This is a genomic window from Mycolicibacterium iranicum (assembly GCF_002101705.1).
Classification (GTDB): domain Bacteria; phylum Actinomycetota; class Actinomycetes; order Mycobacteriales; family Mycobacteriaceae; genus Mycobacterium; species Mycobacterium iranicum.
Map to the genome: position 1 here is coordinate 54,629 of NZ_LQPC01000030.1, position 55,690 is coordinate 110,318.

The following is a 55,690-nucleotide window of genomic DNA, read 5'->3' on the forward strand; positions in this document are numbered from 1 at the left end:
GACATGCCCGGCGAGGTTCATGTGGTCGATCTCCAGGAGCACGTGCCGGGCCAGCGAGTAGCCGTTGGAGTGCAGACCCGTCGACGCCATCGCGATGATCACGTCGCCGGGCCGGACGCGGTCGGGCCCCAGGACGTCGTCGGCCTCCACGACCCCGATGCCGGTGGCGGAGATGTCGTAGTGATCCGGGGCCATCAGGCCCGGATGCTCGGCTGTCTCGCCACCCAACAGGGCGCAGCCGGCCAGCACGCAGCCGTCGGCGATTCCGGAGACCAGCTCGGCGACACGTTCGGGCACGGTGCGTCCGACGGCGATGTAGTCCTGCAGGAAGAGCGGTTCGGCACCGCACACCACGAGGTCGTCGACGACCATCGCGACAAGGTCGATGCCGACGGTGTCATGTTTGTCCATCGCCTGGGCCACCGCGAGCTTGGTGCCGACCCCGTCCGTGGACGAGGCCAGCAGCGGCTCCCGGTAGTCGCCGCGCAGGGCGAACAGGCCCGCGAAGCCACCGAGGCCGCCTCGCACTTCGGGCCGGGTGGCCTTCTTGGCGAGCGGCTTGAAGAGCTCGACGGCGCGGTCACCTGCTTCGATGTCCACCCCTGCCGACGCATACGAGATGCCGTCTCGTCCGGCGATGCCGCGTTGTTCGACCCCTTTAGTCATCGAGAGCAAGGCTACCCGCGTATCCCCCGCGAATCGCCGCCAGTATGCGTTGTGGTGTGACAATGTGCCCTGCATGAATGGCACAAAGGCCGCCGGGCTTCCACTGGTGGCCCTCACTCTGGGTTCGCTGGCGGTCGCTCCCGCCACACTTCCCGTTTCCGTCGCGACGCCGCCGGTCGGCGTGGCGGCGGTCACCCTCTCGCAGAACACCAGCAACGGTGTCGACTACGTCACCCGCGAGATCACCATCGCGCCCGGCGGCAGCACCGGCTGGCACTATCACGACCCGACCGTCTACGGGATCATCCGCAGCGGCACACTGACGCGGACTCTGGGGAACTGCCAGGTGGACGGCGTCTTCCCTGCGGGATCCGCAGTGGCCGAAGGTCAGGGCCCCGGGCACATCCACGTCGGCCGCAACCTGGGAACCGAGCCTCTGGTGATGTGGGTGAACTACGTCGCTCCGGCGGGCACCGCTCTGGCAGTCGAGGTGCCCGATCCCGGTTGCGGGTTTGCCTGAGGCATGAATGGGACATTCCCGCGCCATGCCTTCTGAGGATGTCCGCTGTTTGGTCACTGGCGCGACAGGTTATATCGGCCGCCGGTTGGTGCCTGCGCTGCTGGATCGCGGCCTTCGCGTGCGCGCGATGGCGCGCACCCCGTCGAAGCTGGACGGCGCCGACTGGCGCGACCGCGTGGAGGTGGTGCGCGGCGATCTGACCGAGCCGGATTCCCTGGTCGAGGCGTTCGAGGGCGTCGACGTCGTCTACTACCTCGTGCACTCGATGGGGACGTCGAAGGACTTCGTCGAGGAGGAGCGGCGCTCGGCGCGCAACGTGGTCGAGGCGGCGAAGAAAGCCGGCGTCCGGCGCATCGTGTATCTCAGCGGTCTTCACCCTGAGGACACGCAACTGTCCCGGCACCTTGCGTCCCGGGTCGAAGTCGGCGAGATCCTGCTGGCCTCCGACATCGAGACGATCGTGCTGCAGGCGGGCATCGTCATCGGAACGGGATCTGCGTCGTTCGAGATGATCCGGCATCTCACCGACCGGCTGCCCGTGATGACGACCCCCAAGTGGGTGCACAACAAGATCCAGCCGATCTCGATCGACGATGCGCTGTATTACCTCGTCGAGTCAGCGACGGCGAATGTGCCCACTTCGCGGACCTGGGACATCGGCGCTCCGGACATCCTCGAGTACGGCGATGCGATGCAGGTCTATGCCGAGTTGGCGGGGTTGACGACGCGCCGTTTCGTGGTGCTGCCCTGGTTGACGCCGACGCTGGCGAGCCGCTGGGTCGGATTGGTGACGCCGATCCCCTCGGGGCTGGCGCGGCCGCTGGTGGAGTCCCTCGAATGCGACGCCGTCGCCCACGAAAAGGACATCGACGCGGTGATCCCGCCTCCGGCGAAGGGGCTGATGGGTTACCGGGAGGCGGTGCTGCAGGCGCTCAAGCAGGAAGGCAACGCCGCCGAGGGCAGGCACCGAATCCTGCAGTTCACGTCCGCGAAGGGAACCTTGAACCAGGCCTGAGCCGTCAAGGACGCCTGAGCGCGGAGGCGTTGTCGTTGTCGGATTGCAGCGGGATGCCCGTGCGCGCCGCGGTGGCCAGCATGTGCTCGATGACGTTCTTGCCCAGTGCTGTCTCACCCGGCAATTCGATCGGGTAGACGCCGTCGAAGCACGCCGAGCACAACCGGGAGGCGGGCTGCTCGGTGGCGGCGATCATGCCCTGCTTGGAGATATAGCCCAGGGTGTCGGCGCCGATTGCGTGGCGTACACCCTCAAGCATCTCTTCCTCGTCGGCGGAGTTGCTTGCGGCGTTGGCGATCAGCTCGGCGGGAGTGGCGAAGTCGATGCCGTAGAAGCACGGCCACTTCACGGGCGGGGACGCGATCCGCACGTGCACTTCGACGGCGCCCGCTTCGCGCAACATCCGGATCAGCGCACGCTGGGTGTTGCCGCGCACGATCGAGTCGTCGACGACGATGAGTCGTTTACCGCGGATGACCTCACGCAGCGGATTCAGCTTGAGGCGGATACCCAGCTGCCGGATGGTCTGCGATGGCTGGATGAAGGTGCGCCCGACGTAGGCGTTCTTCATCAGGCCCTGGCCGAACGGGATCCCGGACTCCTGGGCGTAGCCGACCGCGGCGGGCGTACCGGATTCGGGGACGCCGATGACCAGGTCGGCCTCGACGGGCTTCTCGCGGGCGAGCCGACGGCCGATGTCGACGCGGGTGGCGTGCACCGAGCGGCCGACGATCGTGCTGTCCGGGCGCGCCAGGTAGACGTACTCGAAGACGCAGCCCTTGGGGGTCGGGTTGGCGAAGCGGGTGGAGCGCACTCCGTCGGCGTCGATGGCCAGAAGCTCGCCCGGCTCGATGTCGCGGACAAAGGAGGCGCCGACGATGTCGAGCGCGGCGGTTTCGGAGGCGACCACCCATCCGCGGTCGAGGCGGCCCAGCGACAGCGGGCGCACACCGTAGGGGTCACGCGCGGCGTACAGCGTGTTCTCGTCCATGAATGTCAGACAGAAGGCGCCGCGAACGGTGGGAAGCAGTTCGAGGGCGGCCTGCTCCAGCGAGGAGTCGGCGGCGCCGTGCGCGAGAAGCGCACCGAGGATGTCGGAGTCGGTGGTTGCGGTGGCTGCGCCGCGATTGCCCATCAGGCCTTCGTCGCGTGCCCTGGCCGCCAGTTCGGCGGTGTTGACGAGGTTGCCGTTGTGGCCGAGGGCGACGCCGGTGCCTGCGGCAGTGTTGCGAAAAACGGGCTGGGCGTTCTCCCACGTGGTGGAGCCGGTGGTGGAGTAGCGGCAGTGGCCGACGGCGACGTGGCCGGGCATGGCGGCCAGCGTCTGCTCATCGAACACCTGGCTGACGAGGCCGAGATCCTTGAACACCAGGACCTGAGATCCGTCGGCGACGGCAATGCCCGCAGCTTCCTGCCCTCTGTGTTGCAGCGCATAAAGACCGTAGTAGGTGAGCTTCGCCACCTCCTCGCCGGGCGCCCAGACCCCGAATACTCCGCACTCTTCTCTGGGCTGGTTCTCGGGCTCGTTGTCGAGCTGCTCGGCGGTCACGATCAGGCTGCTCCCTGGGGGCTGTGGGTGACGTCGCTCAGTCTACGGTGAACAGTGGCGAAACGAGGAATCAAGCGACGATGTGCGGCGGATTTGTCGCTGGAAACAACCAAGTTTCACGGCTTCTGCATTCCGTCAGTCGGCAAGTGTGACCAACGGAAGCGAGCTTGCGATCTCCGCCGCCCGCGAACCCGACATCTGCACGGCCCCGGTGGCGGCCGCATCGGTGAGCGTCGTGAGCCCGGTGGCCAGCAGCAGCCAGGTCCTGGCATCGGTCTCGACGACGTTGGGCGGATTGCCCCTGGTGTGTCTGGGACCCTCGATGCACTGGACGGCCACGAACGGCGGCACCCGCACCTCGACGGCTGCCCCCGGGGCGAGCGCGGCCAGTGTCCTGGCGGTGGCGCGGACCGCGTCTGCGAGCTCGGCGCGGCTCGGCGCGGCCGCGGTGTCGTCGCGTAGCCAGTCGGCGATGGCGGCGACGGCGGCGCGGGTCTTCACCGGATCTGCAGTTCGGCGTGCGGCCATGATCCAGGTTCTCAGAGCGTCGGACGGCCGGGGCGTACCGGCCCGGAAAACCCTTGACCTCAACATTTCTTGAGGTTTTACGGTCTGGCGCATGACTTTCACGGCCCTGGAGATCGAGTTCATGAAGCAAGCCGACCTCGGCCGGCTGGCTACAGTCCAGCCCGACGGTACGCCGCAGAACAGCCCGGTCGGCTTCACCTACAACGATTCGCTCGGCACCATTGACATCAGCGGCTACGAGATGGCGAAGAGTCGCAAATTCCGCAACCTCGCCGTCAACGACCGGGTGGCCTTCGTGGTGGACGACATCACATCCCGCGATCCCTGGCGTGTCCGGTGCCTCGAAATCCGCGGTACTGCAACACAAGCCGAGGCCGACGGCGCCGCGATCATCCGTGTCACCCCGCGCAAGGTGATCAGCTTCGGGATCGACGACCAGAAGACCGAACCTCACGACCTCGTCGTGCACGTCCGCAATGTCGCGGCGGCAAGCTAGCGATTTCGGCGAATCCCTCCGGAAACAGCCAGTGCCGCAACGGCTCCCGCTTCGTTGACGGCGAGGTGGGCCAGCATGGGCGCGGCCAGGCTGCCCGATCGCGCGTACAGCCACTCGAAGACCCACCCGCCCACGCCGGTGACTAACACCGCACCGGGTACCGACTCCCCCGCTGCGCGGGCGTCGGGGATGTGCGACAGGCCGAACACGGCGGCGGTGAACACGCGGCCCTTGGTGTCTCCGAACGCTCGTGCGGCAGCAGCGCCGAGGACGGCACGGTAGGCGACCTCCTCGGACCACACCGTCCCGAGCGGGATGCGCAGCAGCAGCCACCGCGCTGCCGGGGCGGGCAGCTCACGTGCGGCCATGCTCGCGCGCACCCGCGGGATGCGCGTACTCGCAGCGACGGTGAGCATCACCGGCACTGCAGCCGCGCCGCCCCACCGCAGCCCCTGCCACAGCGCCGGTGGCCGAAGCCCTATCTGCCCGCGCACCAGAGTCGCCATCACCGAGCCGAACACCGCCTGCGGCAACGGATTCCACCTGTGCGCGAGGCGCGGCGCAATCACGCTCCAGCCGAGCAACCCCGCCGCGAGCCCGACAGCACGGGCAGTGTCACGCACTAGTAGTCGCCGTCCTCGAATTCGGTCTCCTCCAGCGCCACGCGGATCCGTTCGGTGTCCTCAGGGGTCCAGCCGTCGGGTGGTGCGGCACCTGCCCACCCGTCCAGGATGAAGTCGCCGTAGTTGTGCCCGTGCCCGCCAGGCACCGACGTGGCGTTGGTCATGTCGGCGGCCACCTGCCAGAACGTGATGATCGGATACCAGCGCATCGATCGGCTGCGGTCGCGCCCGGGAGGCTCCGACAGCCAGTCGGGTCGGGTGAACAGAAGGTCCTGTGACCACCAGACGATCGGGTCGGATGAATGTTGCAGGAAGAGCACTCTGGGCTCATCCCAGGGCTGCGCAGCGTCGGCCGCGATCTGCGAAGCGTTGTTGCCTTGCGAGAACCGCACGGTGCGCCCGTTGTCGTAGCGGGGTTCCACCTCGGGAGTGCCGGGATCGCGGCGCACCGTGATGCCGTGCCACAGCGGGCTTGCGTTGGGCGGGCCCACCCACAGCACCGAAGAAAAGCCCATCCGGGAGATGTCCGGCAGCCAGTCGAACGCGCCCTGCCCGGCCATCGAGCCGAGGCTCTCGCCGTAGAGCAGCAGGCGTGGGCGCCGGTCCTCTGGCAATTGCGCCCATCGTTCGTGGACGGCGTCGATCATCATCCGGCCCGATTCCATCGACTTCTGCTGATCGCCCAGGAACGAGATCCAGCTCGGCAGATACGAGTACTGGGAGCCGACGATCGCGGTGTCGCCGTTGTACATCATCTCCAGTGATCGCGCCGCGATCGGGTTGATCCAGCCCGTCCCGGTGGTGGGTGCGATGACGAGCACCTCGCGGTCGAAGGCGCGGGTACGTTCGAGTTCGCTGAGCAACACCGCCATTCGCGCTTCGTCGGTGTCGGCGGTCTGCAGGCCGACATACGCACGGATCGGTTCCTTGGCGGGCCTGCCGTTGATGCGTGCCAACTCGTCGGCGTTCGGTCCGGACGTCACGAAGTTGCGCCCTTGATATCCCAGAGTGTCCCAAGCGGCGAAAGATTCAGGGCTGCCTGATCTTTCGCGTTCCTCCGGCTGAACGACGCCCTCTCGAGTCGTGGTGTTCTGCGGTTGGAAGATTCGGTTGGCGCCCGCGAGAAAGCCGCGCATGAGCACGCCGTTGACGAGCGTGATGACCAGGACGACCACGACGGCGGTGCCGATGAACAGCGCCATCTCGTCGGACAGGCGCCAGCGCCGGATGAGGAAGCGCGCCATCGTCTTGATGAGGTCAAGCAGGACCCGTGCCGTCGCGATGCACAGGCCCGCGACCGCAACGGCGACCAGGATGAGCCGCAGGTAGCTCGTCGTACTGGGCCCTTCCATTCCCATCAGCGAGGAGACCTGACGTTGCCACGCCGCGGCGGGGATCACCATCAACACGCTGGCAACTACGGCGACGACCACCGTGACAGCCTTGAGGGTGTACAGGACTTTGGGAGGGGGCGGCCACCACGCGCGATTCCTGAGCACGAAGCGCCGGAGCATCCGTTCGAGAAACACGCCGATGCCGTAGCCGATGGCTGCGTTGATGCCGCCGATCAGCCCCTGGAACAGCCAGTCCCTGGGCAACAGCGAAGGGGTGAGCGAGAGGCAGAAGAACAGCGCACCGAGCGCGACTCCGGTGAAGTCGAGGCGAAGGAGCCGCCACACCCACAGGTAGGCGGGATGTGCGTCGGCGCCGCCCCCATTTACCCCCACAATCCGAGTATCAGCCGAATAGCCCGGGCAGCACACCTTCCGACGTGCGCCGCAGTTCCTCGAGGGTCACGGTGAACTGGCCCTGCACCTCGATGCTGGGTTCGCCGCCGTCAGGACCCTGGTCCACGACGCCAATGCGCGTGGCGGGCAGGCCGCGCGCTTCGCACATCGCGGTGAACCGGCTTTCCTCGGTGCGGGGTACCGCGACGAGCACTCGGCCCGCGGATTCGGAGAACAGCGTCACGAACGGATCGCAGTCCTCGGGAAGCACGATGCGGCAACCGGTTTCACCGGCCAGCGACGCTTCGACCGCCGCCTGGATCAGCCCCCCCTCGGACAGATCGTGCGCGGCAGACACCAGCCCGTCGCGCGATGCGGCGGTCAGCACCTCGGCCAACAGCTGTTCTCGCGCCAAGTCGACCTTCGGCGGTACACCCCCGAGGTGACCGGCGCTGACCTGCGCCCAGATAGAACCGTCGAACTCGTCGTGGGTGTCTCCCAGCAGGATCAGCGTCTCCCCCGGCTCGGTGCCGAAGCCGGTCGGGATGCGCCGCTTCACATCGTCGAGAATCCCGAGCACCCCGACCACCGGGGTTGGCAGGATGGCGGTGGTGCCGGTCTGGTTGTAGAAGCTGACATTGCCTCCGGTGACCGGAATCCCCAGCGTCGCAGCGCCATCGGCGAGACCGCGGACTGCTTGGGAGAACTGCCACATGACGCCGGGGTCTTCGGGTGAACCGAAGTTCAGGCAGTTGGTGACCGCGACGGGCGTGGCGCCGGTGACGGCGACGTTGCGGTATGCCTCGGCGAGCGCCAACTGAGCCCCGGTGTACGGATCGAGCGCGGTATAGCGACCGGACGCGTCGGTGGAGATCGCGATGCCGCGGCCGGTCTGCTCGTCGACGCGCAGCACACCGCCGTCAGCGTGCTCGGCGAGCACGGTGTTGCCGCGGACGTAGCGGTCATACTGCTCGGTGATGAAGGCGCGGCTGCACAGGTGCGGACTGCCGACCATCGCCAGCAGCGTCGCCCGCAACTCGTCGCCGGTCTGCGGGCGCTTCAGGGATGCCGACGTATCGGCGATCAGCGCGTCCTGGGTGGCGGGGCGCTCCACCGGACGCTCGTAGACGGGGCCTTCGTGGGCGACGGTGCGCGGCGGCACGTCGACGACGGTCTCCCCGTGCCAGGTGATCTCGAGCCTGCCGCTGTCGGTGACCTCGCCGATGACGGTAGCCAACACGTCCCACTTGCGGCACACCGCCATGAACGCGTCGACGTTCTCCGGGGTGACGACGGCGCACATGCGTTCCTGCGACTCGCTGGACAGGATCTCCGCCGGCGTCATGTTGGTCGCGCGCAGCGGCACGGTGTCCAGCTCGACGCGCATGCCACCATCGCCAGCAGACGCCAGCTCCGAAGTGGCGCATGACAATCCGGCACCGCCGAGGTCCTGAATACCGACGACCAGGTCGCTCGCATAAAGATCCAGGCAGCACTCGATGAGGACCTTCTCGGTGAACGGGTCGCCGACCTGGACACTCGGCAGCTTCTTGCGCCCCGACGAGCCGGACTCGTCGCCGCCGAAAGTCTCCGACGCCAGCACCGACACCCCGCCGATGCCGTCGAGACCCGTGCGGGCACCGAACAGGATGATCTTGTTTCCGGCGCCCGACGCGAACGCCAGCTTGAGGTCTTCTTTGCGCAGCACGCCGACGCACAGCGCGTTGACGAGCGGGTTGCCCGCGTAGCTCGCATCGAAAATCGTCTCGCCACCGATGTTGGGCAACCCCAGCGAGTTTCCGTAACCGCCGATGCCGCGGACCACGCCGTCGAGGACGCGGCGGGTGTCGGGGGCGTCGGCCGCCCCGAAGCGCAGCTGGTCCATCACCGCCACGGGCCGGGCACCCATCGCCATGATGTCGCGCACGATGCCGCCGACGCCGGTCGCTGCGCCCTGGTAGGGCTCGATGTAGGACGGGTGGTTGTGGGATTCCACCTTGAAGGTGGCGGCCCACCCATCACCGATGTCGACGACGCCCGCGTTCTCACCGATGCCCGCGAGCAGACTTTCGCGCATCTTCTCGGTGGTGGTCTCCCCGAAATAGCGCAGATGCACCTTCGAGGACTTGTAGGAGCAGTGCTCGCTCCACATCACCGAGTACATGGCCAGCTCGGCTTCGGTGGGCCGACGACCGAGGATCTCCCGGATGCGCGCGTACTCGTCGTCCTTGAGCCCTAGTTCCCGGAAGGGCTGGGGTTGGTCGGGAGTGGCGGCGGCCCGCTCAACGGTGTCTACCTCTTGGGTCAACCCAGACGTCACCGCGCCAGTCTAGCCAGCGCCGGGCTGCGACTCAGGCCACACAGAACGCGTTGCCCTCCGGGTCGGCCATCACCACCCACTCGAACTCTGGGCCGAAGTTGTTGCGCCCTGTCTCTTTGGCGCCCAATCCGGCCAGCCGGGCGACTTCGGCCTCCCGGTCTTCGGCGTGGAAGTCCAGATGCACCTTGTTCTTGCCGGGCGTCGGATCGGGTACCCGCTGGAAGCCCAGCGTCGGGCGCCCTTCACCGGCGACCATCACGAATTCGCCTGGCGCAACGGCATTCACGTCTCCACCCGCGGCCTTGGCCCACCAGTCGGCAAGCCCGTCGGGATCCACACAATCGAAGGTGATCATCTCCACTTTCATCGCCATGCCTGGCACCCTAGGTCAGGCCGGTGACAAAAAGGCCGCGAGTGCAGCGGAATAGTCCGCGACATCGGCTGCGCCCATCACCTCACGCGCGGAGTGCATCGCCAGCTGGGCGGCGCCGACGTCCACGGTCGGGATGCCGGTGTTGGCCGCCGTCATCGGTCCGATCGTCGAGCCGCAGGGCAGGTCCGCGCGGTGCTCGTAGCGCTGCAGCGGCACCCCGGCCTGTTCGCAGGCAAGCGCGAACGCCGCGGCGGTGCGGCCGTCTGTGGCGTAGCGCAGATTGGGCTGCACCTTGAGCACCGGTCCGGCGTTGACCTCGATGAGGTGGCCGGGTTCGTGGCGTTCCGGGTAGTTCGGGTGGGTCGCGTGCGCCATGTCACCCGACGCGACGATCGAGCCGGGCAGCCGCCGCAGGAAGTCCTCCCGGCTGCCGCCTGCGGCCAGCGTGATGCGTTCCAGCACGGTGAGCAGCAGTTCGGACTGCGCGCCGTGGTCGGATTGCGAACCGACCTCCTCGTGGTCGAAAAGCACCAGCACCGGGGTGACGCCGTCGGGGCGCACCCCGAGGAACGCCTCCAGCCCGGCGTAGCACGTCGCCTGGTTGTCCAGCCGCGGCGCACTCACCAGATCGCCGTCCACACCGGCCAGCCGCGACGGGTTGATGTCGTGGGTCATCAGGTCGAATCCGAGCACGTCGTCGACGTCGACCTCGGCGTGCGCGGCCACGTACCCGAGGAACGACCTGGCACCCGTCCCGACCCCCCAGACCGCGTTGACGTGACGCTGCGGGTTCAGCTCCACCCCCTTGCGATCCTCGGACAGGTGGATCGCCAGCTGCGGCACCCGCAGCACCGGATCGTCGATCCGGACGAGGGTGTGGCGGATGGTGGCGCCCTCGCGCACCGAAAGCCGGCCACTGATCCCGAGATCGCGGTCCAGCCAGGAGTTCAGCCAGGCGCCGCCGTAGGGCTGCAGCGCCACGATCTGCCAGCCCGACACGAAACGGTCGGGATGTTGCTTCACGCGCAGATTGGGGCTGTCGGTGTGAGCCCCCACGATACGAAACGGTGTGGCAACCGAGCCCGCGCAGCGCCACGCGATCAGCGATCCGGCGCGCACCGCGAAGTAGTCACCCGCCCCCGGCCAGGCATCGGTTTCCGACAGCTCGGTGAATCCAGCCGACCGGAGTCGGTCCGCGGCGGTGCTGCACACATGGAAGGGCGACGGCGACGCGTCGATGAACTCGCAGAGTCCCTGGGGGCTAGCTGGCATCTTTCCATCTTGACCGGTGTCCGGCTTGATCTTGACGCTAGGGTCCTGGGTGTGCCTCGTCCGCAGCCCATCCTGACGCCTCTCACACCAGCGGCGATCTTCCTGGTGGCGACGATCGAAGAGGGTGGCGAGTCCGTCGTGCACGAAGCGCTGACGGGATTCGGCGGGCTGGTCAAGGCCGTGGGGTTCCGGGTGCCCGACGCTCACCTGAATTTGGTGGCCGGCATTGGCTCCTCGGCATGGGACCGGCTTTTTTCGGGGCCGCGTCCGGCGAACCTGCACGAGTTCGTCGAGCTCAAGGGCGAACGGCATCATGCGCCGTCGACCGCGGGCGACCTGTTGCTCCACATCAGGGGCGGATCCCTGGATGTGTGCTTCGAGCTCGGCGGGCGGCTGCTGTCGTCGATGGCGGGCGCAGTGACGGTTGTCGATGAGGTTCACGGGTTCAAGTTCTTCGAGCAGCGTGACCTGCTCGGCTTCGTCGACGGCACCGAGAACCCGGACGGCCCCGACGCGGTGGCCGCCGTGCAGATCGCCGACGACCCGGACTTCGCAGGCGCAAGCTATGTGCACGTGCAGCGCTACACCCATGACATGGACGCGTGGAATGCATTGAGCGTCAACGAACAAGAGCTCGTCATCGGCCGCACCAAGCTGGAGGACATCGAGCTCGACGACGATGTGAAACCGGCCAACTCGCACGTCGCGCTGAACACTATCGAGGACGAGGACGGTAACGAGCTCGCGATCGTGCGGGCCAACATGCCGTTCGGCACGCTCGGCGGTGCTCGTTCAGGACAGGGGAGCGAATCCGGCACGTATTACATCGCGTATTCCGCCGATCCGGCCGTCACCGAACGAATGCTGACCAACATGTTCCTCGGCGACCCGCCGGGCAACACCGACCGGATCCTGGATTTCTCGACGGCGCAGACCGGCACGATGTTCTTCGTCCCGACGATCGACTTCCTCGACGACCCACCCCCGCTACCTGCCCGTAGCCCTCAAAAAGTCTCAGCCACAACTGTTTACGACGGATCGTTGGCGATCGGAAGCTTGAAAGGACACCCCTGATGAACAACCTGTATCGCGAGCTGGCACCGATCACCGATGCCGCGTGGGCCGAGATCGAGCAGGAGGCGACGCGCACCTTCAAGCGCCACATCGCCGGCCGCCGGGTGGTCGATGTCAGCGAGCCGGGCGGGCCGGTGACGGCGGCGGTGAGCACCGGTCATCTGCTCGACGTCCTGCCGCCCGGCGAGGGTGTGGTGGCACACCTGCGAGACGCCCGGCCTCTGGTGCGGTTGCGGGTGCCGTTCACGGTGAACCGCACCGATATCGACGACGTCGAGCGCGGCTCGCAGGATTCCGACTGGGACCCGGTCAAGGATGCCGCCAAGAAGTTGGCGTTCGCCGAGGACCGGGCGATCTTCGAGGGCTACGAGGCCGCGCACATCAGCGGTATCCGCAAGTCGAGCTCGTGCCCGAACCTCGCCCTACCCGAGGACCCTCGCGAGATCCCCGACGTCATCAGCCAGGCGCTCTCGGAGCTGCGTCTGGCCGGTGTCGACGGACCGTACAGCGTGCTGCTGTCAGCCGAGGTGTACACCAAGGTCAGTGAGACCACCGCGCACGGTTATCCGATCCGCGAGCACCTCAACCGACTCGTCGACGGGGAGATCATCTGGGCGCCGGCCATCGACGGCGCTTTCGTATTGTCGACTCGCGGAGGCGATTTCGACCTTCAGCTGGGCACCGATGTGTGTATCGGCTATCTGTCGCACGACGCTGACACCGTGCAGCTCTACCTGCAGGAGACACTGACGTTCCTGTGTTACACGGCAGAAGCGTCAGTCGCGCTGAGCGCCTAAGGGCCGATGCTCCGCGAGCGCGCGCGTCTGCACGGCGACGCGCCGCAATTCGGCGGCATTTCGCGCACGCTCGCGGCGCCTGAACAGGGGTCAGGACACCAAAACTGTGTCCAATGCGGAGTAGAAGATGCCCAGCCCGTCGTCGGACGGACCCGTCAAGGCTTCCGTGGCGTGTTCGGGATGCGGCATCAGGCCGACGACGCGCCCGTTGGCCGAGCTGATGCCCGCGATGTCGCGCATCGATCCGTTGAGGTTCTCGCGGTACCGGAACACCACGCGGCCTTCACCCTCGAGTTCATCGAGCACCTCTTGGCTCGCGACGTAGCGGCCCTCGCCGGACTTCAGCGGAACCAGGATGTCGGCGCCCTGCTCGTACCGGGTCGTCCACGCCGACGTATTCGACGCAACCTCCAGCCAGGTGTCGCGGCAGATGAAGTGCAACCCGGCGTTGCGCGTCAACGCTCCGGGCAGCAGACCCGCTTCGCAGAGGACTTGAAAGCCGTTGCAGATCCCCAGCACCGGCATACCTTTGCCTGCTGCCTCCACCACGGAGCCCATGACCGGGGCGAACCGCGCGATGGCTCCTGCACGCAGGTAGTCGCCGTAAGAGAACCCGCCGGGGACGATGACGGCGTCGACGCCTTTGAGGTCGGCGTCGGCGTGCCACAGATTGACGGCCTCGGCGCCGGCCAGCCGCACCGCGCGGGCCGCGTCGATGTCGTCGAGGGTGCCGGGGAATGTGATGACGCCCACTCGGGTCATGAGGAGCCTTCCCGGCTGATCGTCCAGTCCTCGATCACGGTATTCGCGAGCAGGGATTCGGCGATCTCGGCGAGCTTCTCGTCGTCGACGTCACCGTCGACCTCAAGCTCGAACCGCTTGCCCTGGCGGACATCTGAGATTCCCTCGAAGCCCAGCCGGCCGAGCGCACCGACGATTGCCTGGCCCTGCGGATCCAGGATCTCCGTCTTCGGCATGACGTGCACCACCACTTTTGCCACGGCGTCACTCTACCTGCGGTGACGAGACCGGCGCCTCACCGGCACGAGCCCAGGTAGGCCTCGCAGAGGGGGGCGGCCATCGCGTTGAACACCTCGGTGTCGGGTGCGACCCCGCGCCACTCGACGGTCAGCGGGACTGTCGACCACAGCGCCATCTCCACCAGGGAGCTGCTGGCCGGGTCGACGATCAGGTAGGTGTGCATCACGCGGCGACCGCCGTCGCTGATGACCGCCGCGAGATCCATCGGCGTGCTGGTGGTAACCGACGGTGACACCTCCGCGGCGGTCATCTGGCAGGACGCCAGAGCCATCCGGGCCCATTCGAGGGATTCCAGTGCGTCTCGGCCACCGGTGACGGTGTCACCGCGCCAGTGGATGACCTGAACGTGCAGGTTCCACTGGCCGGGCGGGTTCGCCACATCGGCGTGGGCGGCGACGGCGAAATCACGGGAGTCGGTGTCGCGGCCGGGGGTGGCGCACCACGACTCGAACTCGAATCGTGGCGTCGTGACAGTGACGGCGAGGGCCGCGAGAGCGGGCCAGCGGTAGATGCCCGACAGCGGGATCGATCCGGACTCGATCCACGCCGAGTCAGGGATCGTGTCGCACAGCGGAGGGCAGGCACCTGGCGAGGATTGCGCCAACCGCGGAGTGGCCACCAGCCCCGACACCACCATGGCCAGCGCGAACAACAATCGCACGTACACCTGCACCCCCACATGCCGCTGGGAGCCAGAATATAGGGATGCAGCTCACACATTTCGGTCATTCCTGCCTCATGGCGAGCTTCGACAGCGGTTCGGGTGACGCGACCACCGTGCTCTTCGATCCGGGCACGTTCTCGCACGGCTTCGAAGGCGTCACCGGCCTGACCGCCATCCTCATCACTCATCAACACCCCGACCATGCCGACACCGACCGACTGCCCGCGCTCGTCGAGGCCAATCCGCAGGCCGCCCTGTACGCCGATCCCCAGACGGCGGCTCAGCTTGGCGGTGCGTGGCAGGCGGTCAACGTCGGCGACGCGCTGTCGATCGGGCATCTGACGGTGCGCGGCGCAGGCGGCACGCATGCCGTGATCCATCCGGAAATCCCTGTGATCGACAACATTTCGTATCTTGTCGGCGACGGCGAGCATCCGGCGAAGCTGATGCATCCCGGTGATGCGCTGTTCGTCCCCGACGAACCGGTCGATGTCCTGGCGACTCCGGCCGCCGCCCCGTGGATGAAGGTGTCCGAGGCCGTCGACTACCTGCGGGCGGTCGCACCGACGCACGCGGTGCCGATTCATCAGGCGATCATCGACCCCGTCGGCAGGCCGATCTTCTACGGTCGCTTGACCGAGATGACCGACACCGACTTCCAGGTGCTCGAACAGGAGAGCGCCACCGAGTTCTGAGCGCGAGCAGACAGAAACTCGCATGCATCCCGGGCGTGTCGTGCGAGTTTGCGTCTGCTCGCCGAGACCTCGCGCTCCGTCAACCCACCGCTTTGGCGGCGGCGCGGCCCGCCGCCCGACCCGAGAAGACGCAGCCGCCGAGGAAGGTCCCTTCCAGCGACCGGTACCCGTGCACTCCCCCGCCGCCGAAGCCCGCCGCCTCACCGGCGGCATACAGCCCGGGCAGCACCGTCCCATCGCCGCGCAGCGCCCGTCCGTCCAGGTCTGTTTCGATGCCGCCCAACGACTTTCGCGTCAGGATATGCAGCTTCACCGCGATCAGCGGGCCGGCCTTGGGGTCGGTGAGACGGTGCGGGGCGACGACGCGGCTGAGCCGGTCGCCGAGGTACCCGCGGGCCGCACGGATCGCCGTGATCTGACCGTCCTTGGTGAACTTGTTGGCCACCTCGCGATCACGGGCGGTGACCTCGGCCTCCACGACGTCGAAGTCGAGCGGCACGACGTCGGGCACGGTGTTCATCTTCATCACCAGTTCGCGCAGCGTGGTCGCACTGACGAAATCCACACCCTTGTCGACGAAGGCGTGCACCGGCGCCGGTCCTTTCCGACTGCGCTCCAGCACGGCCCGGATGCTGCGGCCGGTCAGGTCGGGGTTCTGTTCCTGCCCCGACAAGCCGAACTCCTTGTCGATGATGCGGGCGTTGAGCACGAACCACGTGTAGTCCTGGCCGGTCTTGGCGATGTACTCGAGGGTGCCGAGGGTGTCGAACCCGGGATAGAGCGGCACCGGCAGTCGTTTGCCGTGCGCGTCGAGCCACAGTGACGACGGGCCCGGCAGGATTCTGATGCCGTGACGCGCCCAGATCGGGTCGTAGTTGGTGATTCCCTCGGTGTAGTGCCACATCCGGTCTTTGTTGATGACGTTCACACCGGCCGTCTCCGAGATCTCCAGCATGCGGCCGTCCACGTGGGCGGGCACACCGCTGAGCAGCTGTTCGGGGACGCGGCCCATGCGCTTGGGCCAATACTTTCGGACGAGGTCGTGGTTGCCGCCGATACCGCCGCTGGCCACGATCACCGCTTGCGCACGAAATTCGAAATCGCCCACGGTATTTCGCGAGGAGGGTGCGCCCCGCACCGCGGTCGACGGTTCCAGCACCGCGCCACGCACACCGGTTACCGCACCGCCGTCGACGAGCAGCTCGTCGACGCGGTGGCGGTGGGCGAATCGCACCAGTGGATTGCCGACTAGTCTGCGCGCGAAGATGTCGACCAGCGCAGGGCCGGTGCCCCAGGTGATGTGGAACCGCGGCACCGAGTTGCCGTGCCCGTTCGCGTCGTAGCCGCCACGCTCGGCCCAGCCCACCAGGGCAAAAGTCTGCAGTCCGCGGTCGCGCAGCCAGCTGCGCTTCTCGCCCGCGGCGAAATCGACGTAGGCATGCGCCCATTGCCGAGGCCAGTGGTCCTCGGGGCGATCGAATCCGGCGGAGCCCAGCCAATCTTGCAGGGCCAATTCGTGACTGTCACGGATACCCCAGCGCCGCTGTTCGGGGCTGTTGACGAAGAACAGGCCACCGAACGACCAGAACGCCTGGCCGCCAACGTTGGCCTCGTTCTCCTGGTCGACGATCAGGACCTTTCGGCCGCGTTCGGCGAGCTCACAGGCCGCGACCAGTCCGGCCAGTCCAGCGCCCACGACGATGACATCAGCGTCCATGACGCCAATCTAGACGCCGATCGACCAGTGGATGCGGCTATGCGGCGTCAGTCAGCGCTGGGAGAGGTTTCCATTCGTAGACCGTCGGAACGCAGCCGTGCATGAGCGACAGATCGACGGCGTCGAGCATCGCCTGGCGCGGCCCCGGCCTGCGCAGGTGCCGGGCGGCCACCGCTACGCGGACGATGCCGTCGCGGCGCGCGGTGCGCTCGGCGGACATCACCAGGGTTCGGCACCACCACGGCTCGGTCAGGAATCCCTCGCCGATACCAAGCACACGGCCTCGCTCTGTCTCCTGCCGAACCAGGTCGGCGATTCCGCTCAGACCAGCAAAAAGCCGAAACCCGTTGCGCGGCAGTGCTGTCAGTGTTCCTTGCGAGACGTTCCAGCCCGGCGCGGCAAAGAGCCTGGTGCGCAGACCGAGGTGTTCGAGCGTGCGGTCGGCGGCCATGAGCCGCAGATTGGCTTCGTGGGCGGGCAGAGCCGCGAATTCCCCGCGCCGGGTCTTCGTGGCAGCCTCGTCGAATCCGTGCAGCACGATCGCATCGCCGTCGACCCGCTGGTCGACCAGCCAGTCGACCGTCTGGGCGTCGCGATCCAGTCGGTACCCGTCCTTGAGCCGGGGCGCGACCAGGAACGACGCGGGAACCCCGCGGTCTTCCAGCTGGGTGCGGAAAGCGACGACCTCGGCGAGCGTGCGGTCGCTGATCCCGGAAATCGAGACGATCAGTTGTCCTGCCACGTTCGCAGTGTCGCAACGTCAGGTGTCCTGATGGTGGACAACACTCCGCGTGCAGGTGTCCGTACGCCTACCGCGGCAAGACGTCCTCGATGGCCGAGATGACCTCGGGATCGTCGGGAACGGTACGCGGACGGAAGCGCTTGACCACGTTTCCGCCGGCAGCCACCAGAAACTTCTCGAAATTCCACTGCACATCGCCGGACTCGCCCGAGTCATCGGCCACTTGGGTCAACTCGGCGTACAGCGGGTGCCTATTGGCACCGTTGACGTCGATCTTCTCCAGTAGGGGAAACGTCACCCCGTAGTTGGTGGAGCAGAACGTCTGGATCTCCTCGGCGGTGCCTGGTTCCTGACCCATGAACTGGTTGCAGGGCACCCCCACCACCGTGAGGCCCCGGTCGCGGTAGTCCTTGGCCAGCTGTTCCAGGGCGGTGTACTGCGGAGTCAGCCCGCACTTCGACGCGACGTTCACGATCAGCACTGCGCCGTCGGCCAATTCGGCCAGTGTGGTGGGCCGGCCGTCGAGTGTGGTGAGCGGAATCTCGGTGAGGGTCATGACGCGAACGCTACTCGTAGCCCTCGGGTTCGACCGGACCCGGTGTGAAAAGCATGCGCGCCACGCGCCGGGCGGTCTCGACGGCGTCGGTGTCGGTGTCGATGACGTCATTGAGCCACAGCATCGCGAATCCGTGCACCAGGGACCAGGCTGCGAGCCCGGCAGCCTGGGGGTCCTCCTTCGCGCGCGCGTCGTCGAGTGTGCCGACACCAGAGGCCAGCTCGGCGCCGGCGGCGGCCTCGGCGGCGACGAGCTCGGGATCGTCTGGGTTGACGAGCGAGCGGTCGAACATCACCTCGTAGTGCCCGGGGTGTTCAACGGCGAACTGCACGTACGCCAATGCGGCATCGAGGAATTCGGGTCGCGACTCGGCAAGTGCAGCTGCCAGCATCCGCCATCCCTGTGCGGCGAGCGCACTGAACAAGCCGCGCCGGTCGGTGAAGTGGTGTGCCGGTGCAGCGTGCGAAACACCTGCGGCACGGGCCAGTTCCCGCAGTGAGACGCCGTCGGCTCCGCGTTCGGCGACCAGGACCGCCGCCTGCGCCAGGATCACGGCTTTCAGGTCGCCGTGGTGGTAAGAGCCCCTGGTCATGATGGTGTCCCTGCGAGTCAGCCGGACTGTTCGGCTTTCGCGACATCGAGAACCCATGCGTACTGGAACGCGGTTTCCTTCCACCGCTCGTAGCGACCGCTGATTCCTCCGTGTCCGGCGTTCATTTCCGTCTTCAGCAGCACCTTGGCCGACTCGCCGGCCGGGTCGGACTGCGCGTAGCGCAGGGCCGCAACCCATTTCGCCGGCTCGACGTAATAGACCCTGGTGTCGTTGAGTGACGTCATCGCCAGGATCGCCGGGTAGGTCTTGCTCTCCACGTTCTCGTACGGCGAGTACGACTTCATGTAGCGGTAGACCTCGGGGTCTTCCAGTGGATTGCCCCACTCATCCCATTCAGTCACGGTCAGCGGTAGCGAGGGATCCAGGATCGTGGTGAGCGGATCGACGAAGGGCACAGTGGCGAGGATGCCGGCGAACAGATCCGGCGCCATGTTGGCCACCGCACCCATCAACAGGCCTCCCGCGCTGCCGCCATAGGCAACCATGTTCTCGGGTCTGGTGACGTCGGTTCCGACGAGATGGCCGCCCACGGAGATGAAGTCGGTGAACGTGTTGCGCTTCTCCAGCATCTTGCCGTGCTCGTACCATGGCCGACCGAGTTCCCCGCCGCCACGCACATGGGCGATGGCGAAAATCATCCCGCGGTCCAGCAACGAAAGCCGTGCGATCGAGAACCGGGGATCCTCACAGGATTCGTAGGCGCCATATCCGTACAGCAGGACGGGTGCGGGGTATTGAAGGCCCGCCCGGTGAATAATCGAGATCGGAACGCGCGCACCGTCTGACGCGACTGCCCAGTCGCGCCGTTCGACATAATCTTCGGGTCGGTAGTCACCCAGCACGGGCTGCTCGCGCAGCAGGGTGCGTTCGCCCGTGGCCAGGTCGAGATCGTAGATGCGGACCGGGGTGACGAACGACGTCGCGCCGATCCGCATCTTCGGCGCACTCCAGTTCGGGTTGGCCGACAGCCCGACCGACATGAGCTCGGAGTCGAACGTGATGTCTTGCGCCTCACCATATCCGGCGTCGAGGATCGGCCACAGCTGGATTCGCGGCAGCGCATCCTTGCGGTAGCTCAGGACGAGGTGTTCAGCGAAGGCGTCGATAGCGTCGAGCCGCACGTCCTCGCGATGTGCGATCAGCGTTCGGGTGTCGGTGGGATCACTGACAGGCGCCTCGACGAGGGTGAAGTTCTCGGCACCGTCGTTGTGCAGGATGAGGAACCGGTCCTCCCCTCCGACGACGGCGTGCTCGATCGAATACTCAACCGATTCCCTTCGCGGCCAGACGATGTCGAACTCCGCCTGTGGGTCCGCAGCGTCGGCGTAGCGCAGCTCCGAGGTCACCGCGCTGCCTGCGGCGATGATGACGTACTTGTTGCTGCGCGTGCGCCCCACGCCAATCCAGTAGCGTTCGTCGGCCTCGTGGTAGACCCGCTCGGCGGGCAACCCGGCTCCGAGGCGGTGTCGCCATACCGTGTCCGGACGCCAGGCGTCGTCGACGGTGACGTAATAGACGGTGTTGTTGTCTGCCGCCCAGGTCACACCGGCTCCAATGCCGACGATCTCGTCGTCGTAGCGCTGTCCTGTACGTAAGTCCTTGAACCGCAGCGTGTATCGCTCGTCACCCTTGACGTCGACCGAGTACGCGAGGATGTTGCCGTCTACGCTGACGCTCGCGGCGCCCAGCGAGAAGAAGTCGTGCCCCTCGGCTTCGACGTTCTCATCGAGGAGCACCTGTTCGCCGGGGATCTCGGTGTTCTCGTCGAGCTGAGGCGGATTCCAGTCGTCGGGATCGGAGACTGGGCAACGGCATTGCACGCCGTACTGCTTGCCCTGGAAACTGCGACCGTAGTACCACCAGTCACCGCGACGGGTGGGAACCGACAGATCGGTCTCCTTGGTGCGGGCCTTGATCTCGTCGAAGATCTTCTGTCGCAACGGGGCAAGGCCTTCGGTCACGTGCTCGGTGAAGGCGTTCTCCGCTTCGAGGTAGTCGACGACGTCTTGGCTCTCTTTGTCCCGCAGCCACTCGTACGGGTCGATGAAGACGTCCCCATGATGCTCCCGACGGGTGTCGACCCGCTTGGCGGTGGGTGCCAACACGTCACCGCTCACGCGGTTCCTCCGATCCAGTCGTCGAACTTCAGTCCCGAGATGCGTTCGTAGGCTTCGATGTAGCGCGCTCTGGTGGCATCGACGATCTCCGTGGGCAGCGGGGGTGGCGGCTGGTCGCCATGCCGGTCCCACCCGGATTCCGGGCTCGTCAACCAGTTGCGCACGAACTGCTTGTCGAAGCTGTTCTGCACCTGCCCCACGACGTAATCATCGGCGGGCCAGTAGCGCGACGAGTCCGGCGTGAACACCTCATCGGCCAGTGTGAATTCACCCCGGGAGTCGACGCCGAACTCGAATTTGGTGTCGGCGACGATGATGCCTTTGGTCAGTGCGTGGTCGGCGCCCTGGATGTAGGTGGCCAACGTGAGGTCCCGCAGCCGCGCGGCACGGTCGGCGCCGATCAGGTCGACGACGTCGTCGAATGTGATGTTGACGTCGTGCTCACCGAAATCGGCCTTGGTGGCCGGGGTGAACAGCGGTTCGTCGAACTTGCTGGCCTCCACGAGGCCGGCCGGCAGCGGGATTCCGCAGACAGCGCCGGTCCTCTGGTAGTCGATCAACCCGGAGCCGGTCAGGTAGCCCCGCGCCACCGCCTCGACGGGCAGCATCTCGAGCTGCTTCACGACGAGGGCGCGGCCCAGCACATCTTCGGGGATGCGTTCGTCGTCGGGCGGTCCGGCGAGATGGTTGGGGGCGCCGAGGAGACCGAAGTAGAACACGCTCATCGCGGTCAGGACACGGCCCTTGTCCGGGATCAGCGAGTCGAGGACGTAGTCGTAGGCCGAGATGCGGTCCGATGCGACGAACAACAGGTGCCCGTCGTCGATGCGATACAGCTCACGAACTTTGCCGCTGGCCAGATGCTGGTAGTCGGACAGAGCGGGACGCATCGGGCCAGCCTATCGGTCGTCCGGGGGGCACCTACTTCCAAGGGCGAGCGAAGCGACGGGGGAAATACCGAGGGGCGAGCGAGGCGACGGGGAGGCGTGGTCTGATCGATCGCATGAAATCTCGGTGGATCCCATACGCCACGACGCCGGCGCGGTTGTTGAGGCAGCTGGTCAGCGACATCGTCATGATCACCTGGGCGGCCATCTGGGTGTGGGTGGGCAGCGCGGTGTATTCGGCGGTGTCGACCATCGCCGAATTCGGATATCAACTGGAGGGTGGCGCCAACGGCGTCGCAGGCAACCTGGACAACGCCGGAAACAGCGCCGACGACGTCCCGTTGATCGGCGACACACTCGCAGGGCCGCTGCGGGGTGCCGGCGACGCGGCCCGCGAGATCGCGGGTGCGGGCCAGTCCCTCGGCGTGACGGCGGGGTGGCTGGCGTGGCTGCTCGCACTCGCGGTCGCGGCACCGCCGATCCTGGCACTGATGATGCCGTGGATGTTTCTGCGGTTGCGGTTCTTCCGGCGCAAGTGGACGGCCGTCACACTGTCGTCGACCGCGGCGGGTGAGGAATTACTCGCGCTGCGCGCGTTGGCGAATCGGCCCCTGCCCAAACTGGCGGCCGTGAGTCCAGATCCGGTGGGAGCGTGGCGCAATCAGGACCCCATTGCGATCCGCGGGCTGGCGGCTCTGGAGTTGCGGGCGTCGGGAATCCGCGCCGCCAACCTCAAACGCAAAGACTGATCGCGAAACTGCATTCCGCGCGGTCCCACCGCCGAAAACGCCGCGTGGAATGCAGTTTCGGCGGAAACGCCCGGGTCATTTCAGCAAACGCTTCAACGCCGTGCCGAACGGGTGCTTGGCGGTCACCGATCCGAACCGCACCTTGCCGGTGACGACGACGTGCAGGGAGCGCGACGGCGGACTCGACGTCACCTTGACCGTCGTGGACGATGCGACGTTGCCTACACCGTTCAGGTCGGCGGTCGCACCGTCGGGCAGGATCAGCTCGGTGGAGCTGAAATAGTCGTCGATGTCGATCCGCACCACCGGACCTGACAACACTGCAGTGGTGAAATCCAAGGTGGTCGAACACATTCGGGTGACCAGACGAAGCTGCGGCGGGACCGTCCACTGACCTTTGCGGGAGATTCCCGACATCCAGCTGGTCAACACCTCCGGCGCTGCGGGCACCGGTGCGGCATCACGGCGGATATGGGGCAGGTCGGCGATGACGGTGTCGAGCTCACGGCGAGTGCGCGCCGCGATGACGACGTCGATCCGTTCGGTGTACTCGTCGAGGGTCAGCATGCCCTGCCCCACGGCGTGCTCGAGGATCTGGGTCACTGCGGCTCGGTCGGCGTCCGATGCCCTGATGTCGGGTTGACGAGAGTCCACCGAACCCAGACTAGGCGGATGCCGGCCGCTCGACGAACCGGTTTCCGATCGCAGGACACCGCAACGCTTTCCGGTTCAGAGAATCGCGCCCGAGGTGTATTTCGCCGCTTCCGGATAGCGTCCCACCAGGTCGTCGACCGCGGCGACCACGCGATCGACCTGATCGCCCGCCGCCCCGCTGAACACCTGCTTGTCGGCCAGCGCCGTATCGAGTGCCACGCGGTCCAGCGGCAGCCGGGGATCGGCGGCGAGCCGGTCCAGCAGGTCGGGTTCGGCGCCGCGCTCGCGCATCGCCAGCGCCACCGCCACCGCGTGTTCCTTGATCACCTCGTGTGCGGTCTCGCGGCCGATCCCGGCCCGGACCGCCGCGATCAGGATCCGGGTGGTGGCCAGGAACGGCAGGTAGCGGTCGAGCTCCCGCTGGATCACGGCGGGGTAGGCCCCGAATTCGTCGAGCACCGTCAGGAACGTCTCGGTCTGGCCGTCGAGCGCGAAGAACGCATCGGGCAGCGCCACCCGGCGGACCACCGAGCAGAAAACGTCGCCTTCGTTCCACTGGGCGCCGGCGAGTTCGGCGGCCATCGAGCCGTATCCACGCAGCACCACCTGAAGTCCGTTCACCCGCTCGCACGAGCGGGTGTTCATCTTGTGGGGCATCGCCGATGAGCCGACCTGCCCGGGGGCGAACCCCTCGGTGACCAGTTCGTGGCCTGCCATCAGCCGGATGGTGTGCGCCAGCGACGACGGCCCCGCGCCCAGCTGCACGAGGGCCGAGACGACGTCGTGGTCCAGTGAACGGGGGTAGACCTGCCCGACGCTGGTGAACACCTCGGTGAAGCCGAGGAATTGGGCGATGCGGGTCTCCAGCTCGGCGAGGCGCACCGTGTCGCCGTCGAACAGGTCGAGCATGTCCTGGGCGGTGCCCATCGGGCCCTTGATGCCGCGGAGCGGGTAGCGCTTGATGAGCTGTTCGACCCGCTGCAGAGCGACGAGCATCTCCTCGGCGGCCGATGCGAATCGCTTGCCGAGCGTGGTGGCCTGCGCCGCCACGTTGTGGGACCGCCCGGCCATCACCAGGTCGCGGTAGAGCGCTGCACGCTCGGCCAGCCGCGCGACGACGGCGACGCCGTGGGCGTGGACGAGTTCTAGCGACCGCCGGATCTGCAACTGTTCGACATTCTCGGTGAGGTCGCGGCTGGTCATGCCCTTGTGGACGTGCTCGTGGCCGGCAAGCGCGTTGAACTCCTCGATGCGCGCCTTCACGTCGTGGCGCAACACGCGCTCCCGCGAGGCGATCGATGCCAGGTCGACGTTCTCCAGCACCCGCTCGTAGTCGGCGACGACGCCGGAAGGAAGCTCGACTCCCAACTCCGATTGGGCCCGCAGCACTGCCAGCCACAACCGCCGCTCGGCGACGATCTTCGCCTCGGGCGACCAGATCGCCACCATCTCCTCGCTGGCGTAGCGATTGGCCAGGACGTTCGGGATGCTCACGAACACACAGCTTAGAAGCACCCTGCCGTGCCGGACCTACGGCACAGTAGAGGCCATGCATTTCGTCGGCCTCGATCTCGCATGGGGTGAGAAGAACCAGACCGGCGTCGCGGTGGTCGATTCCGACGGGCGGCTGCTCCATGTGGGCGCCGCGCACGACGACGACAGCATCGCCACGGCCGTCGCACCGTTCACCAAGGACGACTGCCTGGTCGCCATCGACGCGCCGCTGATCGTGAAGAACGCGACCGGGCACCGGCCGGCGGAGACGCAGTTCAACCGGGATTTCCAGCGGTTCGAGGCGGGCGCCCGACCGGCGTTCACCGACCGTCCCGAGTTCAAGCATCCAAGGGCGGCGCGCATCGCCGAACGTCTCGGTCTCGACATGGACCCGTCGTCGAGTTCGTCGCGCCGTGCGATCGAGGTGTATCCGCATCCGGCGACGGTGGTGCTGTTCGAGCTTGAGAAGACGTTGAAGTACAAGCGCGGTCCCTTCGCGGACCGACACCGTGAGCTGCTGCGGTTGATGACGCTGATCGAGGGCCTCGACGACGCGACGCCGAGGCTGCGCGTCAACCGCAGCGTCGCGTGGGTCGAACTCCGGAAAAGGGTCGAGGCCGCCACCAAACCGAGTCATCTGGACCGCGACGAGGACCCGGTCGACGCTGTCATCTGCGCCTACGTGGGTTTGTTCTGGTACCACCGGCCCGAGGACGTGACGATCTACGGCGATGCGGCGAGCGGCTACATCGTCACGCCGTCGCTGCCGGAGGCTCGCCGCGCGAAGACGCGACCCCCCGTCAAAACGACGGCCCGGGCTGCGCCGTCGGCCGCGGTGGCCGAGTACGCGGCCCGACGACCCGCTTTGGTGGAATCGACGGACCACTATCTGCAGCTGGTCACCGCGCTTCTCGACGACGCAGGCATCAACTACCTGTCCGTCACTGCCCGCACCAAGAGCGTCGAGTCGTTCGCGGCGAAAACGCAACGCCGCGCCCTCGACGGCACGCCGCTGTTCACCGAGCCCCTTGTCGAGATCACCGATCTGATCGGGCTGCGGGTCATCACGTATCTGCGTGAGGACGTCGACAGCGTAGCCAATCTGCTCGCCGAGGAGATGCGGCTGCTTGACGACCGCGACATGGGGCAGGAGACCGCCCGCGAAGGGCGGTGGGGTTACGCGAGCAGACATCTGCTTGTCGGCGTGGAAGGCGTGCAGCAGCCGGCCTCGATCCAGGTGCGCACGGTGCTGCAGCATGCGTGGGCGGAGTTCGAGCACGAGATCCGTTACAAGGGCTCGATTCCCGCCGCACACGTGCCCGACCTGGACCGGCGCTTCACGTTGGCCGCCGGCTTACTCGAGCTCGCCGACCGGGAGTTCTCCGCGGTCAGGGAACGGCTCCGGACCTCGATGCCCGACACCACCGCACCCGAGACGACCAGCGATCCGCGGATACCGACCGCAGTGCTGGCGACCTATCTGGGCAACAGGTTCCCCGATGCCGGGTGGTCGCGCACCGACCACTACGCGTGGATCGCCGGACTGCTGCTCGACCTCGGAATCGATTCGATCGACGAGGTCGACGACGTGCTCGACGGGATCGACACCGACGCCGTCAACGCCGCCATGGGCTACCGGTATCCCGCCGGCGCCGTGCGCCGCCTCGACGATGCGCTGCTGGCCGTCTTCGGCCGCCGATACCTTGAGCTGCAAGGCAATTCGCACCGAACCAAACTGTTGGAGACCAGATTGGCGCGGCTGGAAGCGGAGTCCTAGTCCGGCGACGAGCCCAGGTGTGTCGGGTCGGTGATGTGGCCGTCCTTGATACCCAGCTGCTTGTTGATCTGCTGGGTGATGAAGAACAGCACGATGCCGATGACGACCAGCCCACCGGCCACGATGTACTGCTGAGTGGGCCGGCCCGAGAACGGCAGCACGAGATAGAGCGAGGCGACGAAGCCGATCACCGGCAGCGCGGTCGGGGTCTTGAAGTGCCCGCCGGACGCTCGCACGTCGCGTCGGAGCACCAGCACCGCCACGTTCACGACGGCGAACACGGTGAGCAGCAGCAGGCTGGTGGTGCCGCCGAGAATCGAGATGGCGTTGCTGCTGGCGAACGTCGACACGTAGGTGATGAGTCCGAACGCGATCAGCGTGGTGAAGATGATCGCCACCCAGGGGGACCGGCGGGTCGGGTGCACGGTGCCCAGAACCGGGGGCAACACATGCTGGCGCGCCATGCCGTAGATGAGCCGGCTGGCCATCAGCATGTTGATCAGTGCGGTGTTCGACACCGCGAACATCGTCATGAACGGCAGGATGTCGTCGATCGGCAGCCCCGGTGCGCCGGCCTTGACGACCTCCACGAGCGGGGTGTCGCTCTCCTCCAGCTTTCCGATCGGCACGAGCGCGACGGCCACTATCGAGACGAGCACGTACACGATGCCTGCGATGGTCAATCCCGAAAGCAGGATCTTGGGGAACGTGTTGATCGGATCCTTGGTCTCCTCGGCCATGTTCACCGAGTCCTCGAATCCGACCATCGCGAAGAAGGCCAGCGAGGTGGCTGCGGTGACGGCGAGGAAGGTGTTCTTGTCCTCGGCCGTCTCGAACGCCACAATGCGGGAGAAGTCGACGTCACCGCCGCCGCCGGTGAACGCCCACAAGCCCACCAGGATCACCACGAGCAGACCTGTGATCTCGACGATGGTGAGAACGACGTTGAGCTTGACGCTTTCTCCGACGCCGCGGTAGTTGATCGCCGCCAAGGCCGCCATGAACACAAGGGCCAGGATCAGCACGCCTGCTTTCGGCGCGTCTTCCACTCCGAAACCGGTGAAGAAGTTTGCCGCGAATGCTCTGGAAGCCGTTGACGCCGAGGTAATTCCGGAGCACATCACGACGAAGGCCACCAGGAACGTGATGAAGTGGATACCAAAGGCCTTGTGGGCGTAGAGCGCTGCACCTGCGGCCTGGGGGTACTTGGTCACCAGCTCCAGATAGCTGAACGCTGTGATGGTCGCGACGATGAATGCGACGAGGAATGGAAGCCAGGCCGCACCACCGACTTCGGCGGCGACGTCGCCAACTAGGGCGTAAACCCCGGTGCCGAGAATGTCGCCGACGACGAACAGCAGCAGCAGGCCCGGCCCCATCACCCTTTTGAGCTCAGGCTGCGTTTCGGAGCTGTTCGTGCCGGCCGCGGTTTCTGACATCACGCCCTCCCCACTGATTCGCTCGGATCACTCATCATCGACCCGTGAGATGAGATCTGCAGTGTCAACGAGATAATCCGACCAATTCCGTGCCGTATTCGTGATGTCGGACACCTCGTTGACGAATGACGCAATAAGCTGTGCATCCTCGTCGCGTTGCCAGCCGAATGTCGTGGGGCGTTGCGCCCGGTCGTGCCAGAAGTTTCCCCCGTGCGATTCGGGTCGGGTGGCTACCAGCCACACGGCGGTGTCAGCACCGTCGGCGGCATCGCGCAGCAGCGGACGGGTGAGCCGCCGAAATCCGGGCAGCGCATCGGCCACACCGGGTGTTTCGACCCAGCCGGGATGCGTGCTGTACACGCGCACTGGAGAAGTCGCGAGCCGACGTGCCCACGCCTCGGCCAGCACCACCTGCATCCGCTTCGTCCGTGCGTACACCCTGACACCGTTGTAGTCGCCGTCAGTGGATTCGAGTTCGCTTGTCCCCCAGCGCTTCAGCGGCGCTGAGTACATTCCGCCGGACGACATGAACACCACCGCGGCCTCCCCGGCGGCATTCAGCAGCGTGAGCAGGTTCTCGGTCATCAAGTGTGGACCCAGCACGTGGGTGGCGAACTGAATCTCGTTCCCCTGCTTTGTTTCCGCTCGCTGCTTGGGCATCACCCCGGCGTTGTGCACCAGTCCGTGCAGCGCATCGATGCGATTCGTCAGATCACCGGTCCACGCACGCACGGCGTCGAGATCGGAGACATCACAGACTTCCTCGACCACCTGTGCGCCGGAGACGGTGCCGCGAATCTCGCCCGCGCGCCGTCTGACCTTGGCCTCGTCACGGCCTACCAGATGCACCGTGGCGCCCAGGCGGCTGAAGGATTCGGCCATGGCGGCACCGATCCCCGCCGTCGCACCGGTGACCACCACGCGCTTGCCTGCCATTGCCCTCGGCGGCGGGTCCGCGGGCCACCACAGCTTGCGGATCCGCGAGCCGACCTTGGTGTACCCGAGCACCACGGAGCGGTCGAGCGCAGCATCGAGCGCCGCACCCGCAGTGCCTGCGAATTTCACCACGACGGATTAACCAGACCGGCGCGAAAGCAAACGCAGTTATCGAACGGTCGCGTCAATTGAACGGAGCCAGGACGTCGATCACATCGATCAGGGTGGCCCGCGCCGTGGCCCGGGGACCGTCGCCGTCGCCGACGAGTGCGGCGACCACGGCACCGTCGACCGCGCACACCAGTGCGGTGACGAGTTCGGCCCGCACGGAGCGTCCCGAACGTTCCACGACTTCGACGACGGCCTCGCTGCGCTGGCGCAGAATGCGGCGCTGGATGTCGCGCAGCCCGGGCTGCCGGGCGCAGGCGATGTACCGCTCGTAGCGCGAGATCATCTGCTCGGTGACACGTTCCGGGTTATCTCCGACCAGCAAGTCGACGAGGATGTCGGCGGTGGACTCCGCACCGCGGCGGCGGCGTGACAGCGCCTCGACCCGGTGGTGGAGTTGTTCACTCTCCCGCGTGCCGACGTGTTCGACCGCCTTGGCGATCAGATCGTCCAGCGAAGAAAAGTAGTACGTTGTCGACGCCAACGGCAGTCCTGCTCTGCGCGCGACCGCGCGGTGCCGGACCGCGTCGAAGCCCCCTTCGCACAGAAGGTCGGCAGCAGCACTGACCAGCGCATACCGTCGACGTTCTCCCTTGGGAGTGACCGCTGCCGTCACCCCATGCATGGTGCCAGTCACGAGGTGTCGACATCGGGCTTTCGGCGAATCATCAGCCATTGTTCGGTCGTTACGGCGGGTCGCACCGGCGAGTCCGCTGCGATGCCAGTGCGATGATGTCGCGCATGCCGACCATCAACCGCCGAGAATTGCTGTCGCTCGGTCTGCGCGCGGGTCTGACGACGGCCGCCGGAGTCGCTGGGATGTCCACCGTAGCCGCCGCAGTGGCCTCAGCCGCACCACCGGTATCACCCGAATCGCCGTCCCAGACCCCGACATATGAGACCGGTTCATTCGCCTCGGCCGCCCGTGGCGGCGCCACCGTCAACTGGGCCATCGCCCGCCCGCCCGGCCAGACTTCGCCGCTGCGCCCGGTGATCCTGCTGCACGGCAAGGATTCCTCGGCCGCCACCGTGATGTCGATGGGCGTGGAGCGCTTCCTCGCCGACGCGGTCGCGGCGGGCTTGCCACCGTTCGCGATCGCGGCCGTCGACGGCGGCAATGGCTATTGGCATCGCCGCGCCTCCGGCGACGACTCGGGAGCGATGGTGCTCGACGAGTTCATTCCGCTGCTCGCGGGGCACGCACTCGACACCTCACGGGTGGCGTTCCTCGGTTGGTCGATGGGCGGCTACGGCGCGATGCTGCTCGGTTCGCGGCTCGGCGCGGCACGCACCGCAGCGATCTGCGCGGTGAGTCCGGCACTGTGGACCTCGCCGGGGGCCGCGGCGCCCGGGGCCTTCGACGGCGCCGAGGACTACGAGGCCAACAGCGTGTGGGGGCTGCGGACGCTCGACGGGATACCGCTGCGCATCGACTGTGGGTTCGACGACCCGTTCGTTTCGGCGACCGAGCAGTTCATCGCACAGCTCCCGACACCGCCCGCGGGCGGCTTCTCCCCCGGCGGCCACAACGCAGCCTTCTGGTCCTCCCAGCTGACGCCCGAGCTGAGCTGGGCCGCGCCGCTGCTCACCGCTTAAGGCTGAAGCGAAATCCGCCCTTCGGCCGCCGCCTGGCCGATGTCGTGACGGAAGTGGCTGCCGGGCAAGCGGATCGCGCTGATCGCGGAGTAGGCCGACTCGCGGGCAGACGTCAGGTCGTCACCGACGCCGACGACCGACAGCACACGACCGCCCGACGAGACGACGCTGCCGTCGTCGCGACGCGCCGTCCCCGCGTGCAGGACCGAGGGGGCGTCCGCGCCGTGGATGACGTCCCCGACGCGCGGCCGTCCCGGATAGTTCTCCGCCGCCAGCACCACCGTCACGGCAGCGCCGTGACGCCACTGAAGCGGTGGCTGTGATGCCAGCTCGCCGGTGGCGGCGGCGCGGAGCAGCTGCCCGAGCGGCGAATCGAGCAGTGCCAGCACCGCCTGGGTCTCCGGATCGCCGAAGCGGCAGTTGAATTCGACGACAGCCGGGCCGTTGGACGTGATCGCAAGGCCCGCATAGAGCAGCCCTGAGAACGAGCTTCCGCGCCGGACCAATTCCACCGCAACGGGTTTGACGATCTCGTCGACGATGCGGCTGGTCACCTCATCGGGGAGCCACGGCAGCGGCGTGTACGCGCCCATCCCGCCGGTGTTGGGCCCGGTGTCGCCGTCACCGACTCGCTTGAAGTCCTGCGCGGGCAGCAGCGGCACGACAGTCTCACCGTCGACCACACAGAACAGGGACACCTCGGGACCGTCGAGGAAGGATTCCAGGAGCACCGGATGGCCGGCGTCGAGCAGGCTCGCCGCGTGCGCCCGGGCCGCCTCCCGCTCCGTCGTCACCACGACGCCTTTGCCCGCGGCCAGACCGTCGTCCTTGACCACCCACGCGGCCTGACCGCCCGGTGGGCCGAAGCGGTCCAGAGCGGCGTCGAGATTGGCCGGATTGTCGACGATCTCGCTGACCGCCGTCCGCACACCGGCGGCGGTCATGACGTCCTTGGCGAAGGACTTCGAACCCTCGATGCGCGCGGCGTCCTTGGTGGGACCGAAGCACGGTATGCCCGCGGCCCGGAGGGCGTCGGCGACGCCGAGCACCAGCGGCACCTCCGGACCGATGACGACGAGGTCGGCGCCGATGCGTTTCGCCAGGGCCGTGACGGCCTCGCCGGACGTCGCGTCGACTTCGTACTGATCGGCGATGGCGGCGGTGCCTGCGTTGCCCGGCGCGATCGACAGCCCGTCGACCTCCGGGTCTCGGCGCAGCGCAAGCAGCAGCGCGTGTTCACGGGCTCCGGATCCAACTACCAGGACGTGCACAGATGCCCACCCTAGTGGCTACTGCCACAACGAACCCATCGTGTCGGCCATACAACTTGACTTATCAGTGTATGGTCGAGTGAACGTGCCGTACATCACACAGGAGTGGAGCCCGATGACCGCCACCTGCCCCTTCCTGCCCCCGGGGTATGACTTCACCGACCCCGATGTCCTGCTCAAGGGCATTCCCGTCACCGAGTTCGCCGAGTTGCGCAAGACGGCACCCGTCTGGTGGAACGCGCAGGAGGAGTCGATCTTCGGCGACGGCGGCTACTGGGTGATCTCCCGCCACGAGGACATCAAGACGATTTCGCGCAACAACGCGCTGTGGTCGACGAACGCCAAGGGTGCGGTGATGCGGCTGCCCGACGGCGTGACCGCCGAGCAACTCGACCTGACCAAGGCGCTGCTGATCAACCACGATGCACCCGAGCACACCCGGCTCCGCAAGATCGTGTCACGGCTGTTCACCCCCCGCGCGATCACGGGGATGGAGCACAAGCTCGCCGCGTCCGCACGCGAGATCGTGCGCCGGGCCGCCGAGAAGGACAGCGGCAACTTCGTCGACGACATCGCAATGACACTCCCTCTGCAGGCCATCGCCGATCTGATCGGGGTTCCCGAAGCCGACCGCGAGCGGCTCTTTCACTGGACCAACGCGATCATGAACACCGACGACCCGGACTTCGACTCGGATCCGACGACGGCCAACGCCGAGCTGATGGGCTACGCGTACACCATGGCCGAGGAGCGTCGCCGCTGCCCGGCCGACGACATCGTCACCAAGCTCGTCCAGGCAGATATCGAGGGCGACTCCCTCGGAGAGGTCGAGTTCGCGTTCTTCGTCATCCTGCTGGCGGTGGCGGGAAACGAGACCACCCGCAACGCGATGACCCATGGCATGAACGCGTTTCTCGACAATCCCGACCAGTGGGAACTGTTCAAACGCGAACGGCCCGAGACGGCGATCGACGAGATCATCCGCTGGGCCACCCCCGTGCACTGTTTTCAGCGCACGGCCCTCGCCGACGTCGAGGTCGGCGGCGTGACGATCGCCGAGGGTCAGCGGGTGGGCCTGTTCTACAGCTCGGCGAACTTCGACGAAGACGTGTTCGAGAAGCCCTTCATGTTCGATATCCTGCGAAACCCCAACCCACACTTGGCCTTCGGAGGAAACGGCGCCCATTACTGCATCGGTGCCAACCTCGCGCGTATGGAGATCAAGCTGATGTTCAACGAGATCGCCGACCAGATTCCCGACATCGCCAAGCTAGCCGAGCCGCAGCGGCTGCGCTCGGGCTGGATCAACGGCGTCAAGGACCTGCGGGTCGCCTACAGGTAGTGCGCCGACACGGTGGCCTAAAGTGCCCTCGTGCGCACCCACGGTTGGTCCGGGGCCAAACCGGCCTCCGACGAGGAGGCTGTCGCCCGCATCCTCGAAGCGGCAGGCAAGGCCATCGAGGAACGCGGCGCCGATTTCAGCATCTCGGACGTGGCGCGCACCGTCGGCGTCACCCGGCAAACGGTCTACCGCTACTTCTCCAGCACCGAGGCGCTGCTGGTCGCGGCCGCCGTCCACGCCGTCGACGGCTTCCTCGACCGTCTGACCGCCCACATGGCCGGGGTCACCGACCCCGCCGAGGCTGTCACCGAGGCGGTGGCCACCGCGCTGGAGTGGTTGCCGCGCGAGAAGTACATCGGGCTGATGATGGTGCCCGGCGGGTCGGCGCACGTGCAGTCCGTCACCTCCGACATCGCGCTGAACTTTGCACGGGACATGGTCGGCCGCCTGGACGTCGACTGGACGGCGGCAGGTTTCGACGAAGCCGGACTGGGCCAGCTCTCCGAGCATCTGCTCCGGGTCATCCAGTCGTTCGTCATCGATCCCGGACGGCCACCGCGCGCCGGTGACGAGCTGCGGACCTACCTACGTCGCTGGGTCGGTAACGCCGTCTCCACCCGCTGAATTGTTGCGCGGGGGTGGCCCCGCACGGCTTTACAGTGGACGGGTGAGTGTGCTTGGCGGCTTCCTTTCCACGTGGACGCAGGCCCGCACCACCTTCGGAGAAGGCGTCCCCGAGCCGGGCGCCACGTTCGACAACAGTGCCGCGTTGCAGCACCTGGAGGCCGACACCCGGGCCGCCGCACCGGCCTCCGTCTGGAGCGGGGCCGCCGCCGATGCGTACGACGCCAGGAACGCAGAGCAGGTCCGAACGCTGTCCCGCATGGTCGAACTGGATCAGGGCATCGGCGTCGAGGTCGACCGCTCTGCGGCAGTGGTCGCTCACGGGCGGCGGCAGCTCGACTCTGTCAAGGACTGGGTGCTGGCGGCGGCCGGCTCCGTTCCGAAAGGTCCTGCGGGCGAACAGATGCTGGTCCCCATCGTCGCGAGAGGGTGCTCAGACATCACCGAGATCGTGACGACCTCCAACGGCGAGCTGGCCACGATCGCAGCACGAATTCGCACGCTCGGCAGTGAATACGGGTCCCTCGGCGGCGACAAACCGGACAGGGACAAGGCCGACCCACTTGGCTGGTGGAAGCAGGGCGATCCGCCACCTGTGGATCCGCTCGAGGAGATCCTGCGCAAGTATCAGGTATCCGAAGACCCCGATGGCACTCGCGAGTGGGAACCCCCGTGGCCCTTGAACATGATGACCGAACCCAAGCACGTCACCGCGGCCGAGGCGCGCATCCTCGACGAGCTGTCTCCGCTGGAGATGCGTGACATGGATCAGATCAAGGAGGCCGCCGAGGTCGAGGCGAAAGTTCGCTTCCCACCACTGAACGGCGTCAACGACACCGCAGACAACCACACCGACGCGTTCCGGCACACCTACTGGAACGCGTTGATGACACAGCGTTTCGGCGAGCAGTGGACCCGCGACTTCGCCACGGCCCACGAACGGCTGCCCAACAACCCCGCCACCGCGGAGGCGATGGATCTGTACAACAACGAACTCGGACGCCAGATCGCGGTCGCCAACCCCGACGCGAGCCCCGAGCAATTGGCCGATATCGTCGAGCAGGCAGTCAACAATGGGGACACCGTCCTCATCGCACCGGGCGGTGAGCGGCTCGCCTGGAGCGACACCATCGTCCTCGGTGAGGCCGGGACAACCACGGCCGCCACAGTTCCCGGGCTACCACCGATGCCCACGGGCGCGGGTCCCGGCGGGATCTACGACCCGGGGCAACCGGGGGGCTACGGCACGTCGGCGGGTGGATACTGAGAATGCTCCGACGCACGTTCTGGACGCTGCTGGTGATACTTGCGGCCGCCGGCTGCACCGTCTTCAGGGGATCGATGGACATCGACTACAACGACCAACGGCTGAACGATGGTCTCGAAAGCGTGCTTCACACAGGGCAACCCGCTCGAATGCGTGACTTGACTTCGTGGCAATGGGACGAGGTCCATCTGTTCAACGAACACACACCGCGTGATTTCATCGAAACGACGGTCGGCGCGCCCGTCATCAAGGACAAGTTCTACGGCTCCAAAGCGAGCCTGCTCGTCTTCGAGGACAACGGGACGCCCGTCAAGGCCGTGGGTATCAGCGGTGACTATCTCCGCGGAGCCCACCACGAGGTGACCTGGAATGCCGACGTCATCGCCCGCCCGCTGGGCAAGGGCTTCGTCGAGCTCACCCTCCCGCGGTGAGCTGGGGTCGATACTGCGCCGAATGCACGGTTGTTGACGGATTTTCGCAATTTTTCGTCAAGAACCGTGCATTCGCGCCGGTTTCCGTCAGACCACTGTCAGCGGCAAGGACTTCCGCTCCTCGAACACCCACGAAGCGCCGCCGCTGAACTCGCAGACCTCGACCTCGGGCTGCTTTTTGGCGGCGGTGTCGGTCTCGATGACACGGACGGTCCAGTCAGACTCTGTACCGGACACTTCGGCGCGTAGATGCGGATCCACCGCGTAGACGATGGCTTGCAGCGGAGCGTCGGACACCGGCGACACCAGCGAGATCCAGGAGCCGTCCTCGTAGGCAGGCGATGTGCGCACATGGACGAAGTCAGGGTCCATGTCGGCCGACACATAGGCCGCAGGGTTCAGCAGCGGGTGCAGCTCCAGCACCCGAAGCGCGCCCTTGGCGTCACTGCTGAGCTTGAGCGCCTCGTGAATTCGCGCCGCAGCCACCCCGGCAATGCCGATCAGCTGCTTCGTGCGGATGGACCGGGCAAGTGCCGCGTCGTCTTTGGCGCGCTTCTCGACCGCGATGGTGAACGACTTCACCAGAAGATGCATCTGCAGGCACACCTCGTCGGCGATCCGGACGAGCGCCGAATGGGAGAAGGCGGCGAAATCGACGTCGGCGAGCAGCGGACCCGAATAGTCGGCGTTGCCTTCTTCGTTCGGGTCGATCGGATCGAGCTCGCACGAATAGGCATGGGTGGCGCCGACGATGTCCAGCTCGGGGATGAACGGCGCATCCGGATAGGACTCGTCGATGATGACGGTCCATGCGCAGTGCGGATGACGATCCGACGGCGTGCGCGGTGGGCGGTGGATGGGCCGCACCTGCGCCTTGGGATTGGTGGCTAACGCCGTGGCATCGAAGGTGGGGTCCTCGATGTCGTGGCACATGCCCTTGACGTAATCCTCGCCCATCGGCTCGACGTCGAGCAGGGCGCCGCAGTGATCGAGGTAGAACTCGCCGTGCCAGCGGTCGTGCACGATGTAGCGGAAGTCCATGAACTGCGGCGGTGCACCGATGTCGAGCTGCAGGCCCTTGAACAGGGTGAAAATGTCCACGCCTTCGTATTTGAGCGCCTTCTGCATCCGCTTCGTGTACAGCGGGCTCGACGCCGCCCATTCCTCGATGGCGATCTGCAGCATCTCCTCGCGGCCGAATGACGATATGCACCAGGCCATTCCGGAACGGTCGATGAGCTGTCCGATGAGCAACAGCTCAGGCACCAGCGTCGCAAGCTCCTCGCGGGAGAGCGCCGCATACCTACTTGTCATGGACCGAGCCCCCGGAATGCATCTGCACCGCGGCGTTGACGTTCGCTTTCTTGTCCTCGCCTTCGCCCCGCTCGGCGGCCTTCTTGCGCTTCTTGATCACCTTGCTGACCGCACCGTCCAGCTTGGAACCCAGCGGGAAACCTAGATACTGCGTCAGGAAAACTGCCATTTCCTTGAGTTCGTCGCCGGTCATCTCGTCGTTGTGCAGCGCCGCGTTCGCCTGGATCTCCGCCAGCGCATCGTTGCCGAGCGCGGCGACTGCGGTGAGCGTCATGATGCGCTTGTCCCGCATGGACAGTCCCGGGCGGTTCCAGATGGTGCCGAAGAGGTGATCCACGGTGAGGTCGAAAAACGGATCGCCCTCGATGTTCGGCATCTCCCATCCGTAGACCTCGTTCATCTTCTCCAGGCCCTTGCGGCGCAGCTCATCCATCGCTGACTACTCCTTTGTCGTGGACGTCGTGTAGGGCACTCCGAGCCCGGCGGCCAGGTCCCGCAGTGCGATCTCCGCCAGGGGCAGTTCCACCCCGGTCGCTTCGCCGAGCGCCAGCGCCAGCTTCAGATCCTTTTCGGCCAGCCCGCGGGTGTGGACGAACATGTCGTGCAGGAAGTGATCCGGCGCTAGGTTTTTGGTGTCGTCGCGGTACATGATCGCGCCGGGACCACCGCTTTGCGCATCGCTGTGCCGCACCACCCGCCCGAGTTTCTGCAGGTCGATACCTGAGGCCTCGGCGAGCCGCTGAGCCTCGCAGGCCGCCGTGAATCCGATGTACGTCAGCATGTTGCGGGCGATCTTCATCCTGGTTCCTGCGCCGGGCTCGCCCGCACGTACGACCATCGACGCCCACTGCTTGAAGACGGGCTTCACCCGGTCGTAGGCATGCTGGTCGGCGCCGACCATGACCGCCAGCTCGCCCTTCTCCGCGGCACCGGCACCGCCGCTGACGGGCGCATCGACGATGTGAATGCCTTTCGGCGCCAACTGTTCTGCGAGCTCCACAGCGGTTCCCGGCTCGATGGTGGAGTGGATCGCGATGACCGTGCCCTCGATGGCGTGCGCGGCGAGTTCGCCGACGACGTCACGCACCTGCTCGTCGTTGAGTACGGTGACGCTGATGACGTCGGCCGCAGCGACGTCGGCGATGTTGTCCGCCAGCGTCGCACCCAGCTCGGCCAGCGGGGTCATCGCCTCGGTGCGGACGTCGAACACGATGAGGCCGCCCGGCCAATCGACGAGCCGCTTCGCCATCGGCGCGCCCTGATTGCCCAGACCGATGTACCCGAGCTTGACGGTGCTTGTCGGCTCCTCGCGCGAGCGCTCGTCGGTGCTCATCTGATGATCTGCCCGCCATCGACGTTGAAGATCTGACCCGTGACCCACTTGGCCTGGTCTGACAGCAGGAACAGGCACATGCCGACCAGGTCGTCGGTCTCGCCCATGCGCGACAACGGGATTCCCTTGACGATGTCGGCCACCATCTCCTGGGGGGTCGTCGTCCGGTTGGCCTCCGTGTCGATGGGCCCAGGCGCGATCGCGTTGACGCGGATGTTCTGACCGCCGAGCTCGGTGGCCAGCTGCTGGGTCAGGCTGTTGACGCCGGCCTTGGCGAGGCCGTAGAAGTTCGAATACAGCCATGCCGCCGTCGACGATTGGTTGACGATGGCGCCGCCACCGCGCTTGGCCATCTTGCGATACACCGCGCGAGTACACACGAGCGCGCCGTCGAGGTTCACGCTCATGAACTTCTTGTAGTAGTCCCAGTCGACGGTGATCAGGAAGTCAAGCTTCATGCCGCCGAAGATGGCGGCATTGTTGACCAGGTAGTCGATGCCCCCGAACTCCGAAAGTGCCTGCGCTGCCATTTCCTTCGCGGAGTCGATGTCGGAGACATCGACGCGCACGGCGAGGGCGTTACCACCCTCGCCCTTGATGCCGTCGGCGACCTTCTGCGCGCCCTCGGTGTTGATGTCGGCGACGACGACGGCCGCTCCCTCGCGGGCGAGCGCCTCGGCGTACGCCTGACCGATGCCGCCACCCGCGCCGGTGACGATCGCCACCTTGTCCTTGAACTGATCCCCGTACAGGGCCATTCGAAGCTCTCTTTCGTTCGCTCTAATGTGCTGCCGTGCTTGTCAAACCCCGGTGGCAATCGCTTTGATCTCCAAATACTCCTCGAAGCCGGCGAGCCCCATCTCCCGGCCGACGCCGGACTGCTTGTAGCCACCGAACGGCATGTCCGCCGAGTACCAGACGCCGCCGTTGATGTTGACCGTGCCCACCCGCAACCGCGCCGCTACCGCGTTGGCGCGCTCCAGATCCGGGGAGAACACCGTCCCCGACAATCCGTAGGGCGAGTCGTTGGCGATCCGGACGGCGTCGTCGTCGCCGTCGTGAGCGATGACAGTCAGCACCGGCCCGAAGATCTCCTCGCGGGCCACCTTGGCGTTGTTGTCGAGCCCCGCGATCACGGTCGGCTCGATGAAAAAACCGGTGTCGCGATCTGCGGGACGTCCACCGCCGCAGGCGAACCTGCCGCCTTCGGCGATCGCCGAGTCGAGGTAGCTCTGGATGCGGTCACGTTGCCGCGCCGAGATCACGGGCCCGCAGATGGTGCCCGGGTTGGTGGGGTCGCCGGGCTTGAGGCCGCCCATGGTCGCCGCGGCCGCTTCGACCGCCGCGTCGTAGCTGGCTCGCGGCACGACCAGGCGGGTGGTGATCGCGCAGCCCTGCCCGGCGTGCATCGATGCGGTGAAGGCCGCCATCGAGCACGCGCCGGCGAGATCGGCGTCGTCGAGCACCAGGAACGCCGACTTTCCACCGAGTTCGAGAAAGACCTTCTTCAGGGTCGCCGAGCCGTCAGCCATCACCGCGCGGCCGGTGTTCGTCGAACCGGTGAACGAAACCATGTCCACGCGAGGGTCTTTCGACAGCAACGCGCCGACACCGTGATCACTGGACGTGACGATGTTGATCACACCGGCCGGGAAGTCGGTGTGCTCGGTGATCAGCTCGCCGAGCACCGCAGCCGCCCACGGCGTATCGGGGGCGGGCTTGAGTACCAACGTGTTTCCCGCTGCCAGCGCCGGGCCGATCTTGGCGAGGTTGATCTGGTGCGGAAAGTTCCACGGCGTGATCGCACCAACCACGCCGATCGCCTCGCGCGCCACGGTGCGCTGGGTCTTGATCCCCATCGGCGAGGCAATCCCGAGATCGGTTCTCCACTGGTAGGACTCGGCGGTATCAGCGCAGAAGCTCAAGTCCTCGACGGGACCCTCGAGCTGGGCCGCCGAGGTCAGCATCCGTGGCGCGCCGACTTCAGAAATCGTGAGATCCCGCAGGTCCTCGACGTTCTTACGCATCGCGTCCTGCAACTGGCGGATGCAACGCACACGCAGCTCGGTGTTGGTTGACCAGTCCGTCTCGTCGAAACTGCGGCGGGCCGCACCGATGGCGGCGCTCATGTCGTCGGCGCTCGCATCGGCAGCCACCCCGAGAGTCTCCTCGGTCGCGGGATTGATGGTGGGAAACGTGCCCCCGCTTCCGGCCACCAGCTTGCCGTCGATGAGCAGCTTGCTGTCGCGATCGGCCAGGATTGCCATCCGACCTCCTGTGTCTGATTGCTGGACAACTGTCCGAAAGAGTTCTTTCGAACCATAGCCGCAGAGATGCGCGCCAGGCAAGGACACCGCACCGTTTACGACTTTAAAAAGCCGTGAAATGCAGTTTCATGTTGCCGCTTGCCTACGGTGCATGCCGTCCGATAACTTGGACATGTGTCCAGTGATGCTGTTGCCGCGCTCACTCCCGAGTCGGGGCACCCGCCTCGCAACCGAAGGCAGGAAGAGACATTCCGCAAGGTGCTCGTCGCAGGCCTGGAAATGTTGCGCGAGTCGTCGTATGCCGATTTGACGGTGCGGGCGGTCGCAGCGCGCGCCAAGGTGGCGCCGGCCACCGCGTACACGTATTTCTCGTCGAAGAACCATCTGATCGCCGAGATCTACCTCGATCTCATGCAGAAGGTCGACTACTTCACCGATGTCAACGACACCACCGCCACCCGTGTCGAAAAAACCTTGCGCACCATGGCACTCACCCTGGCGGACGATCCCGAGGTCGCCGCCGCGTGCACCACGGCGCTGCTGTCGGGCAACGACACGACGGTACGCACCGTGCGGGAGAAGATCGGCAGCGAGATCCACAAGCGCATCCGCGCGGCCGTCGGGCCGGACCCGGATCCGCGCACGCTGGCCGCACTCGAGATGACGTTTTTCGGCGCCCTGGTCAACGCAGGCAGCGGCGCCTTCACATACCACCAGATCGCCGACCGTCTGAGCTATGTCGTCGGTCTCATCGTCGGGGAGGACCGATGACAATCTCTGAGGTAGGGCTGGATCCCTACAACTACGACTTTCACGAGGACCCGTACCCGTACTACAAACGGCTCCGCGACGAAGCGCCGCTGTACCGCAACACCGAACTCGGCTTCTGGGCGCTGTCGCGCCACCGCGACGTGCTGCAGGGCTTCCGCAACAGCACCACGCTGTCGAACAAGTTCGGCGTCTCGCTCGACCCTGCCTCGCGCGGACCGCATGCGTCGAAGACGATGTCGTTCCTGGCCATGGATGATCCCGACCACCTGCGTCTCCGCACTCTGGTATCGAAAGGCTTTACGCCCAGGCGGATTCGCGAACTCGAGCCGCGCGTTACCGAGATCGCGGTTCAGCACCTCGACACGATGCTGGAAATGGCCGGCACCGACGCGACTGTCGACTATGTGGACGAATTCGCGGGCAAGCTGCCGATGGACGTCATCTCCGAATTGATGGGGGTACCCGAGGCCGACCGGGTTCAGGTCCGCGCCTGGGCCGACGCGGTGATGCACCGCGAGGAGGGCGTCACCGATGTCCCGGACTCGGCCATCGAGGCCTCGCTGAACTTGATCGTCTACTACCAGGAGATGGTCAAGGAACGACGCAAGCAACTCACCGACGATCTGACCTCGGCGCTGCTGGAGGCCGAGATCGACGGGGACCGGCTCACCGACGACGAGATCATCGGCTTCATGTTCCTGATGGTGATCGCCGGTAATGAGACCACCACGAAACTGCTTGCCAACGCTGCGTTCTGGGGTCATCGAAACCCCGACCAGCTGTCCCCCGTGTACGACGACCTCGAGCGTGTGCCGCTGTGGGTCGAGGAGACGTTGCGCTTCGACACCTCCAGCCAGATCCTCGCCCGCACGGTGCAGGGCGAGTTGGAGCTCTACGACACGGTGATCCCCGACGGCGACGTGTTGCTGCTGCTTCCGGGTTCGGCCCACCGCGACGAACGCGTCTTCGAGAGCCCCGACGACTTCGTCATCGGCCGCGAAATCGGCTCCAAGCTTATGAGTTTCGGCAGCGGTGCCCACTTCTGCCTCGGCGCCCACCTGGCGCGCATGGAGGCACGGGTCGCGCTGGCCGAGTTGTTCAAGCGAATCCGCGGATACGAGGTCGACGAGGCCAACGCCGTCCGCGTCCACTCCAGCAACGTCCGCGGATTCGCTCATCTTCCCATTTCGGTGTCCCACCGATGAAGCCAATCTCCTCACAGGTCCGCTGAAAGGCCAGGCATGCCCCGCTTCGAACCATTGCCCGACCGTCGCCCCGCACTGGTCGCAGGCGCCTCCTCCGGAATCGGCGAGGCCACCGCGATCCGGCTCGCCCGCAACGGTTTTCCGGTCGCCCTCGGCGCTCGACGAGTGGAGAAGCTCGACGAGATCGTCGCCAAGATCCGCGCCGACGGCGGTGAGGCCATCGCCGTGCACCTCGACGTCACAGATCCCGACTCGGTGAAAGCCGCCGTCGAGCAGACGACCTCCGACCTCGGCGACATCGAGGTGCTGGTAGCCGGCGCGGGCGACACCTACTTCGGCAAGCTCGACAGCATCAGCACCGAGCAGTTCGAGTCGCAGGTACAGATCCACCTCATCGGCGCCAACCGCGTCGCGACCGCGGTGTTGCCCGGCATGATCGAGCGCCAGCGCGGCGACCTGATCTTCGTGGGATCCGATGTGGCGCTGCGCCAGCGGCCACACATGGGTGCCTACGGCGCCGCCAAGGCCGCGCTCGTCGCGATGGTCACCAACTATCAGATGGAACTCGAAGGCACCGGCGTGCGCGCGTCGATCGTGCACCCCGGCCCCACCAAGACGTCGATGGGCTGGAGCCTGCCCGCCGACCTGATCGGCCCCGCCCTGGAGGACTGGGCCAAATGGGGTCAGGCCCGCCACGACTACTTCCTGCGCGCGGACGATCTCGCCCGCGCCATCACCTTCGTCGCCGAAACCCCGCGTGGCGGATTCATCGCGAACATGGAGCTGCAGCCCGAGGCTCCGCTCGCGACGACGAAAGAACGTCAACAGCTCAAGGTCGACGAGGAGGCTCTCAACCGATGACGACTGCCGTTGTACCCCGGGTGTCCGGGGGCGAGGAAGAGCATGGACACCTCGAAGAATTCCGCACCGACCCGATCGGGCTGATGAAGCGCGTCCGCGAGGAGTGCGGAGACGTCGGCTGGTTCCAGCTGGCCGACAAGCAGGTGGTGATGCTGTCCGGCGCCGAGGCCAACGAGTTCTTCTTCCGGTCCACCGACAGCGAACTCAACCAGGCCGAGGCCTACCCGTTCATGACCCCGATCTTCGGTGAGGGTGTGGTGTTCGACGCCGATCCCGAGCGCCGCGCCGAGATGCTGCACAACACCGCTCTGCGCGGGGAGCAGATGAAGGGCCACGCGTCGACGATCGAGAACGAGGTCAAGAAGATCATCGCCAACTGGGGCGACGAAGGCGAGATCGAGCTGCTCGACTTCTTCTCCGAGCTGACGATCTACACCTCGACGGCATGCTTGATCGGCCTGAAGTTCCGGGAGCAACTCGACCGTCGCTTCGCCCACTACTACCACCAGCTGGAACGCGGCACCGATCCGCTGTGCTACGTCGACCCCTACCTCGACATCGAGAGCTTCCGGATCCGCGACGAGTCACGCGTGAAACTCGTTGCGTTGGTTCAGGAGATCATGAATGGTCGCGCGGCCAATCCGCCCAAGGGCAAAGAGGACCGCGACCTGCTCGACGTTCTGGTCTCCATCAAGGACGACGAGGGCAAGCCCCGGTTCACGGCCAACGAGGTGACCGGCATGTTCATCTCGCTGATGTTCGCCGGGCACCACACCAGCTCCGGCACGTCGGCATGGACACTCATCGAACTGATTCGCCACGCCGACACCTACGCCGAGGTGTGCGCAGAGCTCGACGAGCTGTACGCAGATGGCCAGGAGGTGAGTTTCCATGCGCTGCGCCAGATTCCGAAGCTCGACAACGTCGTCAAAGAGACGCTGCGACTGCATCCGCCGCTGATCATCCTGATGCGCGTCGCGCAGGACGAGTTCGAGGTGAAGGGTTTCCCGATTCACAAGGGCGACTTCGTCGCTGCATCGCCGGCGATCTCCAATCGCATCCCCGAGGACTTCCCCGACCCCGACGCATTCAAGCCGGATCGCTACAACAAGCCCGAACAAGCCGACATCGCCAACAGGTGGACGTGGATTCCGTTTGGCGCAGGCAAGCACCGTTGCGTCGGAGCGGCGTTCGCCCAAATGCAGATCAAGGCAATCTTCTCAGTTCTCCTTCGCGAGTACGAGTTCGAGATGGCCCAGCCGCCGGAGAGCTACCACAACGACCACTCGAAGATGGTCGTGCAGCTGGCCCAGCCGGCGAAGGTCCGCTACCGCAAGCGAGTTCAGGGGTAACGCCAGCAATGAGCGGAAACCGAGGCTACAAAGTCCATCTCGACGAGGATCTGTGCCAGGGCCACGCCATGTGCGAGCTGGAGGCCCCGGACGTCTTCAAGGTGCCCAAACGCGGCGTCGTCGAGATCCTCGATCCCGAACCCCCCGACGAGCTCCGCGACGCCGTGGAGATGGCCGTCGACATGTGTCCCACCCGCGCAATATCCATCACAGAAAAGGACTAGCCATGGCAACTCGTGAGCAACTCGAGGACTGGGTCCAGCGCTGGCTCAAGGCCAACGAGGACGCCGAGAAGGCCGGCGACTGGAAGCCGTTGGCGGAGTTCTACACCGACGACGCGACCTACGGCTGGAACATCGGGCCCAAAGAAGACGTGATGTGCGTCAACAAGCAGGAGATCCGCGACGTCGCACTGGGCCTGGAGATGGAAGGCCTGGAGAACTGGGTCTACGAGTACCAGAAGACGCTGATCGACGAGAAGCAGAACGAGATCGTCGGCTTCTGGAAGCAGATCGCCAACAAAAGCGATGGCACCCGCGACGAGATCTACGGCATCGGGGGCAGCTGGTTCCGCCTCAACGATCAGCTGTTGATCGAGTGGCAGCGTGACTTCTTCGACTTCGGCCACGTGCAGAAGGCGTTCATGAAACTCATCGAGTCCGGAGACCTCACCCCGACGATGCAGAAGCGCATCGAACGATCGCTGGCGGGCGAGAAACTGCCCGGCTATTACCCCATCGGCGAAGCACCCGTCCCCATTTGGTAATCGCACCACCAAGCGGTTGCTTGGGGGTGCTGTGATGTGGCTAACTAGAGCCTCTAGTCTTGAAACTAGAGGCTCTAGTCGAAAGCAGGAGAGATGAAGACCAAAGGCGCTCTGATCTGGGAATTCAACCAGCCGTGGTCGATCGAGGAGATCGAGATCGGCGACCCCGTCAAGGACGAGGTCAAGATTCAGATGGAAGCGTCGGGCATGTGCCATTCCGACCACCACCTGGTGACCGGAGACATCCCGATGGCAGGTTTCCCGGTGCTGGGCGGCCACGAGGGCGCCGGTGTCGTCACCGAGGTCGGCCCCGGCGTCGAGGGGCTGGAGCCCGGCGACCATGTGGTGCTGTCGTTCATCCCCTCGTGCGGTGCGTGCCCGTCGTGTCAGTCCGGTCTGCGCAACCTGTGCGACCTGGGCGCGATGCTGCTACAGGGCACCGCGGTCTCCGACAACACCCACCGCATCCACGCGGCCAAGGACGGCACCCCCGTCATCCCGATGACCCTGCTGGGCACCTTCAGCCCGTACATGGTCGTGCACAAGAGCTCGGTCGTGAAGATCGACCCGTCCATCCCGTTCGAGGTGGCCTGCCTCGTCGGCTGCGGCGTGACGACGGGCTACGGCTCGGCGGTCCGCAGCGCGAACGTCCGCCCGGGCGACGACGTCGTCATCGCCGGCATCGGCGGCGTGGGCATGGGCGCCCTGCAGGGTGCGCTCAACGCAGGTGCACGCAACATCTTCGCGGTGGACCCGGTGGAGTGGAAGCGCGACCAGGCGCTGAAGTTCGGCGCCACGCACGCCTACCCCGACATCTTCAGCGCGATGGCCGGCGTCGCCGAGGTCACCCAGGGACGGATGGCCGCCAAGACGATCATCACCACCGGCGAGCTGCACGGTGAGGAGATCGACAACTACCTCAACATCACCGCCAAGGGCGGCACCTGCGTGGTCACCGCCGTCGCCAACATGGCGAAGTCGGATGTGACGCTGAACCTGTCGATGCTGACGCTGCTGCAGAAGAACCTGCAGGGCACCATCTTCGGTGGCGGCAACCCGCACCACGACATTCCCCAGCTGCTGTCGATGTACAAGGCGGGCAGGCTCAACCTGGACGACATGGTCACCCGGCAGTACAAGCTGGAGCAGATCAACGACGGCTACAGGGACATGCTGGAGGGCCGCAACATCCGCGGCGTCATCCGCTACACCGACGCCGACCGGTAACCGACTCCCGCCGAAACTGCATTCCATGCGCGAAAGATCGTGTGAATGCCTCGCGGAATGCAGTTTCGGCGACGAAAGAAGGAACTGCCATGACCGAGACCGCAGCAGAACCTCATCTGTCCCCCGTCGTCGCGGCATCACGCAACTCGTGGCGCTGTGTCCAGACCGGTGATCGCGAGGGCTGGCTCGCCCTGATGTCCGACGACGTCGTCGTCGAGGACCCGATCGGCGAGGCCGTCACCAACCCGGACGGCACGGGCGTGCGCGGCAAGGAAGCGCTGGCGGCTTTCTACGACACCAACATCGGCCCGAACCAGCTTCGGATCACCTGCGAAGAGACCTTCCCGTCGAGCAGTCCGACGGAAATCGCCTACATCCTGGTGCTGGAGACCACGTTCCCCAACGGGTTCGTCGCCACGGTGCGCGGCGTGTTCACCTACCGCGTCGACGACGCCGGTCTGATCACCAATCTGCGCGGCTACTGGAACATGGATGCGATGACGTTCTCCGAGGTGGAGAAGAAGGATTAGCGTCGCGGGCCGCGCGGCGGTCGTGGTCGGCGGCACCCGCGGAGTCGGGCTGGAAGTCGCCCGCCTGCTGGCCTCGCTCGGCGCCCGGGTCGTGGTCAACGGTCGCGACTCCGCCGCAGTCGCCGAAGCGGCGCAAGCTATCCCGAACAGCATCGGCCATGCGGGCTCACCCGCCGACCCGTCGGTGGCCGACACACTGATCGACACGTGCATCCGCGAATTCGGCAGCATCGACATTCTGATCAACTGCGCGGGCACCGCTGAGCCGATCGGGTCGTCGATCCGCAACGTCACCAGTACGCAGTTCCGAGAGCTGCTCGACGCGCACCTACTCACCACATTCGAGACCTGTCGTGCCGCCACTCCGCACATGGTGGCCCAAGGGTCCGGCGCCATCGTCAACACCAGTTCTTTTGCGTTCCTGGGTGATTACGGCGGCACGGGTTATCCGGCCGGTAAGGGCGCCGTCAACAGCCTGACGCTGGCGATCGCCGCGGAGCTGAAGGAGCACGGTGTGCGGGCCAACGTGGTGTGTCCCGGCGCGAAGACGCGGTTGTCGACCGGGCCGGACTACGAGGCGCACATCACGGAGCTCAACCGTCGCGGCCTGCTCGACGACGTCAGCTTTCAGGGCGCACTCGACGCCGCACCGCCGGAGTACGCGGCACCGACCTACGCCTACCTGGCCAGCGACCTCGCCGACGCCGTCACCGGCCAGATCTTCATCGCTGCGGGCGGATTCGTAGGACGATTCGACCGCCAGACGCCGTCGATCGTCGCCTACCGCGGCCACCACGACGAGCCACCGTGGACCATCGAGGAGATCGCGGCGCAGGTGGTTTGAATCACGCCGTAGGCAGCTGGTGATCGCGGAACCGTTCCCGCAGCGTGAGTTTGAGGATCTTGCCCGTCGCGGTGTGCGGCAACTCGTCGACGAACACGACGTCGTCGGGTAGCCACCATTTGGCGACCTGCCCGGCCAGATATTCAAGCACTTCTTCGCGAGTTGAATGCTGACCCTTGCGCAGTACGGCAATCAACAGCGGGCGCTCCTGCCACTTCGGGTGCGGCACCCCGATGACGGCCGCCTCGGCGATGGCCGGGTGGCCGACCGCGGCGTTCTCCAGATCGATCGAGCTCACCCACTCGCCACCCGACTTGATCACGTCCTTGGCGCGGTCGACCAGCTGGAGGTAGCCATCGGGGTCGATCGTGGCGACGTCGCCGGTGGGGAAATAGCCCTCGGCGTCCAGCTTTTCGCCGCCCTCGCCTTTGAAATAGCCGCTGGCGATCCACGGCCCCCGAACCCACACCTCACCGAAAGCTTTTCCATCCCAGGGCAATCGATTTCCGTTGTCGTCGACGATCTTGAGCTCCACGCCGCAGATGCCTCGACCCTGCTTGAGCAGTAGCTGCGCCCGCTCGTCGTCCGAAAGCCCTTCATGTTTGGGCAGCGGCCTGCCGATGACGCAGAGCGGACTGGTCTCGGTCATCCCCCAGCCCTGCATCGCCTTCGCCCCGAAGTCCTTTTCAAACCTCTGGATCATCGACAGTGGCAGGGCCGCACCTCCGGTGCCGGCGAGCTGCAATCCCACTTCATGCGGGTCGATTTCGGGATGCTCGTCGAGGTAGGCGAACAGCATCATCCACACGGTCGGCACACCTTGGGACTGGTTGATGCGTTCGGATTTCATCAGGGTATACACGGATTCACCATCCAGGTGCGGGCCGGGCATCACCAGCGTCGCGCCGACCACGGCCGCGGTGTACGGGGTGCCCCACGCATTGGCGTGGAACATCGGCACCACGAGAAGGATGCGTGAACCACTGTGGATGTCGTTGGTGTCGCGAGCAGCGTTCATGAGTGTGTGCAGCATCGTCGAACGATGCGAGTACAGAACGCCTTTCGGGTTCCCGGTGGTGCCGGAGGTGTAGCACAGCGACGAGGCGCTGCGCTCGTCGAACTCAGGCCAGTCGTAGTGCGTGGACTGTCTGCCGATCACGTCGTCCCAGCAGAGCAGGCGATCCGGGGGAACCCCCGGCACGTCGGGCATGTGGTCGCGATCCGTCATCACGACGAAGGTCTCGATCGTCTCCAGCGACGGCGCGAGTTGACTCACCAGCGGCGCAAAGGTGATGTCGAAGAACAACACCCGGTCCTCGGCGTGGTTGAGAATGTAGACGATCTGCTCGGGGAACAGGCGCGGGTTGACAGTGTGCATGACCGCCCCTGAGCCGGAGACGCCGAAGTACAGGGCGAGATGTCGGTCGCTGTTCCAGGCAAGCGTCGCGACCCGGTCGCCCTGCTCGATGCCGAACTCCGCCAGCGCATTGGCCACCTGTTTGGACCGTTCGTTGACCTCACGCCAGGTGGTGCGCCGGATCGGACCCTCGGGCAGTCGCGATACCAGCTCGGTGTCCCCGTGGAACGTCGCCGCGTGTTCGATCAGCGACGAGATCATCAGCGGGCGGTCCTGCATCAATCCCAGCATCCCGCCAGGCTAGAGCGAATCCGGTACGCAAAACGACGCTTACGGTGCATTTGCGCGCCGGATCCACGCCTGAGGCGTAGCTTCGGTGGATGCCCGCAGGGAAGCACCGAATCGCAGGAGGTGTGGCTGCCCTGCTGGTGGCCGCAGCGCCCATCATCGCCGCACCGCAGGCGAGCGCCGGCTGCATCTACGGAGGGCAGTTCCTCGGCAAGTGCGACGGCCCCATCCAACCGGACGGTAACTGGGAACGGTGCATCACCGTCGCGCGCTACGTACCTTCGGGCCTCAGCTCGCATCTGATCCCCGTGAAGAACTGCCAGTTCATGGGACCCGCGATCCGGCCGGCCGATCCCAACTTCGCCGACCCCCCGGTGCACATAGCCCCGTAGCAGTCCACTAGTAGCGTGGGCGCCATGGCGACCATCTTCACCAAGATCATCAACCGCGAGATCCCCGGGAGATTCGTCTACGAAGACGACGACATCGTGGCGTTCCTGACGATCGCGCCGATGACGCAGGGCCACACGCTGGTCGTACCGCGCGCCGAGATCGACAACTGGCAGGACGTCGAACCCGCCGTGTTCGCACGGGTCATGGAGGTCTCGCAGCTGATCGGCAAGGCGGTGTGCAAGGCCTTCGACACCGAGCGCTCAGGCGTCATCATCGCCGGGCTGGAGGTTCCGCACCTGCATGTGCACGTCTTCCCGGCCCGCAACCTCTCCGACTTCGGTTTCGCCAACGTCGACAACAACCCGTCGCCGGAATCGCTCGACGAGGCCCAGACAAAAATCAAGGATGCGTTGGCGCAGCTGCGCTGACCGACACAGCCTCCTGCTCCTCGCGGGATCCTTCGTCCGTGGCGTCGGCGATGCGCGGCAGGCTCACCCGGAAACGGCAGCCGCAACCGGGTGCGGTGGTCACACTCACCCGGCCACCGTGGGCATAGACCAGCGAGTCGACGATCGACAAGCCGAGCCCGGTGCCGCCGCTGGCCCGCGCCCGTGACGAATCGGCCCGATAGAACCGCTCGAACACGCGTTGGGCATCCTCTGCGGTCATGCCAGGCCCTTCGTCGCACACCTCGACGACTGCGGCAGAGTCCTCGGTGCCGACCCGCACCGTCACGCCCGCGGTTTCCGGGGTGTGCTGCAGTGCATTGACGACGAGGTTGGACAGCACCTGCCGCAGGCGGGCCTCATCACCGAGGACCTCCGGGGTGCCCGGGCCGTCGAAGACCTCGATCCGGATGCGTCGTTTCGGCGCGATCGACTGCGCGTCGTGGACCGTGTCGCTGGCCAGCGCCAGCAAGTCGACGCGGTGGTGCTCGAGGGGGCGCTGGGCATCGAGGCGAGCCAGCAGCAGCAGGTCCTCGACGAGTAAACCCATGCGCCGCGACTCACTTTCGATGCGACCCATCAGCATCTCCACATCGCGGGCGGCGCCCTGCCGATACAGCTCGGCGAACCCGCGGATCGTCGTCAGCGGTGTGCGCAGTTCGTGGCTGGCGTCGGTGATGAAGCGCCGCATGCGGTCCTCGGAACTGCGCGCCTGCTCTGCAGATGACTCCGAGGACGCCATCGCGCGCTGGATCTGGGCGAGCATCCCGTTGAGCGCCAACGACAACCGACCGACCTCGGTACGCGGATCGCGTTCGGGCACACGGCGATCCAGCTGGCCCGCGGCGATCGCGGCAGCCGTCTGCTCGACCTCGGACAACGGGCGCAGGCTGCGATGCACCACCGCGTAGCCCGCGATACCGAGCACCAGCAGCACCGCCGCGCCGATGCCGACCTGGGCGTACACGAGCGAGCGCATGGTCGACTTCACGTCGGACAGGTCGATGGCGACGGTCGTGAGCTCGCCGCGCAACCCGCGCACCGTCATCGCACGCCACTGCACGTCGGAGTGGTCGACAGACCCGACCGTCACCGGTTCGGGTCCCACATTGTTGTCGGCCGGTAGCGCGGGTTCGGCCTCGCGGTCGTTGACGGCCATCCAGATGTGCCCGTCCGGGTCCATTCCGCGCACATAGAAGTCCGACGGTGGACGTGCCGGGTTGGGATCGTCCACAGGCGCCGTCGGCAGCCGCCGCGGAACCTGGGCCCAACCGCGGGAGGCATCGAGCAAGGTGTCGTCGACGCGGTTCATCAAGCTGTGATGCATGATCGTGGTGACCGCGATACCGGAGGCCAGCAACCCGCACGCCACCAGCAGCAGGGTGGCCGCAACCAGCCCCACACGAAGCGGGATACCGCGTCTCAGGCGCCTAGTTCCTCCGGCCACACCGCCATTGTCCAGATCAGCGCCATTCATGGCTCTTCGCGCAAGCGCTCATCGTCATCCTCGGCTCTTCGCGCAAGCGCTCATCGTCATCCTCGGCTCTTCGCGCAAGCGCTCATCGCGGTTCCCGCAGGACGTAGCCCACACCCCGCAGCGTATGCAGCAACCGCTTCTCGCCCGTGTCGATCTTGCGGCGCAGGTAGGACACATAGGACTCGACGACGTTCACGTCGCCACCGAAGTCGTAGCGCCACACGTGGTCGAGGATCTTCGGCTTCGACAGCACGGTCCCTGCATTGATGATGAAGTAGCGCAGCAGGGTGAATTCGGTCGGCGACAGGGAGACGGGCTCGCCGGCCTTCCATACCTCGTGGGTGTCCTCGTCGAGCTCGATATCGGCGAACGTGAGCCGGGAGGTGCGCGGCTCCTGAACGCCGGCGCCGGACCGCCGCAGGATCACGCGCAGCCGCGCGACCACCTCTTCGAGACTGAACGGCTTGGTGACGTAGTCGTCGCCGCCGAGGGTCAGGCCTGCGATCTTGTCCTGCAGGGAGTCGCGGGCGGTGAGGAACAGGGCGGGCGCCTCGATGCCGTCGGCGCGGAGCCGGCGCAGCACTCCGAAGCCGTCCATACCCGGCATCATGACGTCGAGGATGATGGCGTCCGGACGCACTTCACGGGCCTTGTCCAAAGCGGCGGGACCGCTGGAGGCGGTGTGCACTTCGAAACCCTGGAACTTCAGGCTGACCGACAGAAGCTCGACGATGTTCGTCTCGTCGTCAACTACCAGCACGCGGGCCTCGGGAACGCTCTCTGGTACGGGCATAGCCATAGAACCTCATGTTTCTCTCTCCAGTTGGAAATGTGCTGCCCGCCAGCTGTGCACTTCCTGTGAGTTTATGCTTGCGCGGTCCATAGACTGGGCAAATGAACCTCGGCAAATCCCTGACCGATCTTGCGTTCGCGCCGGTACGGGTGGGTCTGGCCGTGGCCGACGCCGGTCTCGGGGTGGCCAAGAGCGGTCTCGACATCGCGCAGCGCACCCTGGGCGACGGCCGGGACGTCGGGCGGCAGACCCCGACGTCGTTCGCCTCCATGCTGGGGATGCAGGATGCCGTTGACCGCGCGAACCGGCTGGCCAAGCTCATGGACGAGGACCAGCCACTGGGCCGAGCGCTGGCGCCCGGCGGCCCGATCGACCGACTGTTGCAGCCCGGCGGGGTGATCGACCGGCTGACCGCGCCCGGCGGTGCTCTGGACCGCATGACGCAGGAGGAGAGCGGGCTGATGCGGGCCATCGAGCCCGGAGGCCTCGTCGACCAACTGCTGTCCGAGGAAGGTCTCATCGACCGGCTCTTGGCCGAGGACGGCGTCGCCGACCGACTGTTCGCCGAAGGCGGTGTCGTGGATACCCTGACCGCGCGCAACGGGCCACTCGAGCAACTCGCCGCGGTCGCCGACACCCTGAATCGACTCGCCCCCGGCCTGGAAGCCCTTGAGCCGACGATCGAGGCACTGCGCGAAGCCGTCATCGTATTGAGCCAGGTGGTCAACCCGCTGAGCAACATCGCCGACCGGATCCCGCTACCAGGCCGACGCCTCCGCGGCAGGCCCACCTCCCGGCCGGTGACCTCGCAGCGGATTGTCGACGCCGAGGACTAGTAGGACTGCCCGTCCGCGTACCGCTGCCGACGGTAGTAGCGGCCCTTTCCGCGATTCTTCGCCTTGTAGGTTGGCAGCTGACTGTCGCAGTTGGGGCAGATCAGCCGCAGGTTCTCGCGGCGATCATTGGTCGGGTCGCCGTCGATGTGGTCGATTATCAACTCCAGGGTCAGGCTGTTCCACGAATTCTTGAGGCCGCAAACGGCGCAGCAACCACTTTGTTGCTCGTACAGGTAGTCGCGCACAAAGTGCCCCTGACGAGACTTGCCCCCACTACACACGCCTGTCTCAAGCCAGGCTTGCAGCAGCAATCGACGCTGATATGACTGCTGACATGCGTTGCTGCAGAACACTTTTTGCTGCCGCTTCTGAAGTTCGGCGCCACAACCAAGACAGGTCCTCGACACGTTCTGACGTTATCCGCGAGCACCGACAACATCCTGTTTCGCGGGGCTATAGAATCTGACACGTCCTCGCGGACACGCCTCCTTAGCTCAGTGGTAGAGCGTTCGCCTTGTAAGCGGAATGTCATCGGTTCAATCCCGATAGGAGGCTCCACGAATCGGCTCAAGCCGGTTGTCGGTGGCGCCCCATAACCTGTCGACATGAGAGAGTGCCGCAGTTGCGGTTCGCCACTTCTGAAGCGTAGTCAAAAGGTGTTCTGCAGCAACGCATGCCAAGCATCGGCGCGACGCGCTTCGGGCACACAGCGCTGGCTGGAATCCGGCGAAGCGTGGATCGACGGTCGCCGCAATCACTACATTCGGCAGTACCTGTCCAGCGCTCAATCCGGTTGCTGCGCGATCTGCGCAGGACCCAACGTGTGGCTTGGTACGCCCCTGGCGTTCGTCGTGGACCACATCGATGGCAATCCGTCGAATAATCGGCGCGACAATTTGCGGCTGATTTGCCCCAATTGCGACAGCCAGTTGCCTACCTACAAGAGCCGCAACCGCGGGAAGGGGCGTCACTCCCGGCGACAGCGGTACGCCAACCGACAATCCTTCTGACCTCCGCGGTCCGGCGCGATCTATAACGATCACTGCGGTTGATCAATGACGCTTTGTGGCGACAGAAGGCGGGATCAAGAAACGCCGTGTACCCAAGGCCGCTGAACTTGCACCGTGATGCCTTGCTAGCAAGCCCCACCTAAATGCCGGGACGCGCCGCCTAGAAAAGGCGCTGACCACCGAGGACCTGCGCGTCATCGCAAATCGTCAACCCGGGGCGGCCTTCGATCCCACCGACGGCTCCGCTGAAGCGCAGTTATCGATCGCGCGGGCCCCACTGTCGTTCTTCGACATCCAACCCACCCCCGAATTCTTGGTGACATCACCACAGGCTGGCGGGTCGCCGGCCCGCGGGTCGGTGGAAACCGCACACGGCACGACCGTTCGGGACCGCGCCCACGGGCTCCACGAGGATGATGAAGACAGAGGGCGAGATCGCGAGTGCCCGTGCGGCAGGTCGAGCGGGCATCCCGTTCTCCCTGTCCAACAGGGCATGGTTTCGATTGAAGACCTATCACAGGCTAACCCGCACAGCTGCAACTGTTTTCAGTCCCATATGGCGCGAGATTGCGTCCGTTCGATGACCCTCGTCGGACGGGCCGCCGCCAGCTTCGACACCCCGCCCGTCACGGTCGACGTACCCGTCGCAGGCGCGCGCCTGTGAGACAAGCGGAGCCCATGTCGATCCCGCCGGCACTCGCCTCTGGCACCATCGTCGTCGCCATAGCCCGCAATGGAGGATTTTTGACCGAACCGCTGCCGGTCGCCAACTCGACCGACCCCCGCGCCGTTCGATGTGTTGCCTGAGGTCGTGGCCGGGTGGGTGATCGCACCGAGGGCGGGCGGCGTCTCGCCTCACGCCCACCGTCGCCGCCTGCCC

The 55,690-nt window shown here is 66.1% G+C and carries 59 protein-coding genes and 1 tRNA gene (1 of these 60 only partly in view); 28 read left to right on the forward strand and 32 right to left on the reverse strand.

Annotation, left to right across the window (positions count from 1 at the left end):
* A protein-coding gene (gene purM / locus AWC12_RS13880) for a phosphoribosylformylglycinamidine cyclo-ligase (RefSeq protein ID WP_085175020.1) crosses the window boundary here: on the reverse strand, positions 1-666 show its 5' portion. Its footprint begins 426 nt before the window's first position; 666 of the gene's 1,092 nt are visible here — the first part of the coding sequence; its start codon is at positions 664-666; its stop codon lies off the left edge, out of view.
* A 73-nt stretch (positions 667-739) separates the two neighbouring features.
* Between purM and AWC12_RS13885 the strand changes: the two genes are divergently transcribed.
* Positions 740-1,186: a cupin domain-containing protein gene (locus AWC12_RS13885; RefSeq protein ID WP_024448709.1), complete on the forward strand. Its 447-nt coding sequence runs from the start codon at positions 740-742 to the stop codon at positions 1,184-1,186.
* 25 nt (positions 1,187-1,211) lie between these two features.
* Positions 1,212-2,201, forward strand: a complete 990-nt coding sequence (locus AWC12_RS13890; RefSeq protein WP_024448710.1) for an NAD(P)H-binding protein — start codon at positions 1,212-1,214, stop codon at positions 2,199-2,201.
* Between the two features lie 4 nt (positions 2,202-2,205).
* Here AWC12_RS13890 and purF read toward each other — a convergent pair whose 3' ends face one another.
* A complete protein-coding gene (gene purF, locus AWC12_RS13895; protein WP_024448711.1) occupies positions 2,206-3,750 on the reverse strand; it encodes an amidophosphoribosyltransferase in 1,545 nt (514 codons plus the stop codon).
* A 135-nt stretch (positions 3,751-3,885) separates the two neighbouring features.
* Positions 3,886-4,278 carry a sterol carrier family protein gene (locus AWC12_RS13900; RefSeq protein ID WP_024448712.1) on the reverse strand — a complete coding sequence of 131 codons (393 nt, stop codon included), beginning with the start codon at positions 4,276-4,278 and terminating at the stop codon, positions 3,886-3,888.
* 91 nt (positions 4,279-4,369) lie between these two features.
* Between AWC12_RS13900 and AWC12_RS13905 the strand changes: the two genes are divergently transcribed.
* On the forward strand, positions 4,370-4,774 hold the full coding sequence (locus tag AWC12_RS13905; protein WP_085175022.1) for a PPOX class F420-dependent oxidoreductase: 405 nt from the start codon (positions 4,370-4,372) through the stop codon (positions 4,772-4,774).
* Here the strand turns inward: AWC12_RS13905 and AWC12_RS13910 are convergent.
* From AWC12_RS13910 to AWC12_RS13930, 5 genes are read right to left on the reverse strand one after another with little or no spacing between them, the layout of a single operon-like run.
* Entirely contained in the window at positions 4,771-5,397 is a 627-nt protein-coding gene (locus tag AWC12_RS13910) for an Rv0804 family intramembrane glutamic endopeptidase (protein WP_024448714.1), read from the reverse strand. The two genes, AWC12_RS13905 and AWC12_RS13910, sit on opposite strands and share 4 nt — an antisense overlap.
* A complete protein-coding gene (locus AWC12_RS13915) occupies positions 5,397-7,124 on the reverse strand; it encodes an alpha/beta hydrolase (RefSeq protein WP_085175024.1) in 1,728 nt (575 codons plus the stop codon). The genes AWC12_RS13910 and AWC12_RS13915 overlap by 1 nt, the downstream gene beginning before the upstream one ends.
* Before the next feature lie 10 nt (positions 7,125-7,134).
* Positions 7,135-9,444, reverse strand: a complete 2,310-nt coding sequence (gene purL, locus AWC12_RS13920) for a phosphoribosylformylglycinamidine synthase subunit PurL (protein ID WP_085175026.1) — start codon at positions 9,442-9,444, stop codon at positions 7,135-7,137.
* A gap of 31 nt (positions 9,445-9,475) precedes the next feature.
* The gene (locus tag AWC12_RS13925) at positions 9,476-9,817 is read right to left on the reverse strand and encodes a VOC family protein (RefSeq protein ID WP_085175028.1); all 342 of its coding nucleotides are present in this window, start codon (positions 9,815-9,817) and stop codon (positions 9,476-9,478) included.
* A gap of 15 nt (positions 9,818-9,832) precedes the next feature.
* Positions 9,833-11,089 carry a M18 family aminopeptidase gene (locus tag AWC12_RS13930; protein ID WP_085175411.1) on the reverse strand — a complete coding sequence of 419 codons (1,257 nt, stop codon included), beginning with the start codon at positions 11,087-11,089 and terminating at the stop codon, positions 9,833-9,835.
* Between the two features lie 45 nt (positions 11,090-11,134).
* Between AWC12_RS13930 and AWC12_RS13935 the strand changes: the two genes are divergently transcribed.
* Positions 11,135-12,163, forward strand: a complete 1,029-nt coding sequence (locus AWC12_RS13935; RefSeq protein ID WP_110808649.1) for a Dyp-type peroxidase — start codon at positions 11,135-11,137, stop codon at positions 12,161-12,163.
* On the forward strand, positions 12,163-12,960 hold the full coding sequence (locus AWC12_RS13940) for a family 1 encapsulin nanocompartment shell protein (protein ID WP_085175030.1): 798 nt from the start codon (positions 12,163-12,165) through the stop codon (positions 12,958-12,960). The genes AWC12_RS13935 and AWC12_RS13940 overlap by 1 nt, the downstream gene beginning before the upstream one ends.
* Positions 12,961-13,050: 90 nt before the next feature.
* Here AWC12_RS13940 and purQ read toward each other — a convergent pair whose 3' ends face one another.
* From purQ to AWC12_RS13955, 3 genes are read right to left on the reverse strand one after another with little or no spacing between them, the layout of a single operon-like run.
* Complete coding sequence (purQ, locus tag AWC12_RS13945) at positions 13,051-13,722, reverse strand: phosphoribosylformylglycinamidine synthase subunit PurQ (RefSeq protein ID WP_085175032.1); 672 nt, start codon at positions 13,720-13,722, stop codon at positions 13,051-13,053.
* The gene (purS, locus tag AWC12_RS13950) at positions 13,719-13,961 is read right to left on the reverse strand and encodes a phosphoribosylformylglycinamidine synthase subunit PurS (RefSeq protein WP_024448722.1); all 243 of its coding nucleotides are present in this window, start codon (positions 13,959-13,961) and stop codon (positions 13,719-13,721) included. The genes purQ and purS overlap by 4 nt, the downstream gene beginning before the upstream one ends.
* 35 nt (positions 13,962-13,996) lie before the next feature.
* Entirely contained in the window at positions 13,997-14,662 is a 666-nt protein-coding gene (locus tag AWC12_RS13955; protein WP_420087721.1) for an ATPase, read from the reverse strand.
* Between the two features lie 44 nt (positions 14,663-14,706).
* Here AWC12_RS13955 and AWC12_RS13960 point away from each other — a divergent pair, with 44 nt between their 5' ends.
* Complete coding sequence (locus AWC12_RS13960) at positions 14,707-15,360, forward strand: MBL fold metallo-hydrolase (RefSeq protein WP_024448723.1); 654 nt, start codon at positions 14,707-14,709, stop codon at positions 15,358-15,360.
* Between the two features lie 79 nt (positions 15,361-15,439).
* On the opposite strand, the gene AWC12_RS13965 is transcribed toward AWC12_RS13960, so the two are convergent.
* The 6 genes from AWC12_RS13965 to AWC12_RS13990 form a co-directional block, all read right to left on the reverse strand.
* Positions 15,440-17,077, reverse strand: a complete 1,638-nt coding sequence (locus tag AWC12_RS13965; protein WP_085175034.1) for an FAD-binding dehydrogenase — start codon at positions 17,075-17,077, stop codon at positions 15,440-15,442.
* A 37-nt stretch (positions 17,078-17,114) separates the two neighbouring features.
* Positions 17,115-17,819 (reverse strand): DUF2334 domain-containing protein, encoded by a 705-nt coding sequence (locus AWC12_RS13970; protein ID WP_085175035.1) that lies wholly within the window; start codon positions 17,817-17,819, stop codon positions 17,115-17,117.
* A gap of 67 nt (positions 17,820-17,886) precedes the next feature.
* On the reverse strand, positions 17,887-18,375 hold the full coding sequence (locus AWC12_RS13975) for a glutathione peroxidase (RefSeq protein WP_085175037.1): 489 nt from the start codon (positions 18,373-18,375) through the stop codon (positions 17,887-17,889).
* A 10-nt stretch (positions 18,376-18,385) separates the two neighbouring features.
* A complete protein-coding gene (locus AWC12_RS13980; protein WP_085175039.1) occupies positions 18,386-18,967 on the reverse strand; it encodes a TetR/AcrR family transcriptional regulator in 582 nt (193 codons plus the stop codon).
* A gap of 17 nt (positions 18,968-18,984) precedes the next feature.
* A complete protein-coding gene (locus AWC12_RS13985; RefSeq protein ID WP_085175041.1) occupies positions 18,985-21,105 on the reverse strand; it encodes a S9 family peptidase in 2,121 nt (706 codons plus the stop codon).
* A complete protein-coding gene (locus AWC12_RS13990) occupies positions 21,102-21,995 on the reverse strand; it encodes a phosphoribosylaminoimidazolesuccinocarboxamide synthase (RefSeq protein ID WP_085175043.1) in 894 nt (297 codons plus the stop codon). The genes AWC12_RS13985 and AWC12_RS13990 overlap by 4 nt, the downstream gene beginning before the upstream one ends.
* 113 nt (positions 21,996-22,108) lie before the next feature.
* Between AWC12_RS13990 and AWC12_RS13995 the strand changes: the two genes are divergently transcribed.
* Positions 22,109-22,741 carry a hypothetical protein gene (locus AWC12_RS13995; protein WP_085175045.1) on the forward strand — a complete coding sequence of 211 codons (633 nt, stop codon included), beginning with the start codon at positions 22,109-22,111 and terminating at the stop codon, positions 22,739-22,741.
* A 75-nt stretch (positions 22,742-22,816) separates the two neighbouring features.
* Here AWC12_RS13995 and AWC12_RS14000 read toward each other — a convergent pair whose 3' ends face one another.
* On the reverse strand, positions 22,817-23,395 hold the full coding sequence (locus tag AWC12_RS14000; protein ID WP_085175047.1) for a DUF1707 SHOCT-like domain-containing protein: 579 nt from the start codon (positions 23,393-23,395) through the stop codon (positions 22,817-22,819).
* Between the two features lie 75 nt (positions 23,396-23,470).
* Positions 23,471-24,889, reverse strand: coding sequence for an adenylosuccinate lyase (purB, locus tag AWC12_RS14005; RefSeq protein ID WP_085175417.1), 1,419 nt, complete (start codon positions 24,887-24,889; stop codon positions 23,471-23,473).
* A 55-nt stretch (positions 24,890-24,944) separates the two neighbouring features.
* Between purB and relZ the strand changes: the two genes are divergently transcribed.
* Positions 24,945-26,666 (forward strand): bifunctional ribonuclease/(p)ppGpp synthase, encoded by a 1,722-nt coding sequence (relZ, locus tag AWC12_RS14010; protein ID WP_085175048.1) that lies wholly within the window; start codon positions 24,945-24,947, stop codon positions 26,664-26,666.
* On the opposite strand, the gene AWC12_RS14015 is transcribed toward relZ, so the two are convergent.
* Genes AWC12_RS14015 through AWC12_RS14025 form a run of 3 tightly spaced genes read right to left on the reverse strand, consistent with a single transcriptional unit; the run spans position 26,663 to position 29,834 of the window.
* Entirely contained in the window at positions 26,663-28,105 is a 1,443-nt protein-coding gene (locus tag AWC12_RS14015) for an APC family permease (protein ID WP_024448734.1), read from the reverse strand. The genes relZ and AWC12_RS14015 overlap by 4 nt on opposite strands.
* Positions 28,106-28,132: 27 nt before the next feature.
* Positions 28,133-29,170, reverse strand: a complete 1,038-nt coding sequence (locus AWC12_RS14020; protein ID WP_085175419.1) for an SDR family NAD(P)-dependent oxidoreductase — start codon at positions 29,168-29,170, stop codon at positions 28,133-28,135.
* Positions 29,171-29,225: 55 nt separating this feature from the next.
* Entirely contained in the window at positions 29,226-29,834 is a 609-nt protein-coding gene (locus tag AWC12_RS14025; protein WP_024448736.1) for a TetR/AcrR family transcriptional regulator, read from the reverse strand.
* Between the two features lie 104 nt (positions 29,835-29,938).
* Here AWC12_RS14025 and AWC12_RS14030 point away from each other — a divergent pair, with 104 nt between their 5' ends.
* Positions 29,939-30,805: an alpha/beta hydrolase gene (locus AWC12_RS14030; RefSeq protein WP_207576436.1), complete on the forward strand. Its 867-nt coding sequence runs from the start codon at positions 29,939-29,941 to the stop codon at positions 30,803-30,805.
* On the opposite strand, the gene purD is transcribed toward AWC12_RS14030, so the two are convergent.
* Positions 30,802-32,076 carry a phosphoribosylamine--glycine ligase gene (gene purD, locus AWC12_RS14035; protein WP_085175050.1) on the reverse strand — a complete coding sequence of 425 codons (1,275 nt, stop codon included), beginning with the start codon at positions 32,074-32,076 and terminating at the stop codon, positions 30,802-30,804. The two genes, AWC12_RS14030 and purD, sit on opposite strands and share 4 nt — an antisense overlap.
* Before the next feature lie 115 nt (positions 32,077-32,191).
* Here purD and AWC12_RS14040 point away from each other — a divergent pair, with 115 nt between their 5' ends.
* From AWC12_RS14040 to AWC12_RS14055, 4 genes are read left to right on the forward strand one after another with little or no spacing between them, the layout of a single operon-like run.
* Positions 32,192-33,418, forward strand: a complete 1,227-nt coding sequence (locus AWC12_RS14040) for a cytochrome P450 (protein ID WP_024448739.1) — start codon at positions 32,192-32,194, stop codon at positions 33,416-33,418.
* 30 nt (positions 33,419-33,448) lie between these two features.
* Complete coding sequence (locus tag AWC12_RS14045) at positions 33,449-34,042, forward strand: TetR/AcrR family transcriptional regulator (protein ID WP_024448740.1); 594 nt, start codon at positions 33,449-33,451, stop codon at positions 34,040-34,042.
* Between the two features lie 43 nt (positions 34,043-34,085).
* The gene (locus AWC12_RS14050; protein ID WP_024448741.1) at positions 34,086-35,309 is read left to right on the forward strand and encodes a DUF6973 domain-containing protein; all 1,224 of its coding nucleotides are present in this window, start codon (positions 34,086-34,088) and stop codon (positions 35,307-35,309) included.
* 2 nt (positions 35,310-35,311) lie between these two features.
* On the forward strand, positions 35,312-35,740 hold the full coding sequence (locus AWC12_RS14055) for a hypothetical protein (RefSeq protein WP_234814008.1): 429 nt from the start codon (positions 35,312-35,314) through the stop codon (positions 35,738-35,740).
* Between the two features lie 87 nt (positions 35,741-35,827).
* On the opposite strand, the gene AWC12_RS14060 is transcribed toward AWC12_RS14055, so the two are convergent.
* The 5 genes from AWC12_RS14060 to AWC12_RS14080 are packed head-to-tail and all read right to left on the reverse strand — an operon-like array spanning position 35,828 to position 40,654.
* Positions 35,828-37,054, reverse strand: a complete 1,227-nt coding sequence (locus AWC12_RS14060; RefSeq protein ID WP_085175052.1) for a hypothetical protein — start codon at positions 37,052-37,054, stop codon at positions 35,828-35,830.
* The gene (locus AWC12_RS14065) at positions 37,044-37,487 is read right to left on the reverse strand and encodes a carboxymuconolactone decarboxylase family protein (RefSeq protein WP_024448744.1); all 444 of its coding nucleotides are present in this window, start codon (positions 37,485-37,487) and stop codon (positions 37,044-37,046) included. Before AWC12_RS14065 ends, AWC12_RS14060 begins: the two co-directional genes overlap by 11 nt.
* Positions 37,488-37,493: 6 nt before the next feature.
* Positions 37,494-38,387 (reverse strand): NAD(P)-dependent oxidoreductase, encoded by an 894-nt coding sequence (locus AWC12_RS14070; protein WP_085175054.1) that lies wholly within the window; start codon positions 38,385-38,387, stop codon positions 37,494-37,496.
* Entirely contained in the window at positions 38,384-39,145 is a 762-nt protein-coding gene (locus AWC12_RS14075; protein ID WP_085175056.1) for an SDR family oxidoreductase, read from the reverse strand. The genes AWC12_RS14070 and AWC12_RS14075 overlap by 4 nt, the downstream gene beginning before the upstream one ends.
* Positions 39,146-39,187: 42 nt before the next feature.
* Positions 39,188-40,654: an aldehyde dehydrogenase gene (locus AWC12_RS14080; protein ID WP_085175058.1), complete on the reverse strand. Its 1,467-nt coding sequence runs from the start codon at positions 40,652-40,654 to the stop codon at positions 39,188-39,190.
* A 174-nt stretch (positions 40,655-40,828) separates the two neighbouring features.
* Between AWC12_RS14080 and AWC12_RS14085 the strand changes: the two genes are divergently transcribed.
* The 9 genes from AWC12_RS14085 (at position 40,829) to AWC12_RS14125 (ending at position 48,210) form a co-directional block, all read left to right on the forward strand.
* Positions 40,829-41,425, forward strand: coding sequence for a TetR family transcriptional regulator (locus AWC12_RS14085; RefSeq protein ID WP_024448748.1), 597 nt, complete (start codon positions 40,829-40,831; stop codon positions 41,423-41,425).
* Positions 41,422-42,630 carry a cytochrome P450 gene (locus tag AWC12_RS14090; protein WP_085175059.1) on the forward strand — a complete coding sequence of 403 codons (1,209 nt, stop codon included), beginning with the start codon at positions 41,422-41,424 and terminating at the stop codon, positions 42,628-42,630. Before AWC12_RS14085 ends, AWC12_RS14090 begins: the two co-directional genes overlap by 4 nt.
* Positions 42,631-42,666: 36 nt before the next feature.
* A complete protein-coding gene (locus AWC12_RS14095) occupies positions 42,667-43,491 on the forward strand; it encodes an SDR family oxidoreductase (RefSeq protein WP_024448750.1) in 825 nt (274 codons plus the stop codon).
* Positions 43,488-44,843: a lanosterol 14-alpha demethylase gene (locus AWC12_RS14100; protein WP_085175061.1), complete on the forward strand. Its 1,356-nt coding sequence runs from the start codon at positions 43,488-43,490 to the stop codon at positions 44,841-44,843. Before AWC12_RS14095 ends, AWC12_RS14100 begins: the two co-directional genes overlap by 4 nt.
* Positions 44,844-44,851: 8 nt before the next feature.
* Positions 44,852-45,067: a ferredoxin gene (locus AWC12_RS14105; RefSeq protein ID WP_085175063.1), complete on the forward strand. Its 216-nt coding sequence runs from the start codon at positions 44,852-44,854 to the stop codon at positions 45,065-45,067.
* 2 nt (positions 45,068-45,069) lie between these two features.
* Positions 45,070-45,609: a nuclear transport factor 2-like protein gene (locus AWC12_RS14110; protein WP_024448759.1), complete on the forward strand. Its 540-nt coding sequence runs from the start codon at positions 45,070-45,072 to the stop codon at positions 45,607-45,609.
* Positions 45,610-45,702: 93 nt separating this feature from the next.
* Positions 45,703-46,836 (forward strand): NDMA-dependent alcohol dehydrogenase, encoded by a 1,134-nt coding sequence (locus AWC12_RS14115; RefSeq protein ID WP_024448752.1) that lies wholly within the window; start codon positions 45,703-45,705, stop codon positions 46,834-46,836.
* 89 nt (positions 46,837-46,925) lie between these two features.
* On the forward strand, positions 46,926-47,366 hold the full coding sequence (locus AWC12_RS14120; RefSeq protein WP_085175065.1) for a nuclear transport factor 2 family protein: 441 nt from the start codon (positions 46,926-46,928) through the stop codon (positions 47,364-47,366).
* A gap of 22 nt (positions 47,367-47,388) precedes the next feature.
* Positions 47,389-48,210, forward strand: a complete 822-nt coding sequence (locus AWC12_RS14125; RefSeq protein WP_024448754.1) for an SDR family NAD(P)-dependent oxidoreductase — start codon at positions 47,389-47,391, stop codon at positions 48,208-48,210.
* Position 48,211: 1 nt separating this feature from the next.
* Here AWC12_RS14125 and AWC12_RS14130 read toward each other — a convergent pair whose 3' ends face one another.
* Entirely contained in the window at positions 48,212-49,858 is a 1,647-nt protein-coding gene (locus AWC12_RS14130; RefSeq protein ID WP_085175067.1) for a long-chain-fatty-acid--CoA ligase, read from the reverse strand.
* Positions 49,859-49,947: 89 nt separating this feature from the next.
* Here AWC12_RS14130 and AWC12_RS14135 point away from each other — a divergent pair, with 89 nt between their 5' ends.
* Positions 49,948-50,247, forward strand: coding sequence for a CDGP domain-containing protein (locus tag AWC12_RS14135; protein ID WP_036465867.1), 300 nt, complete (start codon positions 49,948-49,950; stop codon positions 50,245-50,247).
* A gap of 24 nt (positions 50,248-50,271) precedes the next feature.
* Positions 50,272-50,676: an HIT family protein gene (locus tag AWC12_RS14140; protein WP_024448757.1), complete on the forward strand. Its 405-nt coding sequence runs from the start codon at positions 50,272-50,274 to the stop codon at positions 50,674-50,676.
* Here AWC12_RS14140 and AWC12_RS14145 read toward each other — a convergent pair.
* Positions 50,648-52,171: a sensor histidine kinase gene (locus AWC12_RS14145; RefSeq protein WP_085175069.1), complete on the reverse strand. Its 1,524-nt coding sequence runs from the start codon at positions 52,169-52,171 to the stop codon at positions 50,648-50,650. The genes AWC12_RS14140 and AWC12_RS14145 overlap by 29 nt on opposite strands.
* Before the next feature lie 82 nt (positions 52,172-52,253).
* Positions 52,254-52,970, reverse strand: coding sequence for a response regulator transcription factor (locus AWC12_RS14150; RefSeq protein ID WP_024446713.1), 717 nt, complete (start codon positions 52,968-52,970; stop codon positions 52,254-52,256).
* Positions 52,971-53,065: 95 nt separating this feature from the next.
* Between AWC12_RS14150 and AWC12_RS14155 the strand changes: the two genes are divergently transcribed.
* A complete protein-coding gene (locus tag AWC12_RS14155; RefSeq protein WP_024446714.1) occupies positions 53,066-53,800 on the forward strand; it encodes an MlaD family protein in 735 nt (244 codons plus the stop codon).
* Here AWC12_RS14155 and AWC12_RS14160 read toward each other — a convergent pair.
* Positions 53,797-54,207 carry an HNH endonuclease gene (locus AWC12_RS14160; RefSeq protein ID WP_064279621.1) on the reverse strand — a complete coding sequence of 137 codons (411 nt, stop codon included), beginning with the start codon at positions 54,205-54,207 and terminating at the stop codon, positions 53,797-53,799. The two genes, AWC12_RS14155 and AWC12_RS14160, sit on opposite strands and share 4 nt — an antisense overlap.
* 76 nt (positions 54,208-54,283) lie before the next feature.
* Here AWC12_RS14160 and AWC12_RS14165 point away from each other — a divergent pair.
* From AWC12_RS14165 to AWC12_RS31990, 3 genes are all read left to right on the forward strand, one after another.
* Positions 54,284-54,358 (forward strand) — tRNA-Thr (locus AWC12_RS14165).
* Positions 54,359-54,405: 47 nt separating this feature from the next.
* Entirely contained in the window at positions 54,406-54,810 is a 405-nt protein-coding gene (locus tag AWC12_RS14170; protein WP_085175072.1) for an HNH endonuclease, read from the forward strand.
* Positions 54,811-55,226: 416 nt separating this feature from the next.
* Complete coding sequence (locus tag AWC12_RS31990; RefSeq protein ID WP_327084716.1) at positions 55,227-55,394, forward strand: hypothetical protein; 168 nt, start codon at positions 55,227-55,229, stop codon at positions 55,392-55,394.
* Positions 55,395-55,690: the final 296 nt, after the last annotated feature.

What these genes read in the sequence shown, in the direction of transcription:
- AWC12_RS13990 (WP_085175043.1), bottom strand. Translation starts at nt 21,995, where the DNA reads ATGCGTCCCGCTCTGTCCGACTACCAGCATCTGGCCAGCGGCAAAGTT.
- AWC12_RS14120 (WP_085175065.1), top strand. Translation starts at nt 46,926, where the DNA reads ATGACCGAGACCGCAGCAGAACCTCATCTGTCCCCCGTCGTCGCGGCA.
- AWC12_RS13995 (WP_085175045.1), top strand. Translation starts at nt 22,109, where the DNA reads ATGAAATCTCGGTGGATCCCATACGCCACGACGCCGGCGCGGTTGTTG.
- AWC12_RS13965 (WP_085175034.1), bottom strand. Translation starts at nt 17,077, where the DNA reads ATGGACGCTGATGTCATCGTCGTGGGCGCTGGACTGGCCGGACTGGTC.
- AWC12_RS13890 (WP_024448710.1), top strand. Translation starts at nt 1,212, where the DNA reads ATGCCTTCTGAGGATGTCCGCTGTTTGGTCACTGGCGCGACAGGTTAT.
- AWC12_RS14080 (WP_085175058.1), bottom strand. Translation starts at nt 40,654, where the DNA reads ATGGCAATCCTGGCCGATCGCGACAGCAAGCTGCTCATCGACGGCAAG.
- AWC12_RS14130 (WP_085175067.1), bottom strand. Translation starts at nt 49,858, where the DNA reads ATGCTGGGATTGATGCAGGACCGCCCGCTGATGATCTCGTCGCTGATC.
- AWC12_RS13960 (WP_024448723.1), top strand. Translation starts at nt 14,707, where the DNA reads ATGCAGCTCACACATTTCGGTCATTCCTGCCTCATGGCGAGCTTCGAC.
- AWC12_RS31990 (WP_327084716.1), top strand. Translation starts at nt 55,227, where the DNA reads ATGAAGACAGAGGGCGAGATCGCGAGTGCCCGTGCGGCAGGTCGAGCG.
- relZ (WP_085175048.1), top strand. Translation starts at nt 24,945, where the DNA reads ATGCATTTCGTCGGCCTCGATCTCGCATGGGGTGAGAAGAACCAGACC.
- AWC12_RS14025 (WP_024448736.1), bottom strand. Translation starts at nt 29,834, where the DNA reads ATGCATGGGGTGACGGCAGCGGTCACTCCCAAGGGAGAACGTCGACGG.
- AWC12_RS14145 (WP_085175069.1), bottom strand. Translation starts at nt 52,171, where the DNA reads ATGAATGGCGCTGATCTGGACAATGGCGGTGTGGCCGGAGGAACTAGG.
- AWC12_RS13900 (WP_024448712.1), bottom strand. Translation starts at nt 4,278, where the DNA reads ATGGCCGCACGCCGAACTGCAGATCCGGTGAAGACCCGCGCCGCCGTC.
- AWC12_RS14015 (WP_024448734.1), bottom strand. Translation starts at nt 28,105, where the DNA reads ATGTCAGAAACCGCGGCCGGCACGAACAGCTCCGAAACGCAGCCTGAG.
- AWC12_RS14150 (WP_024446713.1), bottom strand. Translation starts at nt 52,970, where the DNA reads ATGGCTATGCCCGTACCAGAGAGCGTTCCCGAGGCCCGCGTGCTGGTA.
- AWC12_RS14115 (WP_024448752.1), top strand. Translation starts at nt 45,703, where the DNA reads ATGAAGACCAAAGGCGCTCTGATCTGGGAATTCAACCAGCCGTGGTCG.
- AWC12_RS14105 (WP_085175063.1), top strand. Translation starts at nt 44,852, where the DNA reads ATGAGCGGAAACCGAGGCTACAAAGTCCATCTCGACGAGGATCTGTGC.
- AWC12_RS13980 (WP_085175039.1), bottom strand. Translation starts at nt 18,967, where the DNA reads ATGACCAGGGGCTCTTACCACCACGGCGACCTGAAAGCCGTGATCCTG.
- AWC12_RS14100 (WP_085175061.1), top strand. Translation starts at nt 43,488, where the DNA reads ATGACGACTGCCGTTGTACCCCGGGTGTCCGGGGGCGAGGAAGAGCAT.
- AWC12_RS14140 (WP_024448757.1), top strand. Translation starts at nt 50,272, where the DNA reads ATGGCGACCATCTTCACCAAGATCATCAACCGCGAGATCCCCGGGAGA.
- AWC12_RS14170 (WP_085175072.1), top strand. Translation starts at nt 54,406, where the DNA reads ATGAGAGAGTGCCGCAGTTGCGGTTCGCCACTTCTGAAGCGTAGTCAA.
- AWC12_RS13975 (WP_085175037.1), bottom strand. Translation starts at nt 18,375, where the DNA reads ATGACCCTCACCGAGATTCCGCTCACCACACTCGACGGCCGGCCCACC.
- AWC12_RS14095 (WP_024448750.1), top strand. Translation starts at nt 42,667, where the DNA reads ATGCCCCGCTTCGAACCATTGCCCGACCGTCGCCCCGCACTGGTCGCA.
- AWC12_RS14135 (WP_036465867.1), top strand. Translation starts at nt 49,948, where the DNA reads ATGCCCGCAGGGAAGCACCGAATCGCAGGAGGTGTGGCTGCCCTGCTG.
- purQ (WP_085175032.1), bottom strand. Translation starts at nt 13,722, where the DNA reads ATGACCCGAGTGGGCGTCATCACATTCCCCGGCACCCTCGACGACATC.
- AWC12_RS14065 (WP_024448744.1), bottom strand. Translation starts at nt 37,487, where the DNA reads ATGGATGAGCTGCGCCGCAAGGGCCTGGAGAAGATGAACGAGGTCTAC.
- AWC12_RS14070 (WP_085175054.1), bottom strand. Translation starts at nt 38,387, where the DNA reads ATGAGCACCGACGAGCGCTCGCGCGAGGAGCCGACAAGCACCGTCAAG.
- AWC12_RS13930 (WP_085175411.1), bottom strand. Translation starts at nt 11,089, where the DNA reads ATGCCAGCTAGCCCCCAGGGACTCTGCGAGTTCATCGACGCGTCGCCG.
- AWC12_RS14155 (WP_024446714.1), top strand. Translation starts at nt 53,066, where the DNA reads ATGAACCTCGGCAAATCCCTGACCGATCTTGCGTTCGCGCCGGTACGG.
- AWC12_RS13925 (WP_085175028.1), bottom strand. Translation starts at nt 9,817, where the DNA reads ATGGCGATGAAAGTGGAGATGATCACCTTCGATTGTGTGGATCCCGAC.
- AWC12_RS14090 (WP_085175059.1), top strand. Translation starts at nt 41,422, where the DNA reads ATGACAATCTCTGAGGTAGGGCTGGATCCCTACAACTACGACTTTCAC.
- AWC12_RS14055 (WP_234814008.1), top strand. Translation starts at nt 35,312, where the DNA reads ATGCTCCGACGCACGTTCTGGACGCTGCTGGTGATACTTGCGGCCGCC.
- AWC12_RS14110 (WP_024448759.1), top strand. Translation starts at nt 45,070, where the DNA reads ATGGCAACTCGTGAGCAACTCGAGGACTGGGTCCAGCGCTGGCTCAAG.
- AWC12_RS13885 (WP_024448709.1), top strand. Translation starts at nt 740, where the DNA reads ATGAATGGCACAAAGGCCGCCGGGCTTCCACTGGTGGCCCTCACTCTG.
- AWC12_RS13940 (WP_085175030.1), top strand. Translation starts at nt 12,163, where the DNA reads ATGAACAACCTGTATCGCGAGCTGGCACCGATCACCGATGCCGCGTGG.
- AWC12_RS14030 (WP_207576436.1), top strand. Translation starts at nt 29,939, where the DNA reads ATGATGTCGCGCATGCCGACCATCAACCGCCGAGAATTGCTGTCGCTC.
- AWC12_RS14075 (WP_085175056.1), bottom strand. Translation starts at nt 39,145, where the DNA reads ATGGCCCTGTACGGGGATCAGTTCAAGGACAAGGTGGCGATCGTCACC.
- AWC12_RS14060 (WP_085175052.1), bottom strand. Translation starts at nt 37,054, where the DNA reads ATGACAAGTAGGTATGCGGCGCTCTCCCGCGAGGAGCTTGCGACGCTG.
- AWC12_RS14040 (WP_024448739.1), top strand. Translation starts at nt 32,192, where the DNA reads ATGACCGCCACCTGCCCCTTCCTGCCCCCGGGGTATGACTTCACCGAC.
- AWC12_RS13905 (WP_085175022.1), top strand. Translation starts at nt 4,370, where the DNA reads ATGACTTTCACGGCCCTGGAGATCGAGTTCATGAAGCAAGCCGACCTC.